This window comes from Methyloceanibacter sp. (genome assembly GCF_050728395.1).
In the GTDB taxonomy this organism is placed as follows: domain Bacteria; phylum Pseudomonadota; class Alphaproteobacteria; order Rhizobiales; family Methyloligellaceae; genus Methyloceanibacter.
The window spans coordinates 1-56,783 of record NZ_JBOHJB010000007.1 but is presented as its reverse complement, the minus strand read 5'-3'; the positions used below and the strand labels follow the sequence as shown (position 1 = coordinate 56,783).

The 56,783-nt window shown below is 64.6% G+C and carries 50 protein-coding genes and 1 other RNA gene; 37 read left to right on the top strand and 14 right to left on the bottom strand.

Annotation, left to right across the window (positions count from 1 at the left end; translation table 11 throughout):
* Positions 1–60: 60 nt before the first annotated feature.
* The 15 genes from ACREC7_RS02625 to ligA all read left to right on the top strand — a co-directional run bounded on the left by ACREC7_RS02625 (position 61) and on the right by ligA (position 20,227).
* Positions 61–1,488: a UDP-N-acetylmuramoylalanyl-D-glutamyl-2,6-diaminopimelate--D-alanyl-D-alanine ligase gene (locus ACREC7_RS02625; RefSeq protein WP_431554133.1), complete on the top strand. Its 1,428-nt coding sequence runs from the start codon at positions 61–63 to the stop codon at positions 1,486–1,488.
* A gap of 116 nt (positions 1,489–1,604) precedes the next feature.
* Positions 1,605–2,690 (top strand): phospho-N-acetylmuramoyl-pentapeptide-transferase, encoded by a 1,086-nt coding sequence (gene mraY, locus ACREC7_RS02620; RefSeq protein ID WP_431554132.1) that lies wholly within the window; start codon positions 1,605–1,607, stop codon positions 2,688–2,690.
* A 10-nt stretch (positions 2,691–2,700) separates the two neighbouring features.
* Positions 2,701–4,119: a UDP-N-acetylmuramoyl-L-alanine--D-glutamate ligase gene (gene murD / locus ACREC7_RS02615; RefSeq protein WP_431554131.1), complete on the top strand. Its 1,419-nt coding sequence runs from the start codon at positions 2,701–2,703 to the stop codon at positions 4,117–4,119.
* Positions 4,116–5,309 (top strand): putative lipid II flippase FtsW, encoded by a 1,194-nt coding sequence (gene ftsW / locus ACREC7_RS02610; RefSeq protein WP_431554130.1) that lies wholly within the window; start codon positions 4,116–4,118, stop codon positions 5,307–5,309. The genes murD and ftsW overlap by 4 nt, the downstream gene beginning before the upstream one ends.
* Positions 5,306–6,409: an undecaprenyldiphospho-muramoylpentapeptide beta-N-acetylglucosaminyltransferase gene (murG, locus tag ACREC7_RS02605; RefSeq protein ID WP_431554129.1), complete on the top strand. Its 1,104-nt coding sequence runs from the start codon at positions 5,306–5,308 to the stop codon at positions 6,407–6,409. Before ftsW ends, murG begins: the two co-directional genes overlap by 4 nt.
* 15 nt (positions 6,410–6,424) lie before the next feature.
* Positions 6,425–7,849 carry a UDP-N-acetylmuramate--L-alanine ligase gene (gene murC, locus ACREC7_RS02600; protein WP_431554136.1) on the top strand — a complete coding sequence of 475 codons (1,425 nt, stop codon included), beginning with the start codon at positions 6,425–6,427 and terminating at the stop codon, positions 7,847–7,849.
* The gene (gene murB / locus ACREC7_RS02595) at positions 7,846–8,793 is read left to right on the top strand and encodes a UDP-N-acetylmuramate dehydrogenase (protein WP_431554128.1); all 948 of its coding nucleotides are present in this window, start codon (positions 7,846–7,848) and stop codon (positions 8,791–8,793) included. Before murC ends, murB begins: the two co-directional genes overlap by 4 nt.
* Positions 8,794–8,971: 178 nt before the next feature.
* Positions 8,972–9,907 (top strand): D-alanine--D-alanine ligase, encoded by a 936-nt coding sequence (locus ACREC7_RS02590; RefSeq protein WP_431554127.1) that lies wholly within the window; start codon positions 8,972–8,974, stop codon positions 9,905–9,907.
* Positions 9,895–10,860 (top strand): cell division protein FtsQ/DivIB, encoded by a 966-nt coding sequence (locus ACREC7_RS02585; RefSeq protein WP_431554126.1) that lies wholly within the window; start codon positions 9,895–9,897, stop codon positions 10,858–10,860. The genes ACREC7_RS02590 and ACREC7_RS02585 overlap by 13 nt, the downstream gene beginning before the upstream one ends.
* A 15-nt stretch (positions 10,861–10,875) precedes the next feature.
* Positions 10,876–12,171 (top strand): cell division protein FtsA, encoded by a 1,296-nt coding sequence (ftsA, locus tag ACREC7_RS02580; protein ID WP_431554125.1) that lies wholly within the window; start codon positions 10,876–10,878, stop codon positions 12,169–12,171.
* Between the two features lie 46 nt (positions 12,172–12,217).
* Complete coding sequence (ftsZ, locus tag ACREC7_RS02575) at positions 12,218–13,948, top strand: cell division protein FtsZ (RefSeq protein ID WP_431554124.1); 1,731 nt, start codon at positions 12,218–12,220, stop codon at positions 13,946–13,948.
* 268 nt (positions 13,949–14,216) lie between these two features.
* The gene (gene lpxC / locus ACREC7_RS02570; RefSeq protein WP_431554123.1) at positions 14,217–15,170 is read left to right on the top strand and encodes a UDP-3-O-acyl-N-acetylglucosamine deacetylase; all 954 of its coding nucleotides are present in this window, start codon (positions 14,217–14,219) and stop codon (positions 15,168–15,170) included.
* Positions 15,171–15,517: 347 nt separating this feature from the next.
* Complete coding sequence (locus ACREC7_RS02565) at positions 15,518–16,396, top strand: outer membrane protein assembly factor BamD (RefSeq protein ID WP_431554122.1); 879 nt, start codon at positions 15,518–15,520, stop codon at positions 16,394–16,396.
* 10 nt (positions 16,397–16,406) lie between these two features.
* A complete protein-coding gene (recN, locus tag ACREC7_RS02560; RefSeq protein WP_431554121.1) occupies positions 16,407–18,086 on the top strand; it encodes a DNA repair protein RecN in 1,680 nt (559 codons plus the stop codon).
* Positions 18,083–20,227, top strand: a complete 2,145-nt coding sequence (ligA, locus tag ACREC7_RS02555; protein WP_431554120.1) for an NAD-dependent DNA ligase LigA — start codon at positions 18,083–18,085, stop codon at positions 20,225–20,227. The genes recN and ligA overlap by 4 nt, the downstream gene beginning before the upstream one ends.
* A gap of 2 nt (positions 20,228–20,229) precedes the next feature.
* Here ligA and ACREC7_RS02550 read toward each other — a convergent pair whose 3' ends face one another.
* The 4 genes from ACREC7_RS02550 to ACREC7_RS02535 are packed head-to-tail and all read right to left on the bottom strand — an operon-like array spanning position 20,230 to position 23,499.
* Positions 20,230–20,439 carry a hypothetical protein gene (locus tag ACREC7_RS02550; RefSeq protein WP_431554119.1) on the bottom strand — a complete coding sequence of 70 codons (210 nt, stop codon included), beginning with the start codon at positions 20,437–20,439 and terminating at the stop codon, positions 20,230–20,232.
* 38 nt (positions 20,440–20,477) lie between these two features.
* Positions 20,478–20,726, bottom strand: a complete 249-nt coding sequence (locus tag ACREC7_RS02545) for a SemiSWEET transporter (RefSeq protein ID WP_431554118.1) — start codon at positions 20,724–20,726, stop codon at positions 20,478–20,480.
* Positions 20,727–20,739: 13 nt separating this feature from the next.
* A complete protein-coding gene (locus ACREC7_RS02540; RefSeq protein WP_431554117.1) occupies positions 20,740–22,557 on the bottom strand; it encodes an aminopeptidase P family protein in 1,818 nt (605 codons plus the stop codon).
* A 33-nt stretch (positions 22,558–22,590) separates the two neighbouring features.
* Complete coding sequence (locus tag ACREC7_RS02535; protein ID WP_431554116.1) at positions 22,591–23,499, bottom strand: 50S ribosomal protein L11 methyltransferase; 909 nt, start codon at positions 23,497–23,499, stop codon at positions 22,591–22,593.
* 196 nt (positions 23,500–23,695) lie between these two features.
* Between ACREC7_RS02535 and ACREC7_RS02530 the strand changes: the two genes are divergently transcribed.
* A complete protein-coding gene (locus ACREC7_RS02530; RefSeq protein WP_431554115.1) occupies positions 23,696–23,896 on the top strand; it encodes a hypothetical protein in 201 nt (66 codons plus the stop codon).
* A 37-nt stretch (positions 23,897–23,933) separates the two neighbouring features.
* Here ACREC7_RS02530 and ACREC7_RS02525 read toward each other — a convergent pair whose 3' ends face one another.
* The 3 genes from ACREC7_RS02525 to ACREC7_RS02515 are packed head-to-tail and all read right to left on the bottom strand — an operon-like array spanning position 23,934 to position 26,783.
* Entirely contained in the window at positions 23,934–24,227 is a 294-nt protein-coding gene (locus ACREC7_RS02525) for a type II toxin-antitoxin system HicB family antitoxin (protein WP_431554114.1), read from the bottom strand.
* 6 nt (positions 24,228–24,233) lie between these two features.
* On the bottom strand, positions 24,234–24,428 hold the full coding sequence (locus ACREC7_RS02520; RefSeq protein ID WP_431554113.1) for a type II toxin-antitoxin system HicA family toxin: 195 nt from the start codon (positions 24,426–24,428) through the stop codon (positions 24,234–24,236).
* Between the two features lie 6 nt (positions 24,429–24,434).
* Entirely contained in the window at positions 24,435–26,783 is a 2,349-nt protein-coding gene (locus ACREC7_RS02515) for an ATP-dependent helicase (RefSeq protein WP_431554112.1), read from the bottom strand.
* Positions 26,784–26,978: 195 nt separating this feature from the next.
* Here ACREC7_RS02515 and ACREC7_RS02510 point away from each other — a divergent pair, with 195 nt between their 5' ends.
* The 4 genes from ACREC7_RS02510 to ACREC7_RS02495 all read left to right on the top strand — a co-directional run bounded on the left by ACREC7_RS02510 (position 26,979) and on the right by ACREC7_RS02495 (position 34,615).
* On the top strand, positions 26,979–27,350 hold the full coding sequence (locus ACREC7_RS02510; RefSeq protein ID WP_431554111.1) for a hypothetical protein: 372 nt from the start codon (positions 26,979–26,981) through the stop codon (positions 27,348–27,350).
* A gap of 163 nt (positions 27,351–27,513) precedes the next feature.
* The gene (trhA, locus tag ACREC7_RS02505) at positions 27,514–28,161 is read left to right on the top strand and encodes a PAQR family membrane homeostasis protein TrhA (protein WP_431554110.1); all 648 of its coding nucleotides are present in this window, start codon (positions 27,514–27,516) and stop codon (positions 28,159–28,161) included.
* Positions 28,162–28,242: 81 nt separating this feature from the next.
* Positions 28,243–29,646, top strand: coding sequence for an FAD-binding oxidoreductase (locus ACREC7_RS02500; RefSeq protein ID WP_431554109.1), 1,404 nt, complete (start codon positions 28,243–28,245; stop codon positions 29,644–29,646).
* Positions 29,647–29,737: 91 nt separating this feature from the next.
* Positions 29,738–34,615: an AsmA family protein gene (locus tag ACREC7_RS02495; RefSeq protein ID WP_431554108.1), complete on the top strand. Its 4,878-nt coding sequence runs from the start codon at positions 29,738–29,740 to the stop codon at positions 34,613–34,615.
* Here ACREC7_RS02495 and ACREC7_RS02490 read toward each other — a convergent pair.
* On the bottom strand, positions 34,612–34,845 hold the full coding sequence (locus ACREC7_RS02490) for a ribbon-helix-helix domain-containing protein (RefSeq protein WP_431554107.1): 234 nt from the start codon (positions 34,843–34,845) through the stop codon (positions 34,612–34,614). The two genes, ACREC7_RS02495 and ACREC7_RS02490, sit on opposite strands and share 4 nt — an antisense overlap.
* An 11-nt stretch (positions 34,846–34,856) precedes the next feature.
* Positions 34,857–36,290, bottom strand: coding sequence for a class II fumarate hydratase (gene fumC, locus ACREC7_RS02485; RefSeq protein WP_431554106.1), 1,434 nt, complete (start codon positions 36,288–36,290; stop codon positions 34,857–34,859).
* A gap of 226 nt (positions 36,291–36,516) precedes the next feature.
* On the opposite strand from fumC, the gene ACREC7_RS02480 reads away from it, so the two are divergent.
* Positions 36,517–38,424 carry a sensor histidine kinase gene (locus ACREC7_RS02480; RefSeq protein ID WP_431554135.1) on the top strand — a complete coding sequence of 636 codons (1,908 nt, stop codon included), beginning with the start codon at positions 36,517–36,519 and terminating at the stop codon, positions 38,422–38,424.
* 79 nt (positions 38,425–38,503) lie between these two features.
* On the opposite strand, the gene ACREC7_RS02475 is transcribed toward ACREC7_RS02480, so the two are convergent.
* The 3 genes from ACREC7_RS02475 to ACREC7_RS02465 form a co-directional block, all read right to left on the bottom strand.
* Positions 38,504–39,079, bottom strand: a complete 576-nt coding sequence (locus tag ACREC7_RS02475) for an SspB family protein (protein ID WP_431554105.1) — start codon at positions 39,077–39,079, stop codon at positions 38,504–38,506.
* A 44-nt stretch (positions 39,080–39,123) separates the two neighbouring features.
* Positions 39,124–39,531, bottom strand: a transfer-messenger RNA (tmRNA) gene (gene ssrA / locus ACREC7_RS02470).
* 64 nt (positions 39,532–39,595) lie between these two features.
* On the bottom strand, positions 39,596–39,844 hold the full coding sequence (locus tag ACREC7_RS02465; protein ID WP_431554104.1) for a PepSY domain-containing protein: 249 nt from the start codon (positions 39,842–39,844) through the stop codon (positions 39,596–39,598).
* Between the two features lie 111 nt (positions 39,845–39,955).
* On the opposite strand from ACREC7_RS02465, the gene ACREC7_RS02460 reads away from it, so the two are divergent.
* From ACREC7_RS02460 to miaA, 7 genes are all read left to right on the top strand, one after another.
* Positions 39,956–40,750 carry a thymidylate synthase gene (locus ACREC7_RS02460; protein ID WP_431554103.1) on the top strand — a complete coding sequence of 265 codons (795 nt, stop codon included), beginning with the start codon at positions 39,956–39,958 and terminating at the stop codon, positions 40,748–40,750.
* Positions 40,747–41,283: a dihydrofolate reductase gene (locus tag ACREC7_RS02455; RefSeq protein ID WP_431554102.1), complete on the top strand. Its 537-nt coding sequence runs from the start codon at positions 40,747–40,749 to the stop codon at positions 41,281–41,283. The genes ACREC7_RS02460 and ACREC7_RS02455 overlap by 4 nt, the downstream gene beginning before the upstream one ends.
* Before the next feature lie 163 nt (positions 41,284–41,446).
* Positions 41,447–42,571, top strand: coding sequence for an FtsH protease activity modulator HflK (gene hflK, locus ACREC7_RS02450; protein ID WP_431554101.1), 1,125 nt, complete (start codon positions 41,447–41,449; stop codon positions 42,569–42,571).
* The gene (gene hflC / locus ACREC7_RS02445; protein WP_431554100.1) at positions 42,568–43,578 is read left to right on the top strand and encodes a protease modulator HflC; all 1,011 of its coding nucleotides are present in this window, start codon (positions 42,568–42,570) and stop codon (positions 43,576–43,578) included. The genes hflK and hflC overlap by 4 nt, the downstream gene beginning before the upstream one ends.
* 18 nt (positions 43,579–43,596) lie before the next feature.
* Positions 43,597–43,782 (top strand): DUF2065 domain-containing protein, encoded by a 186-nt coding sequence (locus tag ACREC7_RS02440; RefSeq protein ID WP_431554099.1) that lies wholly within the window; start codon positions 43,597–43,599, stop codon positions 43,780–43,782.
* Positions 43,783–43,918: 136 nt separating this feature from the next.
* The gene (locus tag ACREC7_RS02435) at positions 43,919–45,379 is read left to right on the top strand and encodes a Do family serine endopeptidase (RefSeq protein ID WP_431554098.1); all 1,461 of its coding nucleotides are present in this window, start codon (positions 43,919–43,921) and stop codon (positions 45,377–45,379) included.
* A 31-nt stretch (positions 45,380–45,410) separates the two neighbouring features.
* Complete coding sequence (gene miaA, locus ACREC7_RS02430; RefSeq protein ID WP_431554097.1) at positions 45,411–46,328, top strand: tRNA (adenosine(37)-N6)-dimethylallyltransferase MiaA; 918 nt, start codon at positions 45,411–45,413, stop codon at positions 46,326–46,328.
* Here miaA and ACREC7_RS02425 read toward each other — a convergent pair.
* Positions 46,318–48,234 (bottom strand): potassium transporter Kup, encoded by a 1,917-nt coding sequence (locus tag ACREC7_RS02425; RefSeq protein WP_431554134.1) that lies wholly within the window; start codon positions 48,232–48,234, stop codon positions 46,318–46,320. The two genes, miaA and ACREC7_RS02425, sit on opposite strands and share 11 nt — an antisense overlap.
* 176 nt (positions 48,235–48,410) lie before the next feature.
* Positions 48,411–50,330 (bottom strand): potassium transporter Kup, encoded by a 1,920-nt coding sequence (locus ACREC7_RS02420; protein WP_431554096.1) that lies wholly within the window; start codon positions 50,328–50,330, stop codon positions 48,411–48,413.
* Between the two features lie 366 nt (positions 50,331–50,696).
* Here ACREC7_RS02420 and ACREC7_RS02415 point away from each other — a divergent pair, with 366 nt between their 5' ends.
* The 9 genes from ACREC7_RS02415 to ACREC7_RS02375 form a co-directional block, all read left to right on the top strand.
* Positions 50,697–52,463 carry an acetolactate synthase 3 large subunit gene (locus ACREC7_RS02415; RefSeq protein ID WP_431554095.1) on the top strand — a complete coding sequence of 589 codons (1,767 nt, stop codon included), beginning with the start codon at positions 50,697–50,699 and terminating at the stop codon, positions 52,461–52,463.
* Positions 52,463–52,981: a YqhA family protein gene (locus ACREC7_RS02410; RefSeq protein WP_431554094.1), complete on the top strand. Its 519-nt coding sequence runs from the start codon at positions 52,463–52,465 to the stop codon at positions 52,979–52,981. The genes ACREC7_RS02415 and ACREC7_RS02410 overlap by 1 nt, the downstream gene beginning before the upstream one ends.
* Positions 52,982–52,999: 18 nt before the next feature.
* The gene (gene ilvN / locus ACREC7_RS02405) at positions 53,000–53,551 is read left to right on the top strand and encodes an acetolactate synthase small subunit (protein WP_431554093.1); all 552 of its coding nucleotides are present in this window, start codon (positions 53,000–53,002) and stop codon (positions 53,549–53,551) included.
* Positions 53,552–53,610: 59 nt separating this feature from the next.
* Entirely contained in the window at positions 53,611–53,952 is a 342-nt protein-coding gene (locus ACREC7_RS02400; RefSeq protein WP_431554092.1) for an AbrB/MazE/SpoVT family DNA-binding domain-containing protein, read from the top strand.
* Positions 53,918–54,268 (top strand): type II toxin-antitoxin system PemK/MazF family toxin, encoded by a 351-nt coding sequence (locus ACREC7_RS02395; RefSeq protein WP_431554091.1) that lies wholly within the window; start codon positions 53,918–53,920, stop codon positions 54,266–54,268. Before ACREC7_RS02400 ends, ACREC7_RS02395 begins: the two co-directional genes overlap by 35 nt.
* Positions 54,269–54,352: 84 nt before the next feature.
* Entirely contained in the window at positions 54,353–55,372 is a 1,020-nt protein-coding gene (ilvC, locus tag ACREC7_RS02390; RefSeq protein ID WP_431554090.1) for a ketol-acid reductoisomerase, read from the top strand.
* Between the two features lie 146 nt (positions 55,373–55,518).
* Complete coding sequence (locus tag ACREC7_RS02385) at positions 55,519–56,046, top strand: DUF2165 family protein (protein WP_431554089.1); 528 nt, start codon at positions 55,519–55,521, stop codon at positions 56,044–56,046.
* Positions 56,043–56,474 carry a nuclear transport factor 2 family protein gene (locus tag ACREC7_RS02380; RefSeq protein ID WP_431554088.1) on the top strand — a complete coding sequence of 144 codons (432 nt, stop codon included), beginning with the start codon at positions 56,043–56,045 and terminating at the stop codon, positions 56,472–56,474. The genes ACREC7_RS02385 and ACREC7_RS02380 overlap by 4 nt, the downstream gene beginning before the upstream one ends.
* Positions 56,475–56,508: 34 nt before the next feature.
* On the top strand, positions 56,509–56,783 hold a 275-nt coding region (locus ACREC7_RS02375; protein ID WP_431554087.1), incomplete at its 3' end, for an NmrA family NAD(P)-binding protein.

Genomic DNA, 56,783 nt, shown 5'->3' with positions numbered 1-56,783 from the left:
CTGTCATTCCTTATTCTGATCACGATGCGGTCGGCGCCGCGTTGAAGGGGGAAAGAGACCGTGCCTAAGCCAATGTGGACGATAGGGGAGATGGTGAAGGCCGTGCGCGGCAAGTGCTCGCTAACGCCGAGCACGCCGGTGAGCGGCGTCTCCATCGACAGCCGGAGCCTTGCGCCTGACGAGGCCTTTATCGCGCTTCGCGGGCTGAACCGCGACGGACATGCCTTCGTTGAGGCGGCGCTCTCGCAAGGCGCCTCTTGCGCCATCGTCGAGCAGGACTTCAAGGCTCCGCGCGGCGAGAAGCGGCTGCTCCGCGTCGCCGACACGCTGGAGGCCCTGAACGATCTCGGCACCGCTTCACGCGCCCGCGCCAAGGACTCCGTGGTGATCGCCGTCACCGGCAGCGTCGGCAAGACCGGGACCAAGGAGGCGCTGAAGATTGCGCTGATGCCTTCGGGCCTGGTGCATGTCTCGTTGAAGTCCCACAACAACCATTGGGGTGTGCCGCTGTCGCTCGCCAATATGCGGCAGGACACGAGTTTCGGCGTGTTCGAGGCCGGCATGAACCACGCCGGCGAGCTCAAGGCGCTGACCCAGCTGATCCGGCCGGATATCGCCATCATCACTACGGTGGCGCCGGTGCATCTCGGCTTTTTCCGCTCGGTCGAGGCCATTGCCGACGCCAAGGCCGAGATTCTCGAAGGCCTGGTCCCCGGCGGCGCGGCCATCCTCAACCACGACAATCCTTATTTCGAGCGGCTCCGGCGCCACGCCTGGCAGCGCAAGGCGAAGGTCGTGAGCTTTGGCGAGACGCAAGGTGCCGACGCGAGGAGCTTGAGCGTCGAGCTTGGCCCCGAGAGCTCGGAGGTGAAAGCGGATATTCTCGGCGAGGCCGTCAGCTACCGTATCGGCGCGCCTGGCATCCACTTCGTGCAGAATTCGCTTGCCGTGCTTGCCGCGGCGAAGCTCGCCGATGCCGATCTGAAAGCCGCCGCCCGCGCCCTCGCCGAGTGGCACGCCCAGACCGGACGCGGCGAACGCATCGTCATCGGCGGCAAAGGCGGCCGCGTCGCTATCATCGACGAGAGCTACAATGCCAACCCGGCCTCCATGCGCGCAGCGCTTGCCACCTTGGGGCTCACGCCGAGGGCCGAATACAAGCGCCGGGTCGCCGTGCTCGGCGATATGCTCGAGCTTGGCGGCCTTGGTCCCAAGCTGCATCAGGAGCTGGTGGAAGACATCGACGCAGCGGACGTGGACCTCGTCTATGCTTGCGGCGAGATGATGCGCGGACTTTACGAGGCGCTCCCCGCCAAACGCCGCGGCGCCTATGCCAAGACCTCCGAGCAGCTTGCGCCGCTGCTCACCAAGGGGGTTGGGGCCGGCGACGTGGTGATGATCAAGGGCTCCTTCGGCAGCCGTATGGCCCCCCTGGTCGAGGCCCTGCAACGCCATTTCCAGGCGCCAAGCAAGGCCGCTCAAGCCTGATCTTACGGATTTCTCAGGTTTTTCCCGTCTAATGAGCGGCAAACTGGGCATCGGCCGCGAATTCCCGATTCCCTCAAGGACACTTTCGCCCTAAACGAGCCGCTAGGGGGAGGACCATGCTCTATTGGTTGACCGAGCTCACGGGCGAACTCAGCGTCTTTAATATCTTTCGCTACATCACGTTCCGCACCGGCGGCGCTCTGATCACGGCGCTGCTGTTCGTGTTCCTGTTCGGACCGGCCATCATCAGGTCCTTGCGCATTCGCCAGGGCAAAGGCCAGCCGATCCGCGCCGACGGACCTGAGCGTCACCTGCTATCGAAGCAAGGCACGCCAACCATGGGCGGGTTGATGATCCTGTCGGGGGTGACCGTCGCCACGCTGCTGTGGGGCAATCTGCACAATCCTTATGTCTGGGTGGTGCTCATCGTCACGCTCGTCTATGGCGCGGTCGGGCTTTACGACGATTTCCTCAAGGTGACGCGGCAGTCGGTGGAAGGCTCCCGCGGGCGTGTGAGGCTCGTCATCGAGGCGGTCATCGCGCTCGTTGCCACCTGGGTCATTGCCTCGGTCGGCCAAGCGCCTCTCTCCACCGCGCTCGCCATTCCCTTCTTCAAGAACGTGCTGATCGACCTCGGCTGGCTGTTCGTTCCCTTTGGCGCCTTCATCATCGTTGGCGCCGGCAACGCCGTGAACCTCACCGATGGACTTGACGGCCTCGCCATCGTGCCGGTGATGATCGCCGCCGCGACCTTCGGCTTCATCTCCTATTTCGTCGGCAATGTGCTGTTCGCCGAATATCTGCAGATCCATTTCGTGCAAGGCACCGGCGAGCTTGCCGTCATCTGCGGCGCGCTGGTCGGCGCCGGCCTCGGCTTCCTCTGGTTCAATGCCCCGCCCGCTCAGATTTTCATGGGGGATACCGGGTCGCTCGCTCTCGGCGGCGCGCTCGGCACCATCGCCGTCGCCACCAAGCACGAGCTGGTGCTCGCCATCGTCGGCGGCCTGTTCGTGCTGGAGGCGGTTTCGGTCATCGTGCAGGTGGCGTCTTTCCGGCTGTTCGGCAAGCGCGTCTTCCGCATGGCCCCGTTGCACCACCACTACGAACAGAAGGGATGGGCTGAATCCACGGTGGTGATCCGCTTCTGGATTATCGCCGTCGTGCTCGCGCTCCTTGGCCTCGCCACGCTCAAATTGCGGTAGATTCTAAAGAATGATTCCCGTGACGATCTTTGCCGGCCGCGATGTCGCGGTGTTTGGACTGGGCTTGAGCGGCAGTGCCGCGGCCCACGCCCTTGCCGCGGGCGGGGCACGGGTGCTCGCCTGGGACGACACGCAAGAGGGGCGCGACGAGGCTGCGGCACAAGGCGTGACTCTGCGCGACCTCGCTTCCGCCGATTGGAGCAGGATCGCGGCGCTCGTGCTCGCTCCCGGCATTCCCTTGACCCACCCCGAGCCGCATTGGAGCGTGAGGAAGGCGCAAGCCGCGAGCGTCGAAGTCATCGGCGACACCGAGCTGTTCTTCCGCGAAAGAGCGAGGCAGGGCTCCGGCGCCAAAATCGTGGTCATCACCGGCACCAACGGCAAATCCACCACCACGGCACTCACCGCCCATCTCTTGCAAGTCGCGGGCAGGCCGGTCGCGCTTGGCGGCAATATCGGCCGCGCCGTGCTCGACCTTCCGCCCTTCGCCGTGGGCCCGATTTATGTCCTCGAGCTGTCGACCTTTCAGATCGACCTCACCCCGTCGCTCGCCCCCGACGCCGCTGCGCTCATCAACATCACCCCCGATCACCTCGACCGCCATGGCACCATCGAGACCTACGCCGCGATCAAGGCCCGTGTCTTTGCCGGGCTCCCGCCGGATGGCACCGCCGTTGTCGGCGTCGACGACGATTATTCCCGCGCCATCGCCGATGCGCTTCAAGGGCCTTACGCAGTGAAGCGCATCGCCGTCGGACATCCGGTCGAGACCGGCGTGTGGGCCAAGGACGGCATGCTGACCGAGGTCGAGAACGGGGTTGAACGTGGGCGCGTTGGCCTCGACGGCATCGGCTCGCTTCGTGGCGCGCACAATTGGCAGAACGCGGCGGTGGCCTATGCGCTGGCGCGCTCCCAAGGGCTCGACGCTTCGACCATCGCCAAGGGGCTCGGGACCTTTGCCGGCCTTGCCCACCGCATGGAGCAAGTGGCGCGACAGGGGTCTGTGCTGTTCGTCAACGATTCCAAGGCCACCAATGCCGATGCCGCCGCCAAGGCGCTGGCGAGCTTCACCGACATTTATTGGATTGTCGGCGGGAGGCCGAAAGCAGGGGGCCTCGATGGCCTTGAGCCGTTCTTTCCCAGGATCGCCCGCGCCTATCTGATCGGCGAGGCAGCCGATGACTTCGCCGCACAGCTCGGCACTGAAGTCGATCATGTGCAATGCGGCACACTCGACCGCGCCATCGAAGCCGCTGCTGCCGACGCGCGCCGCTCACGCTCGGCCGAGCCTGTGGTGCTTCTTTCGCCGGCTTGCGCCTCCTACGACCAATTCGCCAATTTCGAAGCGCGCGGGCGAAGCTTCCGCGACCTCGTCACGCGCCTTCCAGGCGTGAGGCCGGTGCAGCCAAGTCAGGGCAGGGCGGCATGAGGATCACCCGCGCCGAGAAGAGCGTGCTCTCCGACTGGTGGTTCACCGTCGACCGGCTGATGTTCTTCGGCCTGCTTCTGTTGATGGGCGCCGGCCTCGTGCTGTCGCTCGCCGCGAGCCCGCCCATCGCCGCCAAGTACAATCTCGAGCCGTTCTACTTCGTGCGTCGACAGGCAGCGCTGCTTCTGCCGGCAGTCGTCATCATGTTCGCGGCCTCGACCCTGACCCCGAAGCAGATCCGCCGCGCGAGCCTCATCATCTTTGCCGTCGGCATCGCGCTGATGCTTGCCACCATGTTCATCGGTCCCGAGATCAAGGGCGCCAGACGCTGGCTGCAATTAGGCTTCGTCTCGATCCAGCCTTCCGAATTCGTCAAGCCGGCGTTCGTGGTGCTCACCGCCTGGCTGTTCAACGAAAGTCAGAAGCGCAGCGACATACCGGGCATCGAGCTTGCCCTTGCGCTTTACGGCATCTTTGCGCTCCTGCTCGTGCTGCAGCCAGATTTCGGGCAGACGCTGCTCGTCAGCATTGTGTGGATGGCGTTGTTCTTCATGGCCGGCATCAATCTCTTCTGGATCGGGGCGCTCGGCTTCGCCGGTCTTGCCGGCATCGCGTCGGCCTATTTTCTCGTGCCGCATGTGGCCTCGCGCATTGATCGCTTCCTTAATCCAGCCTCCGGCGACACCTACCAGGCCGACAAGGCGCTCGACTCCTTCCTGCATGGCGGCTGGTTCGGCCGCGGCCCTGGCGAGGGCACAGTGAAGGACGTGCTCCCCGACTCGCACACCGACTTCATCTTCGCCGTGGCGGCGGAGGAATACGGCCTGATCGCCTGCCTCATTCTGCTCCTGCTGTTCGCCTTCATGGTGCTGCGCGGTCTGTCCAAGGCCTCGCAGGAGCCTGACGGCTTCATTCGCCATGCGACCGCGGGGTTGATCATGCTGTTCGGCCTCCAGACGCTGATCAACATGGCCGTGAATGTCGGCCTGCTCCCTGCCAAGGGCATGACGCTGCCCTTCATCTCCTATGGCGGCTCATCGCTGCTCGCCATGGCGCTGACCATGGGCTTTGTCCTCGGGTTGACGCGGCGAAGGCCTATTGCCGGGCGCCTGCCGCGGAGCGCGCCGAGTGAAGCCGAAGGCGAACCCGGCTCCCATGCAGGCAAGGCCGCCTCGGAGCAGGTGGCTTGAGCGACCGGCCGATCCTGCTCGCCGCTGGCGGCACGGGCGGCCATCTGTTCCCCGCGTCCTCGCTCGCCCAGGAGCTTCAGCGCCGCGGTTACGCCGTCGAGCTCGCCACCGACATGCGGGCCGAGAAATATGGCGGCGACTTTCCCGCCCGCGCCATTCACCGCATTCCGTCCGCCACGCTGACGAGCCCCTCGCCCATCGCCGTTGCCGCGACCTTCTCCCGGCTCGGCATCGGCTATGCCGGTGCGCTGCGCATGTTGTTGCGGCTCCGGCCGCAGGCGGTGATCGGCTTTGGCGGTTATCCCACGCTGCCGCCCATCATCGCCGCGCGCACGCTGCGCATCCCGACGGCGATTCATGAGCAGAACGCGGTGATGGGCCGCGCCAACCGGCTGCTCGCGCGCTTCGTCGACCAGATCGCGCTGTCGTTCATGCCGACCAAGCTGCTTGCCCCGGAGGCGCAAGCCAGAGCGCGGCTCACCGGCATCCCGGTGCGCGACGCCGTGCTGAAGTTTCGCGATGTGCCCTATGCGGCGCCCGACCCAACCTCTCGCCTGTTGCTGCTGGTGTTCGGCGGCAGCCAGGGCGCGCGCTTCTTCTCCGAAGCTTTGCCTCCGGCGCTTGAGCGCCTGCCCGATGAGATGCGCGAGCGGCTCACCATCGTGCAGCAGGCCCGCGAGGAGGACTTGGCGGCTTTGCGCGAGGCTTACGCTCGCGGCAAGATCGCCGCGCATTTGGCGCCCTTCTTCCGCGATCTGCCTGAGCGGATCGCCACGGCCCAGCTCGTCATCGCCCGCGCCGGCGCCTCCACCGTGGCTGAGCTGACCGCAATCGGCCGGCCCTGCCTGCTGGTCCCTCTTCCCCACGCCCTTGACAACGATCAGCTTGAAAATGCAACACGGCTGCAAGAGGTTGGCGGCGGCTGGTGCGTGCGTCAGTCTGAGCTTTCCACCGAGCGCCTGGCCGAGCTTCTGCAAGGCCTGTTGTCCTCGCCGGAGCGGCTGGCGGACGCCGCGAAAAAGGCGCATGGGATGGCCACGGTCGACGCCGTCAAGCGGCTCGCCGATCTCGTGGACGAGCTCGTGAAGTCCAAGGAGTAGGGTAAGTCTATGCACATGCCCGATCCGCAAAAGACCGGCCTCGTGCATATCGTCGGCATCGGCGGCATCGGCATGAGCGCCATCGCCGAGGTGATGCATACCCGCGGCTACACCGTGCAGGGTAGCGACCTCAAGGACAGCGCCAATCTCGATCGCTTACGCGCCCGCAACATCCGTTGCCTGATCGGCCACGACCCGGCCAATATCGACGGCGCGTCCACTCTCGTGATCTCGACCGCAGTAAAGGCGGGCAATCCTGAATTCGAAGCCGCCAAGGAGCGCGGCATCCCCATCATCCGCCGTGCCGAGATGCTTGCCGAGCTGATGCGTCCTTGCGCCACCGTTTCCATCACCGGCACCCACGGCAAGACCACGACCACGTCTCTGGTCGCCGGCCTGCTCAAGGACGGCGGCCTCGACCCGACGGTGATCGCCGGCGGCATCATCAATGACTGGGGCACCAATGCCCGGATCGGTAAGGGCGAGTGGATGGTGGTCGAGGCCGACGAGTCCGACGGCACCTTCTTGAAGCTCCCCACGCAGATCGGCGTCGTCACCAACATCGATCCCGAGCACATGGACTTCTGGGCGACGCTGCCCGCGCTGCATCAGGGCTTCCAACAATTCATCGAGGCCATTCCCTATTATGGGCTCGCCGTCGCCTGCATCGATCATCCGGTGGTGCGCGAGCTGCTCGCCAAGCTCGGCGGCGCGGCCAACGGGCGGCGCACGCTCACCTACGGCGTGGCGCGCGATGCCGATATCAGGCTCGCCAATGTCAGGCCGGCGCGGGACAGGATCGTGTTCAATGCCAGGCTCGGCTCCGGCGTCAGGGGTGGCGCGCGCCTGCTCGAGGATCTGATGCTTCCGGTGCTTGGCCACTACAACGCCCTGAACGCGCTCGCAGCCCTTGCTGTGGCAGCGGAGGCCGGCGTCGACGACGATACGATCCGCACAGGGCTTGCGAGCTTCTCCGGAGTGAAGCGGCGTTTCACCCATGTCGGCGAGTGGCAGGGCGTGCAGGTCTATGACGACTACGCGCATCATCCCGTGGAGATCGCCGCCGTGCTTCGCGCCGCGCGCGTCGCCGGCAATGGCCGCGTCATCGCCGTGATTCAGCCGCACCGCTACACGCGGCTGCAAAGCCTGTTCAACGAGTTCTCCGCCTGCCTCGACGACGCCGACATTGCGCTGGTGACGCCGGTCTATTCCGCTGGAGAAGTGCCGATCCCCGGCATCGACCGCGACGAGCTCGCTTTGGGCTTGCGCCGTCACGGCCACCCCAAGGTGCTCACCGTCGATGGTGAAGAGGGGCTGGTCGAGACCGTGGCGGCGTTGGCGCAGCCCGGCGATCTCGTGGTCGGGCTCGGCGCTGGCACCATCACCGATTGGATCAACGCACTGCCGCAGAAGCTCTCCGACCACGGGGCCCGGGCATGAACGAGGCGAGTGGAACGGGCGGGCTCGCTGAAGAGCTTGCTGCGCGCCTGCCTGAGCTGCGCGGCAAGCTGAAGGCCGGCGCCGTGCTTGCCGATCTCACCTGGTTTCGCGTCGGCGGTCCTGCCGATATCCTCTACTCGCCGGCTGACGAAGCCGACCTCTCTTATTTCATGGCGAACGTGGGACCGGAGATTCCCGTCACCATCATCGGGCTCGGCTCCAATCTGCTCGTGCGCGACGGCGGCATTGGCGGGGTGGTGATACGCCTCGGCCGCGGTTTCGGCGACATCACCATCGAAGAGAATTCGCGGCTCCGCGCCGGCGCCGCCGTGCCTGACGTGAAGGTCGCCCGTGCCGCTGCCGATGCCGGCATCGCCGGACTTTCCTTCTATCGGGGCATCCCTGGTTGCGTCGGCGGCGCGCTCCGCATGAATGGCGGCGCTCATGGACGGGAAACCTGCGAGGTGGTGGTCGAGGCTCGCGCAGTCGACCGCCAAGGCAAGATGCATGTGCTTCCCGTCGCAGAGCTGCATTACGCCTATCGCCATTGCGGCGCGTCTGAGCATCTGATCTTCACCGAGGCGCTGTTCCAGGGCGAGCCTGGCGAGCCTGCAGCGATCCTCGCCGAGATGGACGACATCGTCGCCTATCGCGAGCAGGCGCAGCCGATCAAGAGCCGCACTGGCGGCTCGACCTTCAAGAACCCGCTTGGGCATAAGGCTTGGCAGCTGATCGATGCCGCCGGCTGCCGTGGCTTGCGTGTCGGCGGCGCGCATGTCTCGGAGATGCATTGCAACTTCCTCATCAACGAGGGGGCTGCCACCGGTGCCGACATCGAGGAGCTTGGCGAGACGGTGCGGGCGCGGGTCAAGGCGAATAGCGGCGTCGAGCTCGAATGGGAGATCAAGCGCCTCGGCGTCGCTCTCAACGAAGCTCAGGATTGATGGAATGCGTCGCCGCTCGCTCTCCCCTCCCCCCTTGCGGGGGAGGGATAGGGAGGGGGGTTCAATCAAACTCTTGTCACTAACCCCCTCCGACCGCGCGGCGCGCGGTCGTGCTCCCCCGCAAGGGGGGAGCGGGGAGCAAGGTGCGGCTCCGCGAGGCAAGTAGCGAGGTTCGGCAATGCCTGATAACCAAACCCACGTCGCGGTGCTGATGGGTGGCTGGTCCTCGGAGCGCGAAGTATCGCTTCGCTCCGGGGAGGCCTGCGCGCTCGCGCTCGAAGCGCAAGGCTATCGCGCGACCCGCCTCGATGTCGGGCGCGACGTGGCGACCAAGCTCACCGAGCTTCGCCCCGATGTCTGCTTCAATGCGTTGCATGGCCGCTTCGGCGAGGATGGCTGCATCCAGGGCGTGCTCGAAACGCTCGGCATTCCTTACACCCACTCAGGGGTGCTCGCCTCGGCGCTGGCCATGCATAAGGAGCGCGCCAAGACGGTCATGCTCGCCGCCGGCGTGCCCGTGGCCGAGGCGGTGGTGCTCACCCGCGCCGAAGCCGCCCGTGCCCACGCCATGAAGCCGCCTTACGTAATCAAGCCGGTGACGGAAGGGTCGAGCGTCGGGGTGTTCATCGTGCGCGAGGATCAGCGCCATCCCCCGCAGGAGCTGCACGCCGCCGACTGGAGCCTCGGCGAGGAGCTGATGGTCGAGCGCTATATCCCTGGCCGGGAGCTGACTTGCGCCGTCATGGGGGAGGAGGCTTTGGGCGTGATCGAGATTCGTCCGGCAGAGGGGCTCGCCTTCTACGACTACACCTCGAAATACGCCCCTGGAGGCTCAATCCACGTGCTTCCGGCGCCGCTTTTACCAAATGTTTACCAATTGGTACAGAAGCTGTCCCTGGCGGCTCATAGGGCACTGGGTTGTCGTGGGGTCAGCCGCTCCGACTTTCGATTCGACGATCGGGGCGGCGGCGAGGGGGAAGTGATCTGTCTTGAGGTCAATACCCAGCCAGGCATGACGTCCACGTCGCTCGTGCCGGAGCTTGCGGCTCATAGCGGCCGCTCATTCGGCGAGCTGGTTCGCTGGATCCTGGAGGATGCGTCGTGCAATCGGTAGGCCCCAATAGAGGGCGACGCCAAATACGGAGATCGGACGACGCGCTGCTCGCGCGCGGCATCGCCGTGCCTGCCCGCAAGTTTTCCAGTTTGTCTCTGCCTGGATTCGGCAAGGCGAAGCGCGCCCCTGGCGGCGCAGCGCTTCACCGTGGCAGCGGCGTGTGGCGCGTCGTCACCGTGCTCTTGCTCGCCGGCGCCGCAGGCTATGGATTTTGGGTAAGCGGAGACGACGGCCTTTACGGCCAGACGCAACGCGGCGCCGAGGCTCTCGCCATCGCTGCCGGGTTCGGCGTCAGCCGTATTACCGTGGAAGGCCAGCAGCACGTCACCGACGCCGAGCTGACCAAGGCCCTTGGCGCCGGACCCGGCAGCCTGATGCTCTCCTTCGATACCGACGCGGCCAAGGAGCGGCTGGAGAAAGTGCCGTGGGTGAAGCATGCGCAAGTCATGCGGCTTCTGCCGTCGACGCTTCAGGTCGTGATCGAGGAGCGGGTTCCCTTCGCCGTGTGGCAGTCGGGCGGAAAGACCTATGTGGTCGATACCGAGGGTGCCGTGATCGCTCCAGTCGTGCGTGAAGCCTATGCCGGCCTTCCGCTCGTGGTGGGCGAGGGCGCCGGCAAGAATGCCGCCGATCTGCTCGCGACGCTGAAGCCCTTCGATAGCTTGACCAGGCAGGTTGTCGCGGCAACGAGGGTCGGCGACCGGCGGTGGACGCTGAGGCTCTCCTCCGGCATCGACATCATGCTTCCCGACGACGGCGTCACCGACGCGCTCAACACCCTGACCGGGCTCGACCGCGATCGCAACCTGCTCGCCCGCAACATCGCCGCGGTCGATCTCCGTCTCGCCGACCGGGTGAGCGTGCGCATCCGCGACAAGGCCGAGCCGGTGATGCCGGAGAGCGGCAGCGCCGCTCCGGACGCGCCGACGGCAAGCACCAAGCGAAATACCTGAGTGGGGGCAGGGGGGATGGCGCAGACAGGTCTCAATCGTGGCAAGCGGCAGCGCATCGTCACCGCGCTTGACGTGGGCACGAGCAAGATCTGCTGCCTGATCGCGAGAACCTGGTCCACGCCCGACTGGCTCGAAGTCGCCGGCGAGGCCACGCAGTTCGAGGTGCTTGGCTTCGGCCATCATCGCGCCGAAGGCCTCAAAGGCGGCATGGTCACCCATCTCGACCGCGCCGAGCATTGCATCCGTTCCGCCGTCGACACCGCCGAGCGCATGGCCGGCATCATCGTCGAGGACGCCCATGTCGCCGTCACCTGCGGCCGGCTGAAGAGCGAAAGCTTCTCGGCGAGCGTGGCGCTTCCGGGAGGCGCCGTGCGCGAAGACGATACCTTGCGCATCATCGCCGGCGCCCGCCAATATGCTGCCCGCGAGAAGCGTACGGTGCTGCACGCGCTCCCCACCGGCTACCGTCTCGACGACCATAACGGCATCCGCGACCCGCTCGGCATGTGCGGCGAGCGGCTCGGCATCGATATTCACGCCGTCACCGCCGACGAGGTTGCCATCCGCAATCTGTCGCTCTGCGTCGAGCGCTGTCATCTTGGGGTGAGCGGTCTCGTCGCCGCGCCTTACGCGAGCGCGCTTGCCGTGATCACGCCCGATGAGGCCAAGCTCGGCGTGGCCTGCATCGATTTCGGCGCCGGCACCACCACGCTCTCGGTGTTCTCCGACGGGCATTTCATCCACACCGATGCCATTGCGCTCGGCGGCGCCGGCATTACCACCGACATTGCCCGCACGCTCGGTGCCCCGCTCGATCACGCCGAGCGCCTGAAGACGCTGCATGGCAGCGCCTTCGCCACGCTCTCCGACGAGCGCGAGATCATCACCTTCCCGTCAGTTGGCGAGAGCCAACGCGGGGTCATGAATCAGATCAGCAAGGCCCAGCTCGCCGTCCTCATCCGCCCGCGCGTCGAGGAGATTCTCGATCTCATGCGCCGCCGTCTCGCCTCTTGCGCCCATGCCTCGGAGGCCGCGCAGACCTTGGTGCTGACCGGCGGCGGCAGCCAGCTCACCGGTCTCGCCGAGCTTGCCTCCAACATGTTCGGCCGCCCGGTGCGTCTCGGGCGCCCGCGCACCTTGAACGGCCTGCCGGAAGGCGGCACCGGTCCGGATTTCTCGAGCGCCGTCGGCGTCCTCAGGCAATGGGCGCGCGGCGACGACAAGCTTTCAGGCCGTGCCGAGCAGCGCTTCCTGCGCACCGGCACCGGCTATCTCGCACGCGTGAGTGAGTGGATTAGGGACAACTTCTAACAAGGGCTGAAAAGCACCAAACGAAAGATCAAGAAAGAAGGCCGCTATGACGATCAATCTCAAGGTTCCAGATCTCACCGAGCTCAAGCCGCGGATCACCGTGTTCGGTGTGGGCGGAGCGGGCGGCAACGCCGTCAACAATATGATCGCCTCCGGTCTGCGCGGCATCGAGTTCGTCGTCGCCAACACCGACGCCCAGGCGTTGTTGAGCTCGAGCGCCGAGCGCCGCATTCAGATGGGCCACCATGTCACCGAGGGCCTCGGCGCAGGCTCCAAGCCTGACATCGGTGCGGCGGCGGCGGAAGAGGCCATGGCCGACATCAAGGCGCATCTCGCCGGCGTCCATATGACCTTCATCACCGCCGGCATGGGAGGTGGCACCGGCACCGGCGCCGCCCCCGTCATCGCCCGCGCTTCGCGCGAGGAAGGCATCCTCACGGTCGGCGTGGTGACCAAACCGTTCCAGTTCGAAGGCCAGCGGCGCATGCGCGCTGCCGAATGGGGCATCTCGGAGCTGCAGAAATACGTCGACACGCTCCTCATCATTCCAAATCAGAATCTGTTCCGCGTGGCCAACGAGAAGACGACCTTCGCCGATGCCTTCGCCATGGCCGACGACGTGCTCAGGGCCGGCGTCTCCTGCATCACCGACCTCATGGTCAAGGAAGGACTGATCAATCTCGACTTCGCCGACGTTCGCACCATCATGGCCGGCATGGGCAAGGCGATGATGGGCACCGGCGAATCGAGCGGCGACCGTCGCGCCATCGAGGCGGCGGAAGCTGCGATCTCCAATCCGCTGCTCGACGACGTGTCGATGAAGGGGGCAAGCGGCCTGCTCGTCTCCATCACCGGCGGCAACGATCTCACCCTTTACGAGGTCGACGAGGCGGCAAGCCGCATCCGCGAGGAAGCCGATCCTGAGGCCAATATCATCGTCGGCGCGACCTTCGACGACGAGCTCGACGGCTCGATCCGCGTGTCGGTGGTGGCGACCGGGCTTGGCCAGCTCTCCGCCGACGGGTTCAAACCCGCACCACGGGATAGGGAGAGCTTGAGCCAGCGCCTGGCGGGGCTTGCCAGCATGCCGACGCCCGCGACCCTCGCTCCGGCTCCACCGCCTCCCGTGAGGTTCGAGCCGGCCAAGCCTGCTCCTGCTCCTGCCCGGGCTGCGGCGGAAGCGGCGAACGACGCGCAAGTGTGGCGCGCGGCGGGGAACGTGACGATCGAGCGCCGCCCGCCGCAATTGGCGGCGAGCGCGCTGCCACAGGGCGTGCAGCCGCAGCGTCCGGTGCTCCCGGTGCAGAACTTCGTGCCGGCGCCGCCGGCGACGGCTCAGCGTCCGGTCCGGCGCATGCCCAATGTCGAAGAATTTCCGCTTCCGGTGCAGAACGAGATCAAGGCGCGCTCGGGTGCGGCGCCTTCGCCGGGGCTTGCCGAGCAAAAGAAGAAAGTCGGCTTCCTCGAGCGGCTGACGGGCGTCGGCCGCCATCGCAAGGACGAAGGTGCCGCCATGCCGGACAAGCGCGAGCCGGAGTTCGGCGCGCCGAAGCCTCTGCCCATGATGCCGAAGCCAGTGGCGCCGAAGCCGGTCGAGGCTCTGCCCAAAGGCCTGAAAATCGAGCGGCCCGATGCCGAAGGCGTGGTTGCCGCCACCCCAAAACGGATCGAGTCGCAGCCGAACGTCGTCTCGCTGGAGACGAGGGAGCCGGTCGACGAATCACCTGTGGATGACGACCTCGAAATCCCAGCATTTCTGCGCCGGCGGGCGAAGTAAGGGCGCGCAGGGCGAGTCAAAAAGTGGCAAAAGCAGGCGGAGTCAAAGGCGGAAAAGGCTGAGTTGTCAGTGGGTTAGGGTAAGCGTAAAGCGGTAACACATTGAAAGAAACCGTGATTTGTCGCACCCATACCCGGGGGTTAAGGTTCCTCATTGATTGGTCTCTTTGTCTAATAAGGCATCAATGCCGAAGACGAGGAGGTCAAACGGGGGGCTCGGGGGTGCTAACCTTCGAGCCAGAGGGAACTCAAAGAACGGCTTGGGGGCCATGAAGGGATTTATTGGGGCACGGCAAACTACGCTTGCCAGCGAAATCTCGATTACGGGCACGGGGGTTCACAGCGGAGCACCTGTCTCCATCATCCTTTATCCGGCTGATGGCGACACTGGGCTGCGCTTCCTTCTCTCCAACGGCGACGCCGAGAGCACCGAGATCACTGCCGATCAGCGGTACGTGACTGGCGTAACGCTGTGTACCGTGCTTGGCGACGGCAACGGCGCCTCCGTGGCGACTGTCGAGCACCTGCTTGCCGCGCTGCGCGGCCTTGGCGTCGACAACGCTTTGATCGAGATCGACAGCCAAGAAGTGCCGATCATGGATGGCAGCTCGGCACAATTCGTCGAAGCCATCGACGACGTAGGGCTGGTCGAGCTCGATGCTCCCCGCCGCTACCTGAAGGTTCTGAAGAGCATCAGCGTGGAGGATGGCGGCGCTTCCGGCGAGCTCGCTCCGCATAACGGTTTTCATCTCGACGTCGAGATCGATTTCGACTGCGCGATGATTGGCCGCCAAAGAATTGAGATCGATCTCAATCCCGGCTCCTTCCGCCGTGAGCTCTCCAGGGCCCGCACCTTCGGCTTCATGAAGGACGTGGAACGCCTGTGGGCCGCCGGCCTTGCGCTCGGCGCCTCTCTCGAAAATACCGTCGCCATCGGCGACGACCGCATCATCAATCGCGAAGGTCTCCGCTATTCGAATGAGTTCGTGCGCCACAAGGCGCTCGATGCCGTTGGCGATCTCGCCCTTGCTGGTGCGCCGATCCTCGGCTCCTACCGGTCCCGTCGCGGCGGTCACCGCCTCAACAGCCTCGTGCTCAAGGCGCTGTTCGCAGATGCCGAGGCCTGGACGCTGGTCGAAGCTCCGCGGCCGTTCCGCGAGGTTCGCCACGCCGAGCTCAGCCACCGCCTTGCAGCAGCGAATTTCGCTGCCGAGCGGAGCTAAGGGCCAACCCACCCTTTCTGATTGCCTGCGCATGTTTGGCGCTACGTCGACCGTTGCTGCGCCCTGGGGCGCGAGGATATCGGTCCCCCCTCAAACCCTGCGCCATGAGCAAAAAAACACCATAATCAGCGGGTTGGCTGTTACCCGCTCGCGCGAAGCGCGGAGTTTCCCGGGCGGCCCTCCACGCCGCTTGGAAACCTGCGTAAAAACAAGGGGCAAGAGGCAAGTTTCGGGTTCCGCCGAGACGCAAAGCGCTCTAGCCTAGACACGCGCGTACAGGGGGTTGGTCTTGAAGGGCGCCTGACGGCGTCCTTTAGCGACGCGCCGCATCATTGGGGGCGGGTTTCTTGAGGGTCACGAGCACAGATTTGGGTGGGCCGCAGGCAGGTTTCAGCCTGTCGCGCAGTCTCGTCACATGCGCGGGCCTGCTTATTGCCGCGACGCTCGTCTCCGGCTGCGGCTCCTGGTTTGGCAAGAAACAGGACGTGGGCGAAGTCGCCTCGCCCGATGTGATCTACGGCCGCGCCGACGCCATGCTCGACAAGCAAAGCTACGAGTCGGCCGCCAAGCAGTATGAAGAGGTGGACATCAACCACCCCTATTCGCAAGAGGCGCGCCGGGCCATAGTGATGGCAGCCTATGCCTACTACAAGGCGGGGAAATTCGATGATGCGGTTTCTTCAGCGGACCGCTATCTGACGCTCCATCCCGGCACGCCGGAATCCGATCTCGCCCAGAACATCATCGGCATGAGCTATTACGTTCAGGTGCTCGATCCGAAGCGGGACCAGACCAACGCCCGCAAGGCGTTGCAGGCTTATCAGACGTTGGTGCAGCGCTACCCGGAGTCCCGCTACGCCGCCGAAGCGCAGAACCGCGCGCGCATCTTGCGCGATCTCCTGGCAGCAAGCGAGATGCAAGTCGGCCGCTTCTATCTGCGTCATAACAATTTTCTTGCCGCCATCAATCGCTTCCGCGTCGTGGTGAGCGACTATCAGACCACGGCGCAGGTCGAAGAGGCTTTGGGCCGGCTGACCGAGTCCTATCTCGCGCTCGGCATCATCCCCGAGGCACAGACCGCCGCCGCCGTGCTTGGCTACAACTACCCTGACAGCAAGTGGTACAAGAACTCCTACGCGCTCTTGCAAAAGTACGGCACGAGACCGCAAATGAATGAAGGGTCGTGGATCACCAAGACCTGGAAGGGCGACGGCAAGCCAGCCTGACGCGTGCATCATGCTAGCCGCTTTGTCGATCCGCGACATCGTTCTGATCGACAGGCTCGATCTCGAGTTCGGTGCCGGCCTTTGCGTGCTCACCGGCGAGACCGGTGCCGGAAAATCCATCCTGCTCGACGCCTTCGCCCTCGCCATCGGCGGCCGCGGCGATGCCTCGCTGGTGCGGCGCGGCGCAAGCCAAGGCCAGGTCACCGCCAGTTTCGAGCTTGATCCGGATCATCCCGTGTTGCGCCTCCTCGCCGATAACGGCCTTGAGACCGATGGGCTTTTGATTCTGCGGCGCCTCCAGTCCGCCGACGGCCGCACCCGCGCCTTCATCAATGACGTCGCCGTCGGCGTGCAGCTCTTGCGCGAGGTCGGCCAAGCCCTGGTCGAGATCCACGGCCAGCACGACGACCGTGCGCTCATCGATCCGAGCGGCCATCGCGATCTAGTCGATGCTTTTGGCGGCCTTGGCGGCGAGGCGGACGCGTTGGCGTCGACTTGGCAGGTCTGGAGGTCCGCCGAGGATGACCGGGCGCAGCACGAAAGCGAGATCGCCGCCATCCGCGCCAATGCCGACTACATCAATTATGCCCTCGATGAGCTTCAGCGCCTCAATCCGCAAACCGGCGAAGAGGAGGCGCTCGCCTCCCGCCGGCAATTGATGATGCACGCCGAGAAGATCGCTGGCGAACTGAACGAGGCTTTCGATGCGCTGGCAGGCGAGGGGACGAGCGGGGCGCGCCTTGCCGCCGCGCTCCGCCGCATCGAGCGCCAGGTCGGCGCCGGCGGCGCCTTGCTCGCCTCCGTGACCGAGGCGCTCGAGCGTGTGCTGAGCGAGACCAACGCCGCGCGCGCCAACATCGAGGAGGCGCTGGCCGCCACCGCGTTTGAGCCGCAGGAGCTCGAGCACGCCGAGGAGCGCCTGTTTGCGCTCCGTGCGCTCGCCCGCAAGCACAGGGTCGGCGTGGACGATTTGCCGGCCTTCGTCGCCCGTCTCGAGACCGAGCTTGCAGCGCTCGATCAGGGTGAGACGAAGCTTGAGGCGTTGACCGCCGCCACGGTCGCCGCGCGTGAGGTCTATGCCGGCGCCGCCTCACGCCTCAGCGAGGCCCGCAAAGCCGCCGCGGAAAGGCTCGATGCCGAGGTTGCCGCCGAACTCGCGCCGCTCAAGCTCGACAAGGCGCGTCTGTTCACCAGGGTCGAGACCGTGGGCGTCTATGACGGCGGCCCGCATGGGATCGACCGGGTCGCATTCTGGGTGCGCACCAATCCGGGGACCGAGCCAGGCCCCTTGATGAAGGTCGCCTCTGGCGGCGAGCTTGCCCGCATCATCCTTGCGCTGAAAGTGGTGCTCGCCGCCCGCGGTTCGGCGCCGACGCTGGTGTTCGATGAGGTCGATGCCGGGGTCGGCGGCGCCACCGCTGCCGCGGTCGGTGAGCGCCTGGCAAGGCTTGGCACCAAGGTGCAGGTGCTGGCCGTGACCCATGCGCCGCAGGTGGCGGCGCTTGCCAATGAGCATATGCTGATCGCCAAGGAGGCCGTGCATGGGCCTGACGGCGAGACCATGGCGACGCGTGTGGCTGTGCTCGACGGCGAGCGCCGGCGCGAGGAGATCGCCCGCATGCTTGCCGGCCAGACCATCACCGACGAGGCCCGCGCCGCGGCCGAGCGGTTGATGTCGAGATCGGCATGAGCCACGCCAAAGGCAAGGGCAAATCGGCCGCAACCGCCGGTCCAAAGCCGGTCGGCGAATTGAGCGAGAAGGGAGCCGCCGCCGAGCTTGAGCGCCTTGCACGCGAGATCGCCCATCACGACGCGCTCTATTATCGCCAAGACCAACCAGAGATTTCCGACGCCGAATATGACGCGCTGCGGGAGCGGAACGCATCGATCGAGGCGAGCTTTCCGCATCTGATCCGGGCAGACAGCCCATCCGCGCGGGTTGGCTCAGCCCCGGTCGAGGCCTTCGGCAAGGTCACGCATGCCGTGCCGATGCTCTCGCTCGGCAATGTATTCGACGACGAGGGCGTGCGCGATTTCCTCGAGCGCATCCGGAGATTCCTCGGCCTCGATACAATAGAGGGCCTCGCCTTCACCGCCGAGCCGAAGATCGATGGGTTGTCGATCACGCTGCGCTACGAGAAGGGGCGGCTCATTCAAGGCGCCACCCGCGGCGACGGCTATCAGGGCGAGAACGTCACCGCCAATGTCCGCACGATTTCCGACATCCCGAAGACGATCAAATCCAAGACCTTCCCCGACCCCTTCGAGGTGCGTGGCGAGATCTATATGAGCCGGGCGGCCTTTCAGCGCCTCAACGAGGGCCAAGCCGAACGTGGCGAGCGGACCTTCGCCAATCCGCGCAACGCCGCCGCCGGCTCCTTGCGCCAGCTCGACCCCGCTATCACCGCGTCGCGGCCCTTGCAGTTCTTCGCCTATGGCTGGGGCGAGGCGCCGAAGCTCCCGACCGACACCCAATGGGGCGTCTATCGGGCGATTGCCGATTGGGGCTTTCCGCTGAATCCGCTCGCCAAGCTAACCAACTCCGTCGAGGAGATGCTCGACACTTATCGCGACATCGAGAGCGGGCGCGCCGGCCTCGACTACGACATCGACGGCGTCGTCTACAAGCTCGACCGGCTCGACTTGCAGCAGCGCCTCGGCTTCGTCTCGCGCTCGCCGCGCTTCGCCGTCGCCCATAAATTCCCCGCCGAGAAGGCGACCACCATCCTCCGCGATATCGAGATCCAGGTTGGCCGCACCGGTGCGCTGACGCCCGTTGCCAAGCTCGAGCCGGTGACCGTGGGCGGCGTGGTAGTGCAGAACGCCACCCTGCACAACGAGGACGAAATTGCACGGAAGGACGTGCGCATCGGCGACACGGTAATCGTCCAGCGCGCCGGCGACGTGATCCCGCAGATTCTCGGGGTGGTTGAAGCAAAGCGCCCCAAGGGCACGAAACGATTCAAGTTTCCAGTGCTCTGCCCAGCCTGCGGCAGCCATGCCGTGCGCGAGGTCAATCCTGTCACCGGCAAGGAGGACGTGGTCAGGCGCTGCACTGGCGGCCTGATCTGCCCGGCGCAGAGGGTCGAGCGGCTCAAGCATTTTGTGTCGCGCAACGCTTTCGACATCGAGGGGCTTGGCGAGAAGCACATCAAGGCGTTCTACGACGACGGGCTGATCCAATCGCCACAGGACATCTTCACCCTCGAGGGGCGAAATCGGCGAGCGGCGTCGAAGCTCGAGGAGCGGGAAGGCTGGGGGGAGACTTCTGCCGAAAAACTGTTCGCCGCCATCCGGGCGCGTCGCGCCATCAAGCTCGACCGCTTCATCTACGCCCTCGGTATTCCACATGTCGGTGAGATCACGGGGCGGCTCTTGGCGCGTGCCTATGGCAGCATCGACGCCTTCCGCGGCGCCATGCTCGCCGCCGCCAACGACCGCACCGGCGAAGCCTATGCCGAGCTCGACAATATCGAGGGCATCGGTCCGACCGTGGCCGAGGCCATCGCCGATTTCTTCGCCGAGCCGCATAATGTGGAAGTGGTCAACGAGCTGTTGCGTGAGGTTCGGCCCGAGCCGCTCGAAGCCATCGACCATGCCTCGCCCATCTCGGGAAAGACGGTGGTGTTCACCGGGAGCTTGGAGAAGATGACGCGGCCCGAAGCCAAGGCGCGGGCGGAACGCCTCGGCGCCAAAGTCGCGGGCTCGGTCTCCAAGAAGACCGACTATGTGGTGGCAGGCCCAGGCGCAGGCTCGAAGCTGAAAGATGCCGAACGGCTAGGGCTGAAAGTGCTGAGCGAGGATGAGTGGCTGGCGCTAATCGGCGCGTGAGCCTAAGCGACACGCTTGAGCCAGCTCCGGCGGGCGTGCAGCTCGACCCAGGCCACGGCCTCGCGCACGTCGCAATCGTCGCCGCAAGAAGGACAGGCGAATTGCGGCTTCCGCTTCACCTCTCCGAGCGTTGAATGGACCTCGTGCCCGCAAGAGGGGCAACGCGATTTGGTGCCCACCTGGTTGAGGGCCTGCGCGATCGTCTTTGCCATGCAGCCACAATAGACTGATTCGCTCCCCCCGCTGAACCCTACCCGTAGCGGAGCTTCATCGCCACGATGGCGAGGGTCAGCACCAACGTGATGGCGTTCGAGATCATGATTGGCCAGTTGTGGATGAGCACGCCGAACAGCAACCAGAACGCCACCCCGCTGGCAAACGCCACATACATCACGAGCGAAATGGCCTTGGTCTCGCGATGGCGGATGATGTGCAGCGCCTGCGGCACGAAGGCCGCCGTGGTCAGGATCGCGGCGAGCGCTGAAACCCAGGTTGCCATGAGCGGTCCGTGGTTAGCCGATGGGGGCCGTGGCCTTGCGGAGCCACGCGCGGGTAGAGCCTTTGAGCAGCGTCTCGATCTTGCGCCGAACTTGCGCGTGATACGCGTCCAGCCAGGCAAGCTCGTCGCGATTAAGCATTGCGGGCTCGATCAGCCGGCGGTCGAAAGGCACAAGCGTCAGAGTCTCGAAGCCCAGCATCTCGCGCGTGCCGCCCTTGACCGGTGCCGGCGGTGTCACCAGCACGAGATTTTCCAGTCGGATGCCGTAGCTTCCTTCACGGTAGAGCCCAGGCTCGTTGGACAGGATCATGCCCGGCTGCAACTCGACGCTGCCCGTCCGCGAGATGCGCTGCGGCGGCTCATGCACCGAGAGATAGCTCCCGACGCCATGCCCGGTCCCGTGGTCGAAATCGAGGCCAGCCTGCCAGAGCGGCCGGCGCGCGAAGGGGTCGACGTCTTGTCCGCGCGTCCCCTTTGGGAAGCGCGCGCTGGCGACGGCGATATGCCCCTTCAGCACCAGCGTGTAGTGCCGCCGCATCTCGGCGCTCGGCGTGCCGATGGCGACGGTCCGGGTGATGTCGGTGGTGCCGTCGGCGTATTGTCCGCCCGAGTCGATGAGGTAGAGCGAGCGAGGCTTGAGCCTGATATTGCTTGCGGTGGTCGGCCGGTAATGGACGACCGCGCCGTGCGGGCCCGCCGCCGAGATCGAGTCGAAGCTCAGATCCTTGAGCTCTCCCGTCTCGCGCCGGAACTCTTCGAGCTTCATCGCCGCGCCGATCTCATCGACCCGGCCGGAGGGGGAATTTTCGTCGAGCCAGGCGAGGAAGCGGACGACCGCTTCTCCGTCGCGGAGATGCGCCGCGCGGGCGCCTTCGATCTCGGTGGCGTTCTTGATCGCCTTGGGCAGAATGCACGGATCGTCGCCGGCGACGATCTTCGCGCCGGCGGCTTCGAGGATCTGCTTGAAGCGCACCGGCGTCGTCTCCGCATCGAGGCGGACCCGCGCGCCCTTCTCTCCAAGCGCATTCAGCCGCGCGTCGAGCGCATCGGGCGGAAGAAGCTCCGCCGTCTCTTTCAGATGACCTCGCACATTGTCGCCAAGCTTGGCGGGATCGATGAAGAGCGCCGGCTTGCCGCGCGCCGGGACCAAGGCGAAGGCGAGCGCGAGCGGGGAGTGGCCGATATCGCCGCCGCGTATGTTGAACAGCCAGGCAATCGAATCGAGCAGGCTGAGCAGGACGGCGTCAGCCTTGTCGCCCTTCAAGGTCTCCTGCACCTCGCCGATCTTCTCTGCCGCGCTCCGGCCGGCGAGTTCAGGACCATGCGGGACGACCGGGGCGGAGGAGGGGGCGGGGCGGTCCCGCCACAAGAGGTCGATCGGATTGTCAGCCTGCGGCGCCAGGCGGATGCCGACCTTGCCCAGGCTCTCGGTCAAGCGCTCGATCTCCTTGATGGTGTGCAAATTCGGGTCGTAGCCGATGATACCGCCCTTCGGCAGGGCTCCGGCGAGCCATTTGGAGGCCTTGGCGTCCGGCGTCTGCAGCACGTCAAATAGCGAATTGTCGGTCTGCACCCGCGCCTGCAAAGTATAGCGGCCGTCGACGAACAATGCTGCCGCGTTCTCCAGCACGATGGCCGCGCCAGCCGACCCGGTGAAGCCGGTGAGCCAGCGTAGGCGCTCAGCCGCGGGGGGCAGGAACTCGTCTTGGTGCTCGTCGCTATGGGGCACGAGAAAGCCTTTGAGCTTGCGCGATTTGAGCGCACGGCGCAGCGCTCTGACCCGTTCCGGCACGGCGCCAGGGGAGCTGACCTCTTCGAAGCTTTGAAACATGGTCCCGCCTTGTAAGGCGCGGGGGCGCCGCAATCAATCGGCAGGCGCCTTCGACCTGCTGCCGCGCCGGAGGAGCAAAGTGGTCCATCCGCCGAGAAGGATTCGTGAATCGAGCCTGAAGCCGAGAGCGCGGAAGTGCGCTTCGACCTGCCGCGCCTGGGTATCGAGGATGCCGGAGAGAACGCATACCCCGCCGGGCCAAACAGCGCGGGCGAAATCAGGCGCGAGCTGGAGCAGCGGCCGGAGCAGAAGGTTGGCGAACAGCAGGTCGGCCTTGGCGCGGCGCAACGCCGGATGAGCAAGTCCCTTTGCCTTCACCACAAGGACCCGCGCCCGAACGCCGTTGCCCGCAGCGTTTTCGGCGGCCACGGCGACGGCGGTCGGATCCACGTCGCTCGCAATCACGGGTCGGCCGAGAGCCTTGGCGGCGGCGATGGCGAGGATGCCTGTCCCGGTGCCGACATCGAGCACGCGGTTCGGGCGCCCGCGCTTGAGCAGGCGATCGAGCGCGATGAGGCAGCCGCGCGTGGTGGCGTGATGGGCCGTGCCGAAGGCAAGGCCGGCGTCGATTTCAAAGGTGAAGCGACCCTGGGGCACTTTGCCCCGGTCGTGACGGCCATGCACCAGGAAGCGGCCGGCGCGCACCGGACCCCGCAAGCTTTCGGAGCGCGATACCCAGTCCTGCGGCAGAAGCCGCTCGATGCGCAGGGTGCCGATCTCATTCGCGTAGCGAGCGTCACCGAGGAGAGCGATCAGGTCGTTGCGATTCGGCTCATCAGGATAATGCGCCGACACTTCCACTGTCCCATCGCCTTGGTCGAATAAGGTCACGGCCATGGAAGCCGGGGTTTCGGCCGTTTCCAGCGCCGCGGCAATACTCTCGGCGACCTCGGTAAGAGCCTCGATCCTGGCGACGTAGGTATCGGCAAACGCTTCACGCATTGGCGATGACGGTCTCGGGGCGATCGAAATGACTGGAGCTTAGGCACGGGCGATGCGCCGGCGCAAATGACGAGGTCAGGTCATCGGGCTTGCGGCGGGACTAAGGGTCGCACGCCCAGGATGGCCTGCCGTCCTAATTCTTACACCTTCCCGGGCTACCCGAGCCGCCCGCACCGACCAACCCAAGGAGACACCTATGCGCTTGCTCGTACTCGCTGCTCTCGCCTCCGGCATGTTTCTGACCACCATCCCCACCGATGCCAATGCCGTGGTCTGCGCGAGAGGCGTGTTTCGCGCTGGGTGCGCCGGGCCCCGCGGCGCCGTTGTCGTTCGTCGTCCGGCTGTCGTTTGCCAAACGGTCTGGGTAAATGGCGTGCGCGTGCGCCGCTGCGGTTAGGGGGGTTGGGTGGACTGAGCTTCGGCCGCTGTGGCCTCTATTCGGCGGCCCGAATCGTCTCCGCGGGAACAGCTACAAGAGCGACGATGTGATCTCGAAGATCGGGAGCAACCTCCGGATCGTCGCGCAGAGCGGAAAGGCTGCGGGGAGCGGGTAGGGCACGCCCCTCTTGCGCCAGAGCTTCGGCGTAAGCCGCAATGGCTTCGCCAGCGTTTCGCAGGGCCTCGTCGATGTCATCTCCAGCCGAAAAGCAGCCGGGGAGGTCGGGAAACCACACCCCCGCAGCGGTGCTCGGTCCCGCATCCTCCAGGATTGCAACGTAAGCCGTCATATCTCTCTAGTCCGGCTGCCAACCTGCCTGCTTATAGATCTTGCGCACAAGGCCCACACCCAAATCCTTTCTGGGATGAGGCAGCACGATAATCGCACCACTCGACGGATAGCGAAAGATATGGTGGGAGCCTCTGATCCTCTCAATAACCCAGCCATCCTGCTCCAGCCGTCGCTTGATGTTCCGGCTGCTCTTCAGCATGTCCGATCAGCAACGCTCGACGAAGCTGTCGACCACCTTCTTCTGTCCAGCCTTGTCGAAATCCACGGTAAGCTTGTTGCCGTCGACATGCGCGATGCGGCCATAGCCGAATTTCTGGTGGAACACGCGCGTGCCGACCGAAAGCCCGGCGCCTTCGACCGTGCTCGCCGCGACCAGCGTGCCGTCGATGGTGATCGGCTCCCGTGCCCTCGCGTTTGAAGGCGTACTCCCCGGAGGCCGGTTCCTTTGCGCCCGCTGCCAGCCCGGCGTCTCGTAGAAGCCGCTGGCGAAGAGATTCTCGGCCGTGTCGAATCGGCTCTGGCCGTAGCTGCCATGGAAGCCGCGATCCTCGGCGACCTCCACATGGGCGATGGGGAGCTCGTCGATGAAGCGAGACGGGATCGCCTGCTGCCACATGCCGTGGGTGCGGCGGTTCTGGGCGAAGGTGATCTTGGCCTTGCGCCTCGCCCTGGTCAGCCCGACGTGAGCGAGCCTGCGCTCTTCCTCGAGGCCCGAGCGTCCGGACTCGTCGAGGCTCCGCTGATGCGGCAGCAATCCCTCGTCCCAGCCTGGCAGGAACACCACGTCGAATTCGAGACCCTTGGCGCTGTGCAGCGTCATCAGATTGACGCGCTCGGTCCCCTCTTCGCTTTCAGCATCCATCACCAGGCTCACGTGCTCCATGAAGCCGGCCAAAGTGTCGAACTCGTCCATGAAGCGGATCAGCTCTTTTAGATTCTCCAGCTTCGATTGCGCTTGCGGCGACTTTTCAGCTTGCCACATGGCGGTGTAGCCGGACTCATCGAGGATCAGCTCGGCAAGCTCGGTATGGCGCATGGTCTCGATCAGCGAACGCCAGCGGTCGAAGGCGGCGATCAGGTCTGAGAGGGCCTTGCGCGATTTCGGCTTCAGCTCCTCGGTCTCGACAATGAGCCGCGCCGCCTGCATCAGCGGCACACTATGCGCGCGGGCAAGCTGGTGCAGAGATTTCAGGCTCGATTCGCCCAAAGCCCGCCGCGGCGTGTTGACGATGCGCTCGAATTTCAGATCGTTGGCCGGATTGAGCGTCACGTCGAAATAGGCGGTGGCGTCCCTGATCTCCTGGCGCTCGTAGAAGCGCGGGCCGCCGATCACCCGGTAGGGGAGACCAAGAGTGATGAAACGATCCTCGAAGGCGCGCATCTGAAAGCTCGCCCGGACAAGGATGGCGATCTCGCTCAAGTTTTGCCCTTGCCGCTGCAGCTGCTCGATATCCTCGCCGATGATGCGGGCTTCTTCCTCGTCGTCCCAACAGCCTTGCACCTCGACCTTATCGCCGGCGCTGCCGTCGGTGCGTAGCGTCTTGCCGAGGCGCCCCTGATTGTGGGCGATCAGGCCCGAGGCGGCGCCGAGAATATTGGCGGTGGAGCGATAGTTGCGCTCGAGCCTGATGATCTTGGCGCCGGGAAAGTCCGTTTCGAAGCGGAGGATGTTGTCGACCTCGGCCCCTCGCCAGCCATAGATCGATTGATCGTCGTCGCCGACGCAGCAGATGTTGCTGCTGCCCTGAGCCAGCAAGCGCAACCACAAATATTGGGCGACGTTGGTGTCCTGATATTCATCGACCAGCATGAACTGAAAACGCTGTTGATATTGCGCAAGAACGTCAGGGTGTTCCTGGAACAGCCTCAGATTCTCAAGCAAGAGATCGCCGAAATCCGCGGCGTTCAGCTCCTTCAGCCGGTGCTGATAGGCGGCATAAAGCTCGCGCCCCTTGCCGTTGGCATAGGCGAAGGATTCGCCCTCAGGCACCCGCTTCGGAACAAGCCCGCGATTCTTCCAGCCGTCGACCATGGCGGCGAGCAGCCGCGCCGGCCACCGCTTCTCGTCGACGTTTTCCGCCTCGAGCAGCTGCTTCAACAGCCTGATCTGGTCGTCGGTATCGAGCACCGTGAAGGACGGCTTGAGGTCCACAAGCTCGGCATGGCGGCGCAGGATCTTGACGCCGATGGCGTGAAACGTGCCGAGCCACGGCATGCCCTCGACCACGCCGCCGATCAGCTCGCCGACTCTGCCCTTCATCTCCCGCGCCGCCTTGTTGGTGAAGGTGACGGCGAGGATTTGTGACGGCCTGGCCCGGCCCAAGCTCAAAATATGGGCAATTCGCGTGGTGAGCACGCGCGTCTTTCCGGTTCCGGCGCCGGCAAGGACCAGGAGCGGCCCGTCAAGCGTCTCCACCGCCTCGCGCTGCTCCGGGTTGAGAGCGTCGAGATAGCGCATGGGTTTCAAACCCATAGCGCGCATCGAAATAGGGAGTTGCTCGGGCTCCGGCGTGGGGTCCTCGGCCGCGGCGGCGTTCACGCGAATCTTTGACATTGCTTTGAAACTATACATCGGGCTTGCGCGAAAAAGGGCAAGACCTTGCGCCGGCGAGCCGAGGTGTGACTTCGTTGCATCGCGGGCGATTCGCCACAGCATAGGTTCGACGAGTTGGGTTGCCAGCGCCCCGTTGGACTGGCAAAAAAGGCGGTATCGCGGGGCCTGATTCTTCACTGGGACTGGGGGAATAGTATGCTTCGATCTGCGAAGATTGTTGTGCTTGCCATCCTTGCATTTGCGGTATGGGGGCAACAGCCGGCGGCGGCTGGCTGCCAGGTCATTTCGGCGACCCATAGCGCCGACAACAAAGCCGAGGCCTTGGCCATGTCGCGGGCTCTCGCAGCGCAAAGCGCCGCCGAGCTCAGACGTTCGAAAGGCTGGAGCTATGTCAGCATGAGCGCCTACAGGGTGAAGCCCGATCCATTCTGGAAGTCGGTGCGGCCGGTGGTGCCCAAGGACGTCATCTATGGGTCTTTCGTCACGGCGAAGACTTATACGACGTGCTTTACCGGCGTGGTGGTGCCTTACGTCTGCACCTCCGGCTCCAAGGTGTGCGGCAACTAGGCTGCCTCGCCGTCGGAACTGAGATCAACGCTTGCAGTTGTGATCTTGCGGCGCGGACATCCTCCGCGCCGCAAACGGCGTTCGCGCGCCTCACGCTTGCCACAACAAATGGTAAGGTGCTTTTCACGTTCCTCTATTCTGAGCGGCGGTCCGGGATTGGGTCATGACTAGTGTGAAGTTTCCGCAATATTCGCTGGGCGAGCGCGTGGCGGATGGCTGCATTCACGTGATCGGCGTCGCCGCGAGCCTCGTGGCGCTCACCGCGCTCCTGGTCGTGGGCGTGCAGGCGCAGGCCACACTGTGGATCGTGAGCCTCTCGATCTATGGCTTGGCTCTCGTCGCCATGTTCACCTGCTCGGCCGGCTATAACCTTATCGTCAGGCCGAAGGTGAAGGCGGTGTTTCGCCGCCTCGACCACGCCGCCATCTTCCTCATGATCGCCGGCACCTACACGCCGTTCGCGCTGATGAAGATGGACGCGGAGTGGGGGTATACCCTGCTCGCCGTGGTGTGGACCATGGCTGCCATCGGCATCGGCATCAAGCTGTTGGCCCCGCGTTATCTCGAAGGCGTCACCACCGCGCTCTATCTGGTGCAGGGCTGGGCGGTGATCGTCGCCTGGCATCCCTTGGTGTCGGCCGTGCCGGAACGGGTAGCGTTCCTGCTCATGCTTGGCGGCGTTCTCTACACCATCGGCGTGGTGTTCCATCTCTGGGAGCGGCTTCCCTTCCAGAATGCCATCTGGCACGGCTTCGTGCTGGTCGCCGCGAGCGTTCACTTCGCCGCCGTGATCGATATTGTCGGCTCCTGAGCCAGCCGCCCGGCGACCCCGCCCTAAGCCTTAGCTTTCCGTGAATCGCAAGGGTGGTACAGTGCCGCCATGAGCGCATTCATGGCAGACGCTGTCGAGCGGCCCTCGGCCGAGGTCAAGCGCGCTCTGTTTGCGCGACTGGCGGCACGGTTCGGCAATCGCTTCTCGACCGGCGCGGCTCTGCGCGAGCAGCACGCCAACACCCTGACCTGGATCGCGACGCAGCCGCCCGATGCCGTGCTGTTCGCCGAGACCACGCAAGAGGTGATCGAGGCGGTGAAGCTTTGCGCCGAGGCCCGCGTGCCGGTCATCCCCTTTGGCACCGGCACCTCGCTCGAAGGTCACGTCAATGCGCCTTTCGGCGGCGTGTCGCTCGATCTCTCGCGTATGAACCGCATCCTCGGCATGCATGAAGAGGACCTCGACTGCGTGGTCGAGCCCGGCGTCACGCGCAAAGCTCTGAACGACCATCTGCGCGACCAGGGTCTCTTCTTCCCCATCGACCCCGGCGCCGATGCAAGCCTCGGCGGCATGGCGGCGACCCGCGCCTCAGGCACCAACGCCGTTCGCTACGGCACCATGCGCGACAACGTCTTGAGCCTCACGGCGGTATTGGCCGACGGCACGCTGCTCAAGACCGGTCAGCGCGCCCGGAAATCGGCAAGCGGCTACGATCTCACCCATCTCTTGATCGGCTCCGAGGGCACGCTTGGCATCATCACCGAGCTCACGCTCAAGCTTCACGGAATCCCCGAGACAATCCTCTCGGCGGTCTGCCCCTTTGCCACCCTGGAAGGCGCCTGCAACGCCGCCATCGTCGCCATGCAGATGGGGCTACCGCTCGCCCGTATCGAGCTCGCCGACGAGGTGCAGATCAGGGCCTGCAACACCTATTCGCATCTCACGCTGGCCGAGCAGCCGACGCTGTTTCTTGAGTTTCACGGCAGTGCGGCCGCCACGCGCGAGCAGGTCGAGATCTTCGCCGAGATTGCGCGCGAGCAAGGGGGAGGGCAGTTCGCTTGGGCCGAGCGTCCCGAAGACCGCAGCAAGCTCTGGCAGGCCCGCCATGACGCCTATTGGGCGGCGAGGGGCTTGCGTCCCGGCGCCGAGGTGGTGACTACCGATGTCTGCGTGCCGATCTCGGCGCTCGCCGCTTGCGTCGCCGAGACGCGCGCCGACATCGACCGGACTGGCCTGCTTGCCCCGATCGTCGGCCATGTCGGGGATGGCAATTTCCACGTCATGCCGCTGTTCGACGCCGGCAGCGCCACCGAGCGGCGCGCCGTGCAGAACTTCCTCGACCGGCTGACCGAGCGCGCGCTTCTCATGCAAGGCACCTGCAGCGGCGAGCACGGGGTGGGCCAGGGCAAGATTCGCTATCTCGCGCAGGAGCATGGCGCCGGGGTCGATGTGATGATTGCCATAAAAAAGGCGCTAGATCCGTTGAATATCCTTAATCCTGGTAAGATCTTCGCATTACCATGACCGAAATTGCGGGTGAATTGGACCGACCAGTCCCTGGCTTTGCCACACCCCCTCGCGCATGCACGCGATCGAGCCTAAGGCATAGACTTCCGTGAACTCGTTTCTGCTCGCTTTGACGGCAGTACTGATTGTGGTGCTGAGCGTGCTTTTCGCGGCGCCGGTCTTCATTGACTGGAACGACTACCGTCCGGTCTTTGAAACCCAGGCGAGCAAGCTGCTTGGGCGCGACGTTAAGGTCGGCGGCAAAGTGCATATGGTGCTGCTGCCGGCGCCAGAGCTCCGCTTCGACCAGGTCAAGGTTGCCGACGAGAAGGGCGCTTTCGACCAACCCTTGCTCGAGGCAAAGTCGATCGAGGCGTGGCTCAATATCGGGGCGCTCATGCGCGGCGCCATCGAGGCGCGCAAGATCGCCATCACCGAGCCGGTGTTGCGGCTCGCGCTGCGCGAGGACGGCACCGGAAATTGGAACGACGTCGGCAGGGCCGGCGAGACGCTTCCCTTCGTGCCCAAGGAGGTGCTCCTCGATCAGGTGAGCGTGAGCTTTGGACGTGTCGAGGTGAGCCGTCCGGGCATGCCGCCGCTCGTCGTCGATAATGTCTCCGGCGAAGCGAGCGCCGCGTCTCTGTCGGGGCCATACAAGCTGACGGCGACCTACGACTACGCAGGGCGCCCCCAAGAGCTTCGCTTCTCGACCGGCGCAAGCGATGCCGACGGCCTGTTCCGGCTCAAATCGGTGCTGCGCGATCCCGATCGCAACACGACCTATTTGCTTGAAGGCGATGTGGCCGGTCTCCGCGACAAGCCGAGCTACGACGGCGCCGTCATCATGCGCATTGCCTCGGCCCTTCCTGCCGAAGGTCCGGCTGCGCAACAGAGCCAAGCACAGAAGCCTGCGGAGGCGCCGGCCGACGGCGTGCCGCAATCCGCCGAGCAGGCCACGGGCGCCGAAGCGAATCTCTCAGCCTTCGAGCTCAAGGGCGAACTCAAGGCGACGCCGGATCATGCCGAGCTTCCAGCCTTCGAAATTGCCATTCACTCTAAAGGCCGCTCGCAGATGATGAAGGGCAAGCTCGCGCTCGATTTCGGCGCGCATGCCAAGGCGGTGGGCGAGCTGGCCGCGAGCTGGATCGATGTCGACACGCTGCTTGCTGCCGCGGCACCCGCCGACGCGCAAGCCGGACCTTCGACCGCTGATGCGTTGAACGCCGTCGCCGAACGGGCGCTTGAACAGGCCGCCTCGGTGGGAGACGGCGCGCTCACCGTCAAGCTCGACCAGGCAAGCATTGGCGGCGATCTTGTCGGTGCCGTCGATGTCGCCGTGGCGGCGAAGGATGGCGTGGTGGTCATCGAGCGCCTCAACGCAGAACTTCCCGGCGAGAATCGCATCGAGGCCTCCGGGCGTCTCACGCGAGGCGAGGCGGGGCCGGTGTTCGAAGGCCCGATCAAACTCGAAGGCTCCAAGCTCAGGACCCTCGCCCGCTGGGCCGCCGGCGATCGCGAGATGTCCGGCCAGGCGACGGTCGGCGCCTTCACGCTCTCCGCCAAGACCACCATCGGCGCCGGCAATCTCATGCTTGAAGACGCAAGCGGCGAGCTGAGCGGCACGAAGTTCAGCGGCTCCTTGCGTTATCGCGGCGGCGAGCAGCGCATCCTCGATCTGACGCTGGACAGCGACCGCCTCGATTTGCGAGAGGTGATGGGCGAGAGCGCGGCGTGGCGCAACTGGTTGCCGGACTCCGATGCTAAACAGCCGGACTTCTCGCCGGTGTCCGAGCGGAGCCTGCTCGAAGCGCTGCGCGACGATGAGGTGCATGCCACCTTGCGTGTCGGCGAGCTTCTGCTGCCCAACATCCCGGCAGGGCGCCTCGACGCGAAATTCGGCCTCGCCAAGGATACCCTCGACGTCGAGCGCCTCGACTTTGCGGCTCCCGGCGCCGTCGCCCTTAACGGCAACGGCCGCATTGAGCACTTAAGCGATGCGCCGGCAGGCCAGGTCGATCTGTCGCTGCAAGCCATGACCGCCGATGGGCTCAAAGTGACGAGCGAGCTTCTTGGGCTTGGCGACGGCGTGACCAAGTCGAAGCAACTCGCAAGCCTCGCGCCTCTCGATTTGCATATGGGGCTCACTTCGGTTCGCGAGGGCGATGCCACCAGCGCTTCAATCGAGGTGAAGGGTAAGGCGGGTGGTACCGATGTCTCCATCCTCGCTAAGGCCACCGGCGACCCGGGCAAACTTGCCGACGCGGCAATTGAGATCGACAGCGGCGTCGAAGGCAATGAGCCGCAGATCCTTCTCGGTTTTCTGGTGCCCGGCCTTGCGCCTGAGCGGCTTGCCGTCGCCGGCGCCGACCGCGGCAGGTTCACGCTGAAGGCGCAAGGCGTGCCGAGCAAGGGCATCACCGGGCATGGAGAACTCGCGACCGCCGACCTGCAAATCGCCTTTGACGGCCAAGGCTCGTTGCAGCCCGAAGGCGTGGCCTTGGCCGGCCAGGCTTCGGCAAAGAGCACCAATGCCGGTTTGGCGCTTGTGCTCCTCGGCCTTGATGCCTCGCCAAGCGCCGACGTACCGCTCGACCTTCGCGCCGATGTGGTGAAGACCGCAGGCAGCGTCGACTTCAAATCCATCTCCGGCGAGATTGCGGGCGAGCCCGTGGAAGGAAGCGCTCACTTCGACACGAACGGGGACCGCACGCGCTTCAGGGTAGCGGCCGACGCCGGCACGGTTTCGCTGCCCGCTCTGCTCGGCTCGCTCATCGCCTGGCAGCGCACGCCATCAACCGAGGAGATGCTCGGCTCGCTCGCCCAAAACGCCTCGCAAGTATGGCCCGCCCGCGGCTTCGCGCTCGAGCCGCTTGTGAACGCGGAAGGCGAGATTGCGCTGAGCGCGAAGGAGCTTGGGCTCGGCGCGCCCTTCCAGGTCGAAGATGCCACGCTGATCGCCCACGTCGACCACAAGGGGCTTTCCGTCACCGACTTGCAGGGACGCCTGTTCGACGGCTCGTTCGCGGCGTCTGGAACGCTCACGCCGAAAGGCGCTGGCGCCGAGCTCAAACTTCACGCCGAGCTTGCCTCCGGCAGGTTGGACCAGCTCTCGCAATCCCTAGCCGGGCGGGTGCTTGCCAAAGGTCCGTTTACGTTCGTGATCGACGTCTCAGGCGAGGGGCTCAGTCCCCCCGGCCTCGTTGCCGGGTTGAACGGCGAAGGTGCGCTCTTTCTCGATCCTGGCGCGCTGCAAGCCCTTTCGCCTGAGCCGCTGAAGCGCGTGGCCGCCGAGGCCAATCGGTCGAAGCGGATCAAGCTGGACAAGGACCAGATCGCGGCCCGGATGAGCACGGTGCAGGACACGCTCACGCGGGGGACCTACCCCTATACCGCCACCGCGCTTCCCTTTGCCATCAAGAACGGCACGCTCAAGCTTGACCCAGCGGTGCTTGCCGGCAAAGGCGCTGAGACCACCATCAACGGCTATGTGGAATTGGCGAGCCTCCGGCTCGACAGCGAGTGGGCACTGCGCCTTAACGGCAGCAATGACGCAGACATGCCTTCGGTGAACCTCGTCCTTGCCGGGTCTCTGCAGGACCCCGGCGCCATCACCTCGGTGGTCGACACGGAGCCGATGGAGAACTTCCTCACCGTCCGCCGCATGCAGGCCGATGTCGAGCGGCTCGAGACGCTCGACGTGAGCGGCCGGAATCAGCCTGAAGCAGATGCCGAACCGGATGCGGCCGAGGCGGACGCCTCCGATGATTCAGGCGAGCCCACAGCACAGGCGACGACGGAGGAGCTTGCCGCCAAGAAGGCTGCCGTCGAACAGCGTGCCGCTGACCGGGCTGCCGAGGTGAAGCGTATGGCCTCAGAAAAGGCCGCCGAAGAGAAACGCGCAGCGGAGAAGGTGGCTGAAGAACAGCGCGCGGCCGAGAAGGCTGCCGCCGACAAGCTTGCCGCCGAGAAGGCCGCCGAGGAGAAGCGTGCGGCGGAAAAGGCTACGGCCGGGAAGCTTGCCGCTGAGAAGGCCGCCGAGGAAAAGCGCGCCGCGGAAAAGGCCGCCAAAGAGAAGCTTGCCGCAGAGAAGGCGGCCGAGAAAAAGCGTGCTGCCGAAAAGGCTGCCGCCGACAAGCTCGCCGCCGAGAAGGCAGCCGCAGAGAAACGTGCAGTCGAGAAGGCCGCGGCTGAGAAACGTGCGGCTGAGAAGGTCGCGGCCGAGAAAGCCGCTGCCGAGAAGCGTGCCGCTGAAAAGGCAGCAGCCGAGAAGCTTGCTGCGGAGAAGGCCGCTGCGGAGAAGGAAGCTGCCGACAAGCTCGCCGCTGAGAAGGCCGCTGCGGAGAAGGAAGCTGCCGACAAGCTCGCCGCTGAGAAGGCCGCTGCGGAGAAGGCTGCAGCCGATAAGCTCGCTGAGGAAAAGGCCGCTGCCGAGAAAGCCGCTGCCGAGAAGCTTGCAGCGGAGAAGACCGCTGCGGAGAAGGAAGCTGCCGAGAAGCGCGCGGCTGAAAAAGTCGCTGCCGACAAGCTCGCCGCTGAGAAGGCCGCTGCGGAGAAGGCTGCAGCCGATAAGCTCGCTGAGGAAAAGGCCGCTGCCGAGAAGCTTGCAGCGGAGAAGGCCGCTGCGGAGAAGGAAGCTGCCGAGAAGCTTGCCGCCGAGAAGGTTGCTGCGGAGAGGGCCGCCGCAGCGAAAGCTGCTGCCAGCACGCCAACGCCCCGCGCCGCCGATCTGGAGGCAAACGGCGCCGCGCAGGGAAACGTCCCATCACCCGGTCAGTCTGAACAATTGCCGTGGAGTCAGGGCGCCACAGCCCCCGTTCCACCCTCTCAGTCCACTGCGCCTTCAGCCGAACCGCAGCCGACGCCGGCGGCTGCCGCTGATGACGCCATACCCGCCCCAGCACCCGTGGCGCCAAGGAAAAGACCGAACCGCCCGCGGCCGGCGCCCGATGACTGGAAGAAGGGCATCAGCATTTTCGGAGGCGGTTAGGCCCCGCTTGCTTCCACTCGCTCCAATACGTAAAGCCGGATTGCCGCCGAGAGGCTGGTGTTCGACCGGCTCGTCTCTCGCCGCCGGTCGATCTCGCTCACAAGATCCGCCACCGATCTGCCGTCGGCCTTGGCCAGGCGGCTAAGAGCCTGCCAAAACGCATCTTCAAGCGAGATGCTGGTGCGGTGACGGGCAATGGTGATCGAGCGCTTATGGCGCGACCTGGCCATAGGGTCGGGTGTCACCGTTTCGGACCGACCATGTCCTCGGGGCGCACCAGGCGGTCGAACTCGGCTTCGCTGACGGCACCAAGCCGCACCGCTTCCTCCCGCAAGGTAGTTCCCCGTTTATGGGCCGCCTTGGCGATCTCCGCCGCCTTGTCGTAGCCGATATGCGGGGCGAGCGCCGTCACCAGCATCAGCGAGCGGTCGAGATGCTCCTTGATGCGCGCCCGATTGGCCTCGATGCCCACGATGCAATTGTCGGTGAAGCTTTCCGCCACATCGCTGAGCAACCTGATCGACTGAAGCATGGCATAGGCCATCAGCGGCTTGAACACGTTCAACTCGAGATGACCTTGGCTGCCGGCGAAGGACATGGTGGCGTTGTTGCCCATGACTTGGGCTGCGACCATGGTCACCGCCTCGCACTGCGTTGGGTTCACCTTGCCCGGCATGATCGAGGAGCCGGGCTCGTTTTCCGGCAGAAAAAGCTCGCCGAAGCCGGAGCGCGGGCCTGAGCCAAGCAGGCGAATATCGCTGGCGATCTTGAACAGCGAGACGGCAACCGTGTTGAGCGCCCCGTGTGCGAACACGTAGGCGTCGTGGCTTGCGAGCGCTTCGAATTTGTTTGGCGCGGTGACGAAGGGCAACTTCGTCATCACGGCGATCTTGGCGGCGAACAGCTCGGGAAACTTCGCGTGCGCGTTCAGCCCGGTGCCGACCGCGGTGCCTCCTTGGGCAAGCTGGTAGAGCCCGTAGAGCGCCTGCTTGATCCGCTCCATGCCGTGCGAAACTTGCGCTGAATATGCGCCGAATTCCTGACCGAGGGTGAGCGGCGTCGCGTCCTGCAAGTGGGTCCGGCCGATCTTGAGGATGTCCTGGAACGCCTCCGCCTTGTCCTTGAGCGCCTGATCGAGGCGGGCGAGCGCCGGGTTCAAGCGATAAGCGAGCTCAACCGCAGCCGCGACATGCATGGCGGTGGGAAACGTGTCGTTGGACGACTGGCCGAGATTGACGTGATCGTTGGGATGGATCGGGTGTTTGGCCCCCAAGGTGCCCCCAAGGAGCTCGCTCGCCCGGTTGGCGATCACCTCGTTTAGATTCATGTTCGACTGCGTGCCGGAACCTGTCTGCCAAACGAGCAGCGGAAAATGGGTGTCGTGCCGGCCTTCGATCACCTCGTCGGCCGCCGCCACGATAGCGCGTGCCAGGCGCTCGTCGATCAGGCCGAGCTCGAGATTGGCAAGCGCCGCGGCCTTCTTGACCATGGCCAACGCCTTGACCAGGGGCATAGGCATGCGCTCCTCGCCAATCCTGAAATTCCGGCGCGATCGCTCGGTCTGCGCCCCCCAATACCGGTCGGCGGCGACCTCGATTGGGCCAAAGGAATCGGATTCCATGCGCGTCGGGGTTGCAGCTTGTGGACTGCGAGGAGGGTTCTTGCTCACGGCCATACTTACGTCTCCGTTTCGGCGACATTTCGAACGAGTCAAGGGTCAGGCCGTCTGCATGACCTATCGGCTCGGCCTTGGCTAAGCTATAACATCGCAAAAAGGGTGGGAGAACGCGTTCATTGCTGCTGATTTTAGGGGCCTTCTGCCGAGGAGCGCCCAACTTCGCCCGGGCTTCGACCCCGCGATATTGGGGTGAGGAAGGCGAGTGATTGAGGTCCCAGTGAGGATGGCATTGCCGGTGCCGCGCGCCGTGAAAGTGGCGCTGGCTTTGGCGCGCCTGTGTGCCCTGGTGGTTTGCGCCGCAGGGGCGCTGGTGCTCGCGAGCTGGCATTTCGATCTCTCCGCGCTCGAGCCGCTCTTCCCCCATCTTCACAGCATGGCGCCGAATGCGGCCGCAGGCGGCATCGCCGCCGGCATCGGGCTTTTCTGCCTGACGTTCCGCGGCTTACGGCCCTTCGCTTGGCTCATCGGTTTCGGGCTTGTTCTACTCGGCGGCGCGACCGTCATCCAGGACCTTTACGGATTTGACCTCGGCATCGACCGGATCTTGCTCGGCAATGCGCCTCCGGCTGCCGAGACTTCCGGTCAGCTGCCGACCGGTCGCATGGCTCCCGGCAGCGCCGGCTCGCTCATTCTGTTTGGGCTCGCGTTGCTCTGCGCCAAGGGAGACAGGCTCGGCTCCGCCATCAGCCAAATCCTGGCCGTCGCCATGCTGGCCCAGGTGCTGATCGTGCTCACCGGCTATGCTTACGGCGTCGCCACCCATTATTACCAGTTCCCCTTCACCGCCATGTCGCCTTACGGCCTGCTGAGCACGCTCCTGCTCGCCATCGGGCTGCTTGCCTCATCTCCAGAGGAAGGCATCGCCGCTGCCATCGTCGAGAAATCGCCGGCCGGCGAGATGCTGCGGCGGCTGTTGCCCGGCATCCTCGTGCTGCCGCTGGTCATCGGCTGGTTCGCCCATCAGGCTGAGATCGCCGACTACTACGACAGCGCCGCGACGCTCGCCATCTTCGCCGTGTCGAGCATCGTCGTGCTCGCGGCCTTCAGCTGGACCACCATCGACGCCGTGCGCCGCTCCGACCGCGCCCGCAACGAGGCGCTGATCGAGCTAAGAGGACAGCGCGAATGGCTGAGCACGACCGTCGGCAGTATCGGCGAGGGGGTGATCGCCACCGATCCCTCTGGGAGCGTGCTGCTCCTGAACAAGGTCGCTGAACGGCTGACCGGGTGGCCGCTCGCCGACGCCCGCGGCAAGCCGATCTGGGAGGTCTTCCGGGTGATCGATGAGGCAACGCGCAAGCCACTCGACGATCCGGCGCTCCGCGCCTTGCGCGAGCGGGCCACGACGCGGCTTGAGTCCGGAGCGTTGCTCAAGACCCGTGATGATAAGGAGCTGCCCATCGAGGATTCCGGCGCGCCCATTCTTGGTTTCGACGGCTCGCTCGCCGGTGCCGTGCTGATCTTTCGCGACGTGACCGAGCGGAGGCGGGCGGCGCAGCGACAGACCATGCTGGTCGGCGAGCTCAATCACCGGGTCAAGAACGTGCTCGCCATCGTGCAGTCGCTGGTGCAGGCGAGCCTGCGTCAGGCCACCAACCGGCCGGCCCAGGCCATGGCCCAGACCTTGTCGGAGAGGTTGCGCGCGCTCCATCGCGCGCATGACCTTCTGCTCGAGGCGCAATGGTCGGGCGCGAGCCTGAAGGCCATGGTCGAGCGCGAGCTTGAGCCCTACCAGCGCGAAGGTGGCCCGAGGATCCTGATCAAGGGGCCCGACGTCCTGCTTCCCCCTCAATGCACCTCGATCCTGGCCATGACCTTGCACGAGCTCGCAACCAACGCCGTGAAGTACGGCGCGCTCTCGGCGCCTGCCGGCCAGCTCAGCGTCTCCTGGCGGACGGCGCGCGGGAACCGCCTGCTGCTCACCTGGGAGGAACGCGGCGCCGGCGTCGTGCTCAAGCGCAGCAACGGCTTCGGCATGCAGCTCATCGACAAAGGCATCCGCCACAATCTCGGCGGCGACACCAAGGTCGATTTCAGGGCGACCGGGCTTTACGTCGAGCTCAACGTGCCGCTCGAGCCTGCCCGGGACACCGGGTCGAAATCGCTGCCGGCTCCCGCCGAGTCCATCTAGAGGCGGTTCGTTCCCGGGTCAGGCCGCGCCGGCCGGCCGTGGACCCTCGTGCTGCAGAGCGCACGCGGACTGCGGCCGCCTATTTCTTGCGGAACCGGTCGAGCTGCACCACCTCGGCGCCGGACCTAGGCCGGTCGGCAGGCGGTCCGTCACTGGCCGCAGGCTTGGGCAATGGCGCGGGCTCCGGGCGTGGCGGCTCGGAAGACGCCGGCGGGCGCTGTTGCGCCGCCTCATCGGCGTCAGCCACAAAGTCGGGCAGCGCCGAGGCCATGTGCTGGCGGGCAAGGTCGTTGGCGGCGCCGGGCTTGCCGAACTGCAAACCGAACTGGGCGGATGGGTCGTAGAACGCCTTCACCGCCTGGAAGGGAACCACCAGCCTTTCGGGCAGGCTGCCGAAGGACAACTTCACCTCGAAGCGGTCATTGGTCACCTGCAAGTCCCAAAACTGGTATTGCAGGACGATGGTCATCTCCTCGGGGTATTGCTCCTTGAGGCGCTTCGACACCGAAACCCCCTCAGCCCCCGTGTCGAAGGCGATGTAGAGGTGGTGTTGCCCAGGAAGGCCGCTCCTCTGCACGAGAGTCAGCACTCTCCTGATCACGCCGCGCAACGCGTCCTGCGTGAGAAGGTCGTATCGGATCTCGTCGTCTGCCATGGACCTCGTCGCCCCTCCGCGACCTGAGGCAGGGCCCCCGTTAAAGTGGAGGGCTTCTGTTGGCCGGTGCCCTCCGAACCGCGCCTAGTCGCCGCGAAGCGGCTAGGACTTCATTTTCAGGCTATCGCGCCGCTTACGCAGCGAGAGCAGCCTCCGCATAGTTGTCATTGGCAACTATAGGGTTGGCCCGATAACGGCGGTACCATGCCGAGCGAAAGCGCGTCCTTTACACCCTCGTCGAGCCTGTTTCGCCCCCATGTCAGGGAACAGAAGTCAGTTTTCAGTTGTCAGGTGCGAACCGATTTTCTGATCTCTGACCACTGTCCCCTGATGGTGGAGGCGCCGGGTACTGCCCCCGGGTCCGAATGGTTTATTACGAAGGCTGTTTATCGCCATATCCGGCTTGCACCGGCCCTCAATATATAAGCCGGTCTGGAGGCAAAAAAAAGGTTCATGAGTCGGGCATGATGGCGTGGGGATAAACGCGGCCCGCGCTCTTGCCGCCGTGGCCGAAACTCAGTCGTTGCGCCTCATCTTCACGATCTCGCCGCTCGAAGCGTCGACCTTCATCTCGATCTTGTGGCCGCCAGCGTCGCGGCCTTGGACCTCCCACACGCCATGGTCGAGCTCGATCTCCTTGATGGTGACGACACCCCTGTCGAGGGCCATGTTGCGAACGTCATCGATGGTGAGGTGCTTGGCGGCCGCGGCGGGCACGGGGGCTGCGAAAAGGGCGAAAAGAACGATCCACAAGAATCGACGCATGACGGGGTCCCTCTTGGAAGATTGGGGGTGATGGATGGCTTTGCCGAGCCTATATCGGTGTGAGAATCGTGCCTAGCTTGGTCTCTAGCGGAGACCGAAAAGGACCAGCATTTGCGCCAATATCTCGACCTTCTCGCGGAGATTCGCGATACCGGCATGCGGAAGGGGGACCGCACCGGCACCGGTGCCTTGAGCCTGTTCGGCCGGCAGATGCGCTTCGATCTGGCGCAAGGTTTTCCGCTCGTCACCACCAAGAAGCTACACGTCAAATCGGTCATCCACGAGCTGCTCTGGTTCCTGCAAGGCTCGACCAATGTGCGCTATCTCAACGAGCATGGCGTGACCATATGGGACGAGTGGGCGGACGAGAACGGCGATCTTGGGCCCGTCTACGGCCGTCAATGGCGGTCCTGGCCCACGCCTGACGGCCGCCAGATCGACCAGATGGCGCAGGTCGTGGAGCGCTTGAAGCGCGACCCTGATTCGCGCCGCCATGTGGTATGCGCCTGGAACGTCGGCGAGCTCGACCAGATGGCGCTCCCACCCTGCCATTGCCTGTTTCAGTTCTATGTGGCCGAGGGCAAGCTCTCCTGCCAGCTCTATCAGCGCTCGGCGGATATCTTCCTCGGCGTGCCCTTCAACGTCGCCTCTTATGCGCTGCTGACCATGATAATGGCGCAAGTGACAGGGCTCGGCCCGGGCGAGTTCGTGCACAGCTTCGGCGACGTGCATCTCTATCTCAACCATGTCGACCAGGCCGACGAGCAGCTCCGGCGGAAGCCGCGTGCGTTGCCGCGCATTGAGCTCAATTCCGACGTGAGCTCGCTGTTCGACTTCGTCTATGAGGATTTCAAGCTGATCGGCTACGACCCACACCCGGCCATTCACGCCAAGGTCGCCGTGTGAGCGGTAAGGCGACGGCTGTCACGCGCGATCCCGCCATTGCCCTCGTCGTGGCGCGGGCTGAGAACGGCGCCATCGGCATCGGCGGCGATCTCCCTTGGCGTCTTTCCACCGATCTGAAGCAGTTTCGCAAAGTCACCCTCGGCAAGCCGGTCCTCATGGGCCGCCGCACCTTCCAGTCGCTTCCCCGCGTGCTCGATCACCGGCTCAACATCGTGCTCTCGCGCGAGCCCGGCTTCGTGGCGCCTGGCGCCATCGTGGCGGCCAGCCTGGAGGAGGGATTGGCGCACGCACGCCGCGCCGCAAAGGCGGCCGGCGTCGGCGAGATCATGGTGATCGGCGGCGGCGACGTCTTCCGCGCCGTCATGCCGCTGGCGAAGCGTATCTACCTCACCGAAGTGCATGCCTCGCCCGACGCCGACACCTGGTTCAAGGACTTCAACTCGAGGGATTGGCGCGAGCTGTCGCGCGAAAGGCACGAGCCTGGGCCGAAGGACCAATATCCGTTCAGTTTCGTGCTCCTGGAACGGTTCTGAACCTTCACCTTAGGGCGCATTGCGCTTTCATCGCCAACTGCCATATAACCCCCCAAGAACCCTGACGCATGGCTGCCATCTTCCTGCTGATAGTCGTGCGTCGCCAGCGCTGACCCGCCTTGAGCGGTCGAGCGCCATCCTTCAGCGACAACAGGATCCCATTATGCCTTGGAGCAATCAGAGCGGCGGCGGCGGCGGTTGGAAGGGCGGATCCGGAGGCCCTTGGGGGCCGCGGCCCGGCGGTCCAAATCAGCAGCCCGACCTTGAGGAATTTCTGCGCCGGGGCCAGGACCGCATCCGGCAGGCCATCCCGAGCGGGCGCATGGGCGGGCCTTTTGCGGTGATGATCGCCGTGGCGCTCGTGGCGTTGATCGGCTTTTTCGGCTTCACCGTGCGCGTCAATCCTGAGGAGCTCGGCGTTGTGCTTCGCTTCGGCGAGTTCGTGCGCCTGCTTCCGCCCGGCCTCAATTTCCGCTGGCCCTATCCGATCGAAGCGGTCGAGCTGCCCAAGGTCACCCGCGTCAATCGCATCGAGCTCGGCATGCGCGGCTCGGCTGAGAATCGCGAGACATCGGCCGCGGTTCGCGACGTTCCCGAAGAAAGCCTGATGCTCACCGGCGACGAGAATATCGTCGATGTCGACTTTGTCGTGTTCTGGCGCATCAGCGATGCGCCCAAATTCCTATTCAACATCCAGGATCCTGAGATGACGGTGAAGGATGTCGCCGAAAGCGCCATGCGCGAGATCGTGGGCCAGAGCGATATCGAACCCCTCCTCACCGAGGCGCGGGCCAAGACCGAGGCGGCGGTGCAGGTGCTGATGCAGAAGACGCTCGACTCTTATGGCGCCGGCGTGCAGGTGACCCAGGTTCAGCTCCAGAAGGTCGATCCGCCGGCGCAAGTGATCGACGCCTTCCGCGACGTGCAGGCAGCCCGTGCCGATCAGGAGCGGCTGCAGAACGAGGCGCAGGCCTATGCCAATCGCATCATCCCGGAAGCCAAGGGCGAGGCCGAGCGCATCCTGCAGGCGGCGCAAGGCTATCGCGACAAGGTGGTGGCCGAATCCAAGGGTGAGGCCGACCGCTTCATCAAGATCTATCAGCAATACAAGCTTGCCCCCGACGTGACCCGCCAGCGCATGTTCCTGGAGACCATGGAGCGCGTGCTCGGCGACACCGACAAGGTAATCGTGGATGAGAAGGCCGGGTCGGGCGTGGTGCCCTACCTGCCTTTGTCGGAATTCACCAAGAAGGCCCCAGCCCAGGCCCCTGAGGAGAGCCAGCAATGAACAGAACCGCTCTCACCACCGGCCTCATCATCCTCGGCATCGCCGCGGTCGTGGCCTATCTGACGCTGTTTACAGTCGATCAGACCCAGCAGGCGATCGTGCTCGAATTCGGCAAGCCGAAGCGCGAGATCAAGGACCCGGGGCTGCACTACAAAGTTCCCTTCATCCAGAATGTCGAATATTTCGACAAGCGCATTCTCGACATCGACACTGCCTCGCAAGAGGTCATTGCCTCCGATCAGAAACGGCTGGTCGTGGATGCCTTTGCGCGCTACCGCATCATCGACCCGCTGGTGTTCTTCCAAAGCGTGCGGGACGAGTCCATCGCCAATTCGCGGATCGGCGCCATTCTTGAAGCCTCGCTCAGGCGCGTGCTCGGCAGCGCGAGCTTCCAGTCGGTGGTGCGTGACCGCCGCGAGGAGCTGATGCGCACCATTCTGAGTCAGGTCAATCAGGAAGCGAGCGGGTTTGGAGTCCAGATCGTCGACGTCCGCATCAAGCGCGTCGACCTGCCTGAAGCCAACATGCAGGCGATCTATCGGCGCATGCAGACCGAACGGCAGAGACAAGCGGCGGAGTTCCGCGCCGAAGGCGAGGGTGCCGCGCGCCGCATCCGCGCCACCGCCGACCGTCAGGTGACCGTGATCAAGGCCGATGCCACCGGCGAGTCCGAGCGCATTCGAGGCGACGGCGATGCCCAGAGGAACCGCATCTATGCGGAAGCCTACAACCAGGATCCCGAGTTCTTCGGCTTCTATCGCTCGATGCAGGCCTATGAAAAGGGTCTGCAAGCCGGAGACACGCGTCTCCTGCTGACCCCCGACTCCGATTTCTTCAAATATTTCAACGATGCAAGTGGCAGAGCGCCGTCGGGCGCCAAGGCCGGCGCGCACCCCACGTCGCCGGCCGAGTCGAAGCCCGCGCCTGAGGCGGCGACGCCCCAGCCGGCCGAGCCGCGCGCCGCGGCCTCCGGGGAGCCGAGTGCGCCCACTCCGCCGCCGCAATAGGCCGCCGCCACCGGCGTCATGAGCGATCTTGTCGTTGCCATCGGCCTCGTTCTTGTGATCGAAGGCCTGTTGTGGTCGCTCTGGCCCGGACTTGGACGAAAGCTGCTAGAGGCCACCGCCGGAACCCCCGAGTCTTCCCTGCGCATGGCCGGCGCCGTGGCCGTTGCGGTTGGCGTTGCGGTCGTCTGGCTCGTCCGCGGCTAGCTCTTGATGCGGCGCGCGACTCTCTCTGCCACGCCTCGGTGATTTGCGCTACCATGACGCCCTTGCACTTAGGTGATTGGGAGCAGTTGAGATGAGCGGGTGGACACGCGGCGCTCCGGCGGGGAGGCGGCCATTCATGCCTTCCGGCCTCAAAGCTGCCGCGCTCGCGCTTGTCTTTGCCGTCCCGCCGCTGCTTGGCACCGCGAGCCTGGCGCGCGGACCTGAATCGGTGGCTGGCGTGGCCGAAGGCCTCCAGGACACCGTGGTCAACATCTCCACCACCCAGACGCTCAAGGGCAGCGCCGAGAAGAGCGAGCCGACAGGCCCCGGACCGAAAGGCTCGCCCTTCGAGGAGTTCTTCAACGACTTCTTCGACGATCAGAACAAGGAGGGGCCGCCTCGCAAGGTGAGCTCGCTCGGCTCGGGCTTTGTCGTCGACCCCTCCGGGCTGATCGTCACCAACAATCACGTCATCGAAGGCGCCGACGAGATCATCGTCAATTTTACCGACGGTTCCAAACTGAAGGTCACCAAGATCCTTGGTCATGATCCGAAGACCGACCTTGCGCTGCTCAAGGTCGAGCCTAAACAGCCGCTTAAGGCCACGCGCTTCGGGGACTCCTCAAAGATGAGGGTGGGGGACTGGGTCATGGCCATCGGCAACCCCTTCGGCCTCGGCGGCACGGTCACCGTCGGCGTCATCTCGGCCACCAAGCGCGACATCAACTCAGGCCCCTACGACGATTTCCTCCAGACCGACGCCGCCATCAACCGAGGCAATTCCGGCGGCCCGCTGTTCAATATGGACAGCGAGGTCATCGGCGTGAACACCGCCATCATCTCGCCGACCGGCGGCTCGATCGGCATCGGCTTCGCCGTGCCGTCGAACAGCGCGGTGCAGGTGGTCGACCAGCTGAAGCAATTCGGCGAGACCCGCCGGGGCTGGCTCGGCGTGCATGTGCAAAACGTGACCGGCGAAATCGCCACGAGCATGGGGCTGCAGGAGCCGGTAGGGGCTCTTGTTGCGAGCATCGCACCCGGAAGCCCCGCCGAAGTCGCGGGTTTGAAGCCGAGCGACATCATCCTCAAATTTGACGGCCAGCCGGTTGAGACCGTGCGCAGCCTGCCGAAGGCGGTCGCCTCCACGCCCATCGGCAAACCCGTCGACATCGAGGTCCAGCGTGCCGGCGAGGTGCTCCACTTGACCGTGAGCGTTGGCAGGCTTCCCGAGGAAGCCGAGCAGGCAGAAGCCGAGGCCGAGCCAAGTCCCGACGCCGATGAGCCGCAAGAGGAGCCGGACCACGAAGAGTTGCTCGGCCTCTCGATCGCCCCGCTCACCGCAGAGCTGCGCGACCAATTCCATATCGGCAAGACCGTCGAAGGCGTAGTGATCACCAAAGTCGAGGCGGATAGCCCTGCGGCCCAGAAGTTGAAGCCTGGTGACGTCATTCTCGAAGTGGGCCAGCAGACGGTCAGCGACCCGGAAGATGTCCTTGCCCGGGTCGCGGCGGTCAAGAAGACTGGGCGGCAGACTGTTGTGCTTTTCGTCGCGGATGCCAAGGGAGTCTACCATTTCGTGGCGCTTCCCCTCGGCTAGCCAGTACAAAGCACTCGGCGGTCAGATCCGCGTGACGCGCGCCGTCCTGATCGCGGGTCCGACGGCGAGCGGCAAATCGGGGGTGGGCCTCGAGCTCGCCGCCCGCTTCGGTGGCACGGTCATCAACGCCGATTCCATGCAAGTCTATCGCGAGCTTCGCGTGCTCACGGCGCGGCCGAGCCAAAGCGAAGAGGCCTGCGCCCCCCATCGCCTCTACGGCACCGTCTCCGCGGCGCAAGCCTGTTCCGTCGGACGCTGGCTCGATGACGTGGCCCAGGCCCTGGCAGAAGCGCGTGGCGAGGGGAGGTTGCCGATCCTGGTCGGCGGCACCGGCCTCTATTTCAAGGCGCTGACCGAGGGGCTCGCGCCGGTCCCCGATATCCCCGCCGAAATGCGGTCCTATTGGCGGGAACAAGCCGCCAAGTCTAGCCGCGAGGCCCTGCACAAAGAGCTTGCCACGCGCGATCCGGCTATGGCGTCCAGACTCAGGCCGGCCGATCCGCAACGCATCGTGCGTGCGCTCGAGGTGATCGACGCGACAGGCATCTCGCTGGCCGAGTGGCAGGGAGGAAACGCCGCCCCGCTACTCGCGCCAAGTGACGTCCTGCGCCTCGTCATTGCACCGGAGCGGGAGCCGCTCTACGCCGCGATCGATGCACGCTTCGATCGCATGATCGAGCAAGGCGCGATCGAAGAGGTGCGCGCGCTCCTCGACCTTGAGCTCGATCCCGGACTTCCGGCCATGCGGGCGCACGGCGTGCACGAACTGGCGGCGTATTTGTCGGGCGTGCTGACACGGGAGGAGGCGGTGGCGAAGGTCAAGACCGAGAGCCGTCGCTACGCCAAGCGGCAGATGACTTGGCTGCGGCGTTTCATGTCCGATTGGCAGTGGTTTCCCGACGCCAGCACCGCCATCGTGGCGGCGACCGCTATGCTCGCTACACGGTGACCTGGGTGCCGATCTCGACCACGCGGTCGGTTGGCAGCTGGAAATAGCTCGACGCGTCGTCGGCGTTTTGCGCAAGAAAGATGAACAGCCTGTCCTGCCACGCCGGCATGCCTGATCGCGGATCCGGCCGCACCGAGCGGCGCGACAAGAAGAACGATGTCGACATGATATCGAAGGTCCAGCCAAGCTTCCGCGCGATGGCGAGCGCCTTTGGCACGTTCGGCGCTTCCATGAAGCCGTAATGCAGCACGACCCGAAGGAAGCTATCGCCGAGCGGCTCGATCTCCACGCGGTCCTCGGCAGGGATCCTCGGGACGCTCTCGGTGATGATGGTGAGGATCACGTTGTTCGCGTGCAGCACCTTGTAGTGCTTCAGGCTGTGCAGGAGCGCGGTCGGCGCGCTGTCAGGCGTGGCGGTCAGGAACACGGCGGTGCCCGGCACCCGCGCCCGCGGCTTCTTCTCCAGCGACTCGATCAGTTCGCGGATGGGCGTTTCCAGCTTCCGCGTCTTGGCGGCCAGGATCTTCGCGCCCCGCCGCCACGTCAGCATGACCACGATGACAAAGCCGCCGAAGAGGAGCGGTACCCATCCGCCATGGAACACCTTGAGCATGTTGGCGGTGAGGAAGGTGGTGTCGATGAGAAAGAAGGGCACGATCAACGCCGAAGCCGCCCAGAGCGGCCACTTCCAGGTTTTCCAGATCACCACGAACGCCATCATCGCCGTCACCACCATGGTGCCACTCACGGCAATGCCATAGGCTGAGGCAAGAGCGCTTGACGATTGGAACTCCGCCACAAGGAAGAGCACGCCGATCAACAGCATGCCGTTGACGCGCGGGATATAGATTTGTCCGGCCAGCGTCTCAGAGGTGCGCTGGATGTGCAGCCGCGGCAGGAGACCGAGCTGTATGGCCTGGTTGGTGAGCGAGAAGGCGCCTGTGATGACGGCTTGGCTGGCGATGACCGTGGCGGCGGTGGCGAGCCCCACCATGGGAAGCAGCGCCCAGCTGGGAAAAAGCAGATAGAAGGGGCTTTCGATCGCCTCCGGCGTGGCGAGCAGCAACGCTCCCTGACCGAAATAATTGAGCGTGAGGGCCGGCAGAGCGACGGTGAGCCACGCAGTCTGGATCGGGCCTTTGCCGAAATGACCGAGATCGGCGTAGAGCGCCTCGCAACCGGTGACCGCGAGAAACACGGCGCCGAGCGTCGCGAGTCCAATCCATCCATGGCTGGCCAAGAATTTCACGCCATGGGCGGGATTGAACGCAGCGAGCACGCCAAGGTTCTGCGCGATGTGCGCACCTCCGGCGGCGGCGATGGCGATGAACCAGACGAGTGTGATCGGCCCGAAGAAGGCGGCCACCCTTGCGGTGCCGCGCGACTGCACGGCAAATAAGGCAAACAGAATCAAAAAGGTAAACGGGACGACGTAAGACTCTAAAGCAGGCGTGGCTATTGAAAGACCTTCCACCGCCGACAGCACCGAGATCGCCGGGGTGATCAGTGCGTCGCCGTAGAACAGGGCGGCGCTAACAATCCCGAGCAGAATGATAACGAGGCTCCTGCCGCCGAGCGCACGATTGGCGAGCGCCATCAAGGCAAGCGTGCCGCCTTCTCCGTCATTGTCGGCGCGGAGTAGGATCAGCACGTACTTGACCGTGACGATGAGGATCAGCGCCCACACGATGAGCGACAGGATCCCGAGGATGACGGGCTTGGTCGCGGCATGGTCGCCGTCCGTCGCCGCCAGCACGGATTCGCGCAAGGCATAAAGCGGGCTCGTGCCGATGTCGCCGTAGACGACGCCGATGCATCCGAGCGTCAGCGCCCAAAAATTGGGCCTGTCCGGAGCCTCGGAAGCCGCTCCGTCAGCGGCCGTGTTTGCGGTGAGGGTGTGGGGCATCTGGAGGCGCTGGGACGCGAAGCGGTAAGGCATGAACACCGTGTCGATCGCGGTCCACATTCAGCCGAGACGGCATAGGCCTAACCGTGATCATTGTCTACGTAGTCGAATTGTGAGTGTCCATCTAAAGGATTGATGGGCAAGAACGGTGCCGTTAAGGCCGCGCGGACTGAAACCTAGACTGTGATCTGCGTCCCGATTTCGACCACGCGATCAGTGGGCAGCTGGAAATAGCTCGACGCGTCGTCGGCGTTTTGCGCGAGGAAGATGAAAAGCCTGTCCTGCCATGCGGGCATGCCGGATCGCGCGTCTGGCCTGACCGAGCGCCGCGACAGGAAGAACGAGGTCGACATGATGTCGAAGGTCCAGCCGAGCTTCCGCGCGATGGCGAGCGCGCGCGGAATGTTGGGTGTCTCCATGAAGCCAAAATGCAGGATGACGCGCATGAAGCCGTCACTCAGCGGTTCCATCTTCACCCGGTCCTGCGGAGAGACCCTTGGGATGTTCTCGGTGACGATGGTGAGGATCACATTGCTCTCATGCAGCACCTTGTAGTGCTTGAGGCTGTGCAGCAACGCGGTCGGCGCGCTCTCCGGTGCCGCGGTGAGGAAGACGGCGGTGCCGGGCACGCGGCGAGGCTCGCTTTTCGCCAGTGACTTGAGCAGCAGGTCGATGGGGGTCTCGAGCCGCCGCGTCTTGGCGGCGAGAATCCGCGCTCCTCGGTGCCAGGTGAGCATAACAATCAGCAGACAGACGCCGATCAAAAGCGGCACCCAGCCGCCATGCAGCACCTTCAGCAAATTGGCCCCAAAGAAGGTGAAGTCGATCAGGACAAAGGGAATCATTAGCGCCATTGCCGCCCACAGGGCCCACTTCCACACGCGCCAGATCACGATGAACGCCATCACCCCGTCGACCAGCATGGTGCCGGCAACGGCCACGCCATAGGCAGAGGCAAGACCGTTGGACGACTGGAACAGGACGACCAGGAGGATCGTGCCGACGAGCAAGAGCCCTCTTATGCGCGGGATGTAGATCTGACCGGCCTGCGTCTCCGAGGTGCGCCTGATCTGGAGGCGCGGCAGCAGCCCGAGCTGCACGGCCTGATTGGTCAGCGAGAAGGCCCCGGTGATCACGGCTTGACTCGCGATCACCGTGGCTGCGGTGGCGAGCGCGATCATCGGGTAAAGCGCCCATGGCGGAACCATCCGGTAGAACGGGTTGGCGATCGCCGTCGGGTCGGACAACACAAGCGCCCCTTGTCCGAGATAGTTCAGGGCAAGCGCCGGCAGCACGAAGTAAAGCCACGCAGTTTGGATCGGCTTCCGCCCGAAATGGCCGAGGTCGGCATAAAGCGCTTCGGCACCGGTAACAGCGAGGAACACGGCTCCGAGCGTGACCAGCCCGATTGTGCCATGGGTGACGATGAAGCCGACGGCATGGACCGGATTGAGAGCCGCGAGCACGCCCGGATCGTCGGCAATATGAATGAGCCCGGCCACACCGAGGGCGATGAACCACAGCGTCATCACCGGCCCGAAAAACGAGGCGACATGAGCGGTGCCACGCGACTGCACGGCAAAGAGCGCGACCAGGATCAGCACCGTGATCGGCACTACGTAACTCTGGAGCTGCGGCGCCGCCACCTCCAAGCCTTCCACGGCCGACAGCACCGAAATGGCGGGGGTGAGCAGCGCATCGCCGTAGAACAGGGCGGCCGCTATCATGCCGAGCAGCAACACCACGAATTGCGCGCGTGCCGAGTGAAGTGCCCGTTGGGCAAGCGCCATCAGGGACAATGTGCCGCCTTCACCCTTGTTGTCGGCGCGGAGCAAAATGAGCACATATTTGGCGGTGACGACGAGGAACAGGGCCCACAGGATCAGCGACAACACGCCGATGACCGTTGCCCGCGAGAGATCGCCCTGCGAGCCGCCGGCCGCATCGAGCGCCACGCGAAACGCGTACAGCGGGCTGGTGCCGATGTCGCCGTAAACGACGCCCATGCAGCCAAGCGTCAGCGGCCAGAATGTTCGCCGCTGCGCCTCGCTGTCGGTACCGTTTGCAGCAGGGGTTTCGCTGAGGGCCCGCGTCATTCCGCACAGAAATGCGATGGGAGGAAGTTACAAAGGCTGACCGTTAACGCCGGATGAGGCGGACGCGATCCATTTGTGCGATGCACATAGGCGCAATGGCAAGGAATGTCTAGGTGCCTAGGGGCAGACTAGTGCCAAGGGCCAATAGGGTGGTCGTCTTAGGCAAAAGGCAATAAAATTGCGTAGAAATCGACAAATTGAAATGTTCAGAAAGCTATATGGCACCAAATTTTTCATTCATTTGCATTTAACGTTGACCCTCTGACCTCGAAGCCGTAGGGTCGCGCCGCATTTGGGCCTTCCCCGAGATTTGACGGAAGTGGACACGCAAGGCCGGCAAGCCGAGCGAAACTGAGAGACGTATAAATGTCACGCGCAATGACTGGCGCCGAGATGGTGCTGCAAGCTCTGGCCGACCAAGGGGTCGAGGTTATTTTCGGCTACCCGGGCGGCGCCGTGCTTCCGATCTATGACGAGCTGTTCAAGCAAACCAGGCTGAAGCACATTCTCGTCCGTCACGAGCAGGGCGCGGTCCACGCCGCCGAAGGCTATGCCCGCTCGACCGGCAAGGTCGGCTGCGTGCTCGTCACCTCAGGCCCCGGCGCCACCAACGCGGTGACCGGCCTGACCGACGCGCTGATGGATTCGATCCCCATCGTCTGCATCACCGGCCAGGTACCGACCCACCTCATCGGCAATGACGCGTTCCAGGAATGCGACACGGTCGGCATCACCAGGCCCTGCACCAAGCACAATTACCTCGTGAAGGACGTGAACAATCTGAGCCGCGTCCTGCATGAGGCGTTCTACGTCGCGCGCACCGGGCGCCCCGGGCCTGTCGTCGTGGACATCCCCAAGGACATCCAGTTCGCGCGAGGCCTCTACACCGGCCTCACCAACTCGCAGCATAAGAGCTATCGGCCGCAGGTGGACGGCGACGAGCGCGCGGTTGCCGCCGCTATCGACCTCATCGCCAATGCCAAGCGGCCGATCGTCTACTCCGGCGGCGGCATCATCAATTCAGGGCCCGAAGCGAGCAAGCGCTTGCGCGAATTCGTGCGCATGACCGGCTATCCCATAACCTCGACCCTGATGGGGCTCGGCGCCTATCCGGCTTCCGACAAGCAATGGCTCGGCATGCTCGGCATGCATGGTACCTTCGAGGCGAACAACGCCATGCACGATTGCGACGTGATGATCTGCATCGGCGCCCGCTTCGACGACCGCATCACCGGCAGGGTCGACGCCTTCTCGCCCGGGTCGACGAAGATCCACGTCGATATCGACCGCTCATCGATCAACAAGAACGTGCATGTCGACCTGCCGATCGTCGGCGACTGCGCCCGCGTGCTCGAGCAGATGATCGAGGTCTGGAAGGCGAAGAAGCCGAAGATCGACAAGGCCGCGCTAAAATCCTGGTGGGCCGAGATCGACCGCTGGCGGGGGCGCAAATGCCTGCACTATCGCAGGCGCGACGACGTGATCATGCCGCAATACGCCATCGAGCGGCTTTACGCGCTGACCCGCGGCCACGACACCTACATCACCACCGAAGTCGGCCAGCACCAGATGTGGGCGGCGCAGTTCTTCAAATTCGAGGAGCCCAACCGCTGGATGACGTCGGGCGGTCTCGGCACCATGGGCTATGGGCTGCCGTCCGCGGTCGGCGTGCAGGTGGCGCACCCTGACTCGCTCGTCATCGACATCGCCGGCGAAGCCTCTGTACTGATGACCATGCAGGAGATGTCGACGGCGGCCCAGTACGACCTGCCGATCAAGATCTTCATCATCAACAACGAATATATGGGCATGGTACGTCAGTGGCAGGAACTCCTGCATGGCGGCCGCTACTCGCACTCCTACACCGCGGCGTTGCCAGATTTCGTCAAGCTGGCCGAGGCCTATCAAGGGGTGGGCATCCGCGCCGAGAAGCCGTCGGAGCTCGACGACGCCATTCGCGAGATGATCGCGGTGAAGCGGCCGGTGATCTTCGACTGCCGCGTCGACAAGCACGCCAATTGCTTCCCGATGATCCCGAGCGGCGAGGCCCATAATCACATGCTGATGGGGGACGACCTCACCGAAGAGGATCTGGAGAAGGCCATCACCGAAGAAGGCAAGGTGATGGTGTAATGGACACGCATCGACTCCTCACAGTCTTCCTTAGCCTAAGAGCCATCATGCTGATCGGCTCCGCGGGAGCGATGCTCGGCGCGTTGCTCATGTTCCTGCAAGGCGGCTTCTATCTGCACGAGGCCTGGCACACCATCATGACCGTGGGCGACGCCGCGCAAAGGCAGGTCACAGTGCCGGTGCTGGAAGCAGTGGATTCCTTCTTGTTCGGTATCGTGCTCGTGATCTTCGCCTATGGCATCGCCATCGGCTTCGTCTTCACGCTGCCTGAGGGCTATGGCGGCCGGCTGCCGGTGTGGATGAAGGTCGGCGGCGTCGGACAGCTCAAGGCCACGTTGGCCGAGGTCGTCATCGTGGTGCTGATCGTGATCTTCGCCCGCATCGTGGTGGAGGCCAACGGTCATCTGCAATGGTCGATGCTGGTGCTCCCTGCCTCGATCCTGCTGATCGCGGTGGCGCTCCGCATGATCGAGCTTGGCAGCAAAGAGGGAGCGAAGGAGGAGGATGCCGCGCACTAGCGCGCATCGCGGAACGGTATGAATGTGATGACCCAGCCTGGATCGGCATATCCGCTTGAGAAGCGCGAGGAGAAGCCCGAGACGCACACCATGAGCGTGCTCGTCGACAACGAGCCTGGCGTGCTCGCCCGCGTCGTCGGCCTGTTCTCGGGGCGCGGCTGGAATATCGACTCGCTTACCGTGTCGGAGACCGAGCACGAGGCGCATCTGTCGCGCATCACCGTCGTCACCTCGGGCCCGCCCATGGTCATCGAGCAGATCAAGCACCAGCTCGAAAGGCTGGTCCCGGTCCATTCGGTCACCGATCTCACGCTTCTCGGCAATCCGGTCGAGCGCGAGCTTGCCCTGGTCAAGGTGGCCGGCAAGGGCGAGAAGCGGGTCGAGGCCTTGCGGCTCGCCGAAGCCTTCCGCGCCTCCGTCATCGACGCCTCGACCGAGCATTTCATCTTCGAGATCACCGGCAGGCTCTCCAAGATCGAGCAGTTCATCGTCCTGATGCAGCCGCTCGGACTGGTCGAAGTCTCGCGTACCGGCCTTGCCGCCATCTCCCGCGGCGCCGAGCGAATGTAGCCTCGCTTGAGTTTCCAGGCGCTCGGATATACATTGTATATCCGGATGAGGTTTGAGCGATGAAAGTCAAAATTGCCAAATGGGGCAATAGCCTAGCGGTTCGCCTGCCTAAGGCGTTGGCCGAGGAGGCTGGCCTTACGGCTGGAAAAACCTTGGACCTGAGAGTTGAGGGGCCCCGGCTCGTCATTGAGACGGGAAACGAGCCGAAGATTCCATACTATCGTCTGGAAGATCTCCTCGCGCAGATCAAGCCGGGCACAGAGCCGCCCCCTATGGTCGATTGGGGATCCGACGTTGGCGCTGAAATACTTCCCGAGGACGAGTATTCGCGCGGCGAGATAACACCTGAAAATATCCACGAGAAGCATGCTGCCCGACGCCGGCGACATCGCCTGGGTTGAGTTCGGCCCAATTCTGGGGACTGAGCAAGCAGGCCGTCGCCCCGCGCTTTTCATCACTGCTCTTTCGTATCATCAGATGTCATATCGATCCGTTGTTTGTCCCATCACCACGACCAAGCGGGAATGGCCGTTCGACGTCGCTCTTCCCCTGACGTGCAGCACGCGAGGCTTCGTTCTGGTCGATCAAGTACGAACGATAGATCGGTCACAGCGCATGTTCGATTTCGTGGAGTCCGTACCATTAGACTTTCTTGCCGAGGTTCGCGGCCGGTTGGCTTCATTGCTTGGCATCCCGACTCGTGACTTCGCGGCCTAGTGGGCCACTTGCAAATTCCGCCGCCGGGCGGCACAAACGCGCGCGAACCAAGGCGTCAGTGAACTTCAGAGTAGGGGAAAGCGCATGCGCGTCTATTACGATCGGGATGCCGATCTCAATCTGATCAAGGGTAAGAAGGTCGCCATCGTCGGCTATGGCAGCCAGGGCCACGCGCACGCGCTGAATTTGCGCGATTCAGGCGTGGCCAACGTCGCCGTCGGCTTGCGGGCCGGTTCCAAATCAGCGCCGAAGGCCGAGAAGGCAGGCCTGAAGGTGATGGACGTGGCCGAAGCCGCCAAATGGGCCGACGTGGTGATGCTGCTCGCGCCCGACGAGCTCCAGGCCGGCATCTGGGAGCACGACCTCAAGCCCAATATGCGGCAGGGCACGGCGCTGTTCTTCGCCCACGGCCTCAACATCCACTTCAATCTGATCGAGCCGCGCGCCGACATGGACATCTGCATGGTGGCGCCGAAGGGTCCGGGCCACACCGTGCGCGCCGAATATGTGCGCGGCGCGGGCGTCCCCTGTCTTTTGGCCATCGCCCAGGACGCCTCGGGCAATGCCCACGATCTGACGCTCTCTTACGCCGCAGGGATCGGCGGCGGCCGCGCCGGCATCATCGAGACCACCTTTCGCGAGGAATGCGAGACCGATCTCTTCGGCGAGCAGTCGGTCCTGTGCGGCGGCCTCGTCGAGCTTATGCGGAACGGCTACGAGACTTTGGTCGAGGCCGGCTACGCGCCGGAGATGGCCTATTTCGAATGCGTGCACGAGGTGAAGCTGATCGTCGATCTCATCTATGAGGGCGGCATCGCCAATATGAACTACTCCGTGTCGAACACTGCCGAGTATGGCGAGTATGTCTCGGGCCCGCGCGTGGTGGGCAAGGCAAGCCGCGAGGCGATGAGAGAGATCCTCGACGACATCCAGTCCGGCAAGTTCGCCAAGGATTGGATGCTGGAGAACCGCGTCAACCAGACGTCGTTCAAGGCGATGCGCGCCAAATGCGACAGCCACGAGATGGAAGAGGTTGGCAAGCGCCTGCGCGGCATGATGCCGTGGATCGCCGAGCGCGCTTTGGTCGACAAGAGCAAGAACTGACTTCGTCAGCCATCACAGTTACCTTCGTCATGGCCGGGCTTGTCCCGGCCATCCACGTTTTTACGAAGGACGCTGGAAAAGGACGTAGATGCCCGGTCCAAAGCCGGGCATGACAGAGGGCGGTCGATCATGAATAGTCCTCACCCATGCTGATCACGCGCCTCACCAAGATCGCGATGTGCCTGGTGCTCGCGCTCTTTTGCCTGCTCGTCGCCTTCAACAACATCTCCGACTACAACGCCAATTACGAGTTCGTGCAGCATGTGTTGAGCATGGATACGACCTTCCCGGGCAACGAGCTGAGGTCCCGTGCCATCACCAACCCGACTCTTTGGCGGTTGGTGTACGCGCTGATCATCATTGCCGAGGGTGTCACCGGCGCCCTCTTTCTCGCCGGTGCCGTCCAAATGACGCGCGCGCTCCGTGCTCCAGGCGCTGCGTTCAATCGCGCCAAGGCCTATGCCATCGCCGGTGGACTGGTCGCATTCTTCGTTTGGTTTTTCGGCTTCATGGTCGTCGCCGGCGAGTGGTTCGACATGTGGCAGTCGAAGACCTGGAACGGCCAGGAAGCGGCTTTCCGCTTCTACATGGCGGTGCTCGCGGTGCTGATCCTGCTCAATCAGTCCGATCCTGACCTTCCGCCTGAAGATGCAAAGAGGAGAGGGGCGCCGTGACCGGCCGGCAAGCCATCGAAGATCTGTTGGAGGAACTCTACGCGGCGCGGGTGCGCGGCGACCTCGAGACCATCACCAGGCTGTTCGCCCCCAACGCGACATTTCAGGTCGCAGGCACCGACGATGCGAGCCCGATGCCGACTTTGGTCAAGGGCAATGCCGGCATCAGGAGCCTGATGCAGGGCATGATCGCAAACTTCGAGGTCAGCGACTTTACCATCAATGAGATGCTGATCGACGGGCCGAGCGCCGCGGTCCGCTGGCAGGCGAGCTTCCTCTACACCAAGACCGGGCAGATGTTCTCGGGAGCTCGCCGACTTCATCACCGTGGCCAACGGCCAGGTCACCTCCTTCATCGAGTTTCTCGATACCGCGCTCGCCGCCAAGGTGCTTGCCGTCAAATAGCCGGGGCGCCTCCGCCCTGCTAACATCGCCAATGTCTAGTCAGGCTGGGAGGTTGCCATGCCGTTTGACGGTCGGGATGTGGTGGTGACGGGCGGCACCGGCGCGCTCGGCGCAGCCGTCGTAGGGGCCCTTGTCGAGGCGGGTGCCGCCTGCACCGTGCCTTGGCTGCACGAGCAGGAGGCCGAACGCTTCTCCTATCGTGAGAAGAAGCAGGTCAAGCTGGTGGGTCCCGCGGACCTCGCCGACGAGGCTTCGGTCAACCGGCTGTTTGCCGGAGTCCCAGCGCTGTGGGCGTCGATACACATTGCCGGCGGGTTTGCCATGGCTCCGGC

Coding starts and splice junctions, on each gene's coding strand:
- ilvN (WP_431554093.1), top strand. CDS start 53,000: ATGAATGTGATGACCCAGCCTGGATCGGCATATCCGCTTGAGAAGCGC.
- ACREC7_RS02525 (WP_431554114.1), bottom strand. CDS start 24,227: ATGACGGCTTACGTTGCAATCCTGGAGGATGCGGGACCGAGCACCGCT.
- ftsA (WP_431554125.1), top strand. CDS start 10,876: ATGGCGCAGACAGGTCTCAATCGTGGCAAGCGGCAGCGCATCGTCACC.
- ACREC7_RS02440 (WP_431554099.1), top strand. CDS start 43,597: ATGAGCGATCTTGTCGTTGCCATCGGCCTCGTTCTTGTGATCGAAGGC.
- ACREC7_RS02590 (WP_431554127.1), top strand. CDS start 8,972: ATGCCTGATAACCAAACCCACGTCGCGGTGCTGATGGGTGGCTGGTCC.
- ACREC7_RS02550 (WP_431554119.1), bottom strand. CDS start 20,439: ATGGCAAAGACGATCGCGCAGGCCCTCAACCAGGTGGGCACCAAATCG.
- ACREC7_RS02520 (WP_431554113.1), bottom strand. CDS start 24,428: ATGCTGAAGAGCAGCCGGAACATCAAGCGACGGCTGGAGCAGGATGGC.
- murB (WP_431554128.1), top strand. CDS start 7,846: ATGAACGAGGCGAGTGGAACGGGCGGGCTCGCTGAAGAGCTTGCTGCG.
- ACREC7_RS02465 (WP_431554104.1), bottom strand. CDS start 39,844: ATGCGTCGATTCTTGTGGATCGTTCTTTTCGCCCTTTTCGCAGCCCCC.
- ligA (WP_431554120.1), top strand. CDS start 18,083: ATGAGCCACGCCAAAGGCAAGGGCAAATCGGCCGCAACCGCCGGTCCA.
- ACREC7_RS02535 (WP_431554116.1), bottom strand. CDS start 23,499: ATGCGTGAAGCGTTTGCCGATACCTACGTCGCCAGGATCGAGGCTCTT.
- ACREC7_RS02510 (WP_431554111.1), top strand. CDS start 26,979: ATGCTTCGATCTGCGAAGATTGTTGTGCTTGCCATCCTTGCATTTGCG.
- hflC (WP_431554100.1), top strand. CDS start 42,568: ATGAACAGAACCGCTCTCACCACCGGCCTCATCATCCTCGGCATCGCC.
- recN (WP_431554121.1), top strand. CDS start 16,407: ATGCTAGCCGCTTTGTCGATCCGCGACATCGTTCTGATCGACAGGCTC.
- ftsZ (WP_431554124.1), top strand. CDS start 12,218: ATGACGATCAATCTCAAGGTTCCAGATCTCACCGAGCTCAAGCCGCGG.
- ACREC7_RS02410 (WP_431554094.1), top strand. CDS start 52,463: ATGGACACGCATCGACTCCTCACAGTCTTCCTTAGCCTAAGAGCCATC.
- ACREC7_RS02545 (WP_431554118.1), bottom strand. CDS start 20,726: ATGGCAACCTGGGTTTCAGCGCTCGCCGCGATCCTGACCACGGCGGCC.
- ACREC7_RS02490 (WP_431554107.1), bottom strand. CDS start 34,845: ATGGCCAGGTCGCGCCATAAGCGCTCGATCACCATTGCCCGTCACCGC.
- ACREC7_RS02475 (WP_431554105.1), bottom strand. CDS start 39,079: ATGGCAGACGACGAGATCCGATACGACCTTCTCACGCAGGACGCGTTG.
- murD (WP_431554131.1), top strand. CDS start 2,701: ATGATTCCCGTGACGATCTTTGCCGGCCGCGATGTCGCGGTGTTTGGA.
- fumC (WP_431554106.1), bottom strand. CDS start 36,290: ATGGCCGTGAGCAAGAACCCTCCTCGCAGTCCACAAGCTGCAACCCCG.
- ACREC7_RS02400 (WP_431554092.1), top strand. CDS start 53,611: ATGAAAGTCAAAATTGCCAAATGGGGCAATAGCCTAGCGGTTCGCCTG.
- trhA (WP_431554110.1), top strand. CDS start 27,514: ATGACTAGTGTGAAGTTTCCGCAATATTCGCTGGGCGAGCGCGTGGCG.
- ACREC7_RS02480 (WP_431554135.1), top strand. CDS start 36,517: ATGGCATTGCCGGTGCCGCGCGCCGTGAAAGTGGCGCTGGCTTTGGCG.
- lpxC (WP_431554123.1), top strand. CDS start 14,217: ATGAAGGGATTTATTGGGGCACGGCAAACTACGCTTGCCAGCGAAATC.
- murC (WP_431554136.1), top strand. CDS start 6,425: ATGCCCGATCCGCAAAAGACCGGCCTCGTGCATATCGTCGGCATCGGC.
- ACREC7_RS02500 (WP_431554109.1), top strand. CDS start 28,243: ATGGCAGACGCTGTCGAGCGGCCCTCGGCCGAGGTCAAGCGCGCTCTG.
- ACREC7_RS02530 (WP_431554115.1), top strand. CDS start 23,696: ATGCGCTTGCTCGTACTCGCTGCTCTCGCCTCCGGCATGTTTCTGACC.
- ACREC7_RS02540 (WP_431554117.1), bottom strand. CDS start 22,557: ATGTTTCAAAGCTTCGAAGAGGTCAGCTCCCCTGGCGCCGTGCCGGAA.
- ilvC (WP_431554090.1), top strand. CDS start 54,353: ATGCGCGTCTATTACGATCGGGATGCCGATCTCAATCTGATCAAGGGT.
- ACREC7_RS02385 (WP_431554089.1), top strand. CDS start 55,519: ATGCTGATCACGCGCCTCACCAAGATCGCGATGTGCCTGGTGCTCGCG.
- ACREC7_RS02435 (WP_431554098.1), top strand. CDS start 43,919: ATGCCTTCCGGCCTCAAAGCTGCCGCGCTCGCGCTTGTCTTTGCCGTC.
- ACREC7_RS02395 (WP_431554091.1), top strand. CDS start 53,918: ATGCTGCCCGACGCCGGCGACATCGCCTGGGTTGAGTTCGGCCCAATT.
- hflK (WP_431554101.1), top strand. CDS start 41,447: ATGCCTTGGAGCAATCAGAGCGGCGGCGGCGGCGGTTGGAAGGGCGGA.
- ACREC7_RS02515 (WP_431554112.1), bottom strand. CDS start 26,783: ATGTCAAAGATTCGCGTGAACGCCGCCGCGGCCGAGGACCCCACGCCG.
- mraY (WP_431554132.1), top strand. CDS start 1,605: ATGCTCTATTGGTTGACCGAGCTCACGGGCGAACTCAGCGTCTTTAAT.
- ACREC7_RS02420 (WP_431554096.1), bottom strand. CDS start 50,330: ATGACGCGGGCCCTCAGCGAAACCCCTGCTGCAAACGGTACCGACAGC.
- ACREC7_RS02415 (WP_431554095.1), top strand. CDS start 50,697: ATGTCACGCGCAATGACTGGCGCCGAGATGGTGCTGCAAGCTCTGGCC.
- ACREC7_RS02425 (WP_431554134.1), bottom strand. CDS start 48,234: ATGCCCCACACCCTCACCGCAAACACGGCCGCTGACGGAGCGGCTTCC.
- ftsW (WP_431554130.1), top strand. CDS start 4,116: ATGAGGATCACCCGCGCCGAGAAGAGCGTGCTCTCCGACTGGTGGTTC.